Here is a 57,671-nt window from a genome sequence, read left to right on the forward strand (position 1 = left end):
AACTATGAGTTCATCCTGTATAGAAGACCTGAATATTCAAGAAAATCCGTGGTATCGCATTGTTCATGACATGCTGAGTCAGGCTGATATTGAAATCAATGGTTCACGACCTTTTGACATTCAGGTTAATAACCCTGACTTCTTTAAGCGCGTATTACAAGATGGCACGCTGGGGCTGGGCGAGAGTTATATGGATAAATGGTGGGAATGCGAACGACTGGATATATTCTTCCAGCGCGTGTTACAAGCCGGGCTGGAAAATAAGCTCCCCCACCATTTGAAAGATACATTACGTATCGCCGCCACCCGCCTGATCAATCTACAATCGAAAAAACGCGCCTGGATCGTTGGGAAAGAACATTATGATCTCGGCAATGACCTGTTTAGCAACATGCTCGATAGCCAAATGCAATATTCCTGCGGTTACTGGGACAACGCCAAAACCCTTGAACAGGCGCAGGAAAATAAACTGCGGATGATCTGCGAAAAACTGCAACTGGAACCCGGAATGAAATTGCTGGATATCGGCTGTGGTTGGGGGGGATTATCTGCCTATGCTGCGCGTCATTATGGCGTATCGGTTTACGGTGTCACCATTTCGGCTGAGCAGCAAAAACTGGCGCGCGAGCGCTGCGCTGGGCTAGATGTCACTATCTTATTGCAAGACTATCGGGATCTGAACGAACAGTTTGACCGCATTGTTTCTGTCGGCATGTTCGAGCACGTCGGGCCGAAAAACTACCACACCTATTTCGAGGTAGTGAAACATAATCTGAAACCTGATGGCCTTTTCCTGCTGCACACCATTGGTGCCAATCGAACCCATTCTCGCGTTGACCCGTGGATTAACCGATATATCTTCCCGAATGGCTGTCTGCCGTCAATTCGTCATATTGCCGAAGCCAGTGAATCACGTTTTGTCATGGAGGATTGGCATAATTTTGGCGCTGATTATGATCGCACATTGATGGCTTGGTATCAGCGATTCCGCGCCGCATGGCCAAGTTTATCAGAGAATTACTCCGAGCGTTTCGAACGGATGTTCAGTTATTACCTCAATGCTTGCGCTGGTGCTTTCCGTGCCAGAGATATTCAGCTGTGGCAAGTGTTGTTCAGCCCGCGCGGTGTTGACGGCGGAATGCGCGTGCCTCGTTAACCGGTCGAGCCGCAATAGTTAAAGGGATGCCATTCATTCATGGCATCCCTGTTGCTATTTTGCTCGCTATCTATTTCTCTATCGCTGTCGAAGTGATTGACAGGGTAAACAACGACAGCCGTTATCGGTTCGCCCGATCAATGCTGGCTTTTGGCAGCCAACTCACTCGCCAGCAGCCCGGCACTGCTGGCAATATCACGCTGGGCAAGCACGCGTTCAACCGTATCGACGACCGCCTGCGTCTGCGGATCGATTTCAATATTTACCGTCTGACCCAAACGTTTTTTGCCTAACGTGGTGCGCCCAAGCGTTTCTGGAATCAGATGCACGCAAAAGCGCTTGCCTTCCACTTCGCCAATGGTCAGGCTGATACCGTCAATCCCGATGAAACCTTTATGCAATACGTATTTCATCAGGTCTTCACTCGGCATCCGGAACCAGATTTGGCGATTGTTTTCCGACGTGTATATCTTGGCAATTTCAGCGGTACAAGCAATATGCCCGGACATCAAATGCCCGCCAATTTCATCGCTGAATTTTGCTGCACGTTCCAGATTGACCCAATCACCGACCTGAATATTACCGAGATTAGTAATACGCAGCGTTTCTTTAATCAAATCGAAACTCACCCGGTCACCGTCGATATGGGTCACGGTCAGGCAACAACCGTTATGAGCAACAGAAGCACCCAGCGCCAATTCAGGCAACATTTCGGGCGGGAATTGCAGCACATGAGTGCGAAAATTGGCTTTTTCATCAATGGCCACGACCGGCGCAGTGGCCTGAACAATACCGGTAAACATAGGCTATGCCTCTTATTCGTTATCTATTGCAAAGAGAAATCACACATTGACTCCAGTTTGCCTTAGATAATTGAGATAATAAAGAAAACCAAACCGTGAACGGTAAAAATCTATCGCGAGCGCTAGTCCGTTGATCCGCAGTGACAAATGATTGCTTAACCTCGAAGAGACGGTACAATATTGCCCGCCAAGGACGATAAATTATCATCTTAACCATTAGAGCCTATTTCCATTAGCGCTATTTTCTTTGCCGCATTGTCTCCGGTCAGGCTCATCCCTCACCTACCTCTGATAGGCTAAGGCTGTTCAGCGCTGTCCGTACTTAGACTGACCGCAACAAACATGCCAAATGGAAGAGGCAATTTAGCCCGTTTTATACCAACATGATTAGAAAGGTGTGTACTTGCAAAAGTATCTAACAGAAGCCCGCAGTTTATTAGCGCTGGCGATTCCCGTGGTTATTGCTTCGTTATCGCAGACGGCCATGGGCGTGGTCGATACCATTATGGCTGGCTCCGTCAGTGCCACAGATATGGCCGCCGTGGCTGTCGGTACGTCGATCTGGTTGCCCGTGATCCTGTTTGGTCACGGCCTATTGCTAGCATTGACGCCCACGGTCGCCCAACTGAACGGTTCCGGACGCCGCCCGCAAATTGCTCACCAAATTCGACAGGGTTTTTGGCTGGCGATCCTCTTATCCATATTGATTATGGTGATACTGTACAACAGTGACCAGGTCATCAACCAAATGCATAACATTGACCCGGTTCTGTCAGAAAAAGCGATCGGCTTCCTGCACGCCATTATGTGGGGTGCCCCGGGGTATCTGTGTTTTCAGGTGCTGCGCAATCAGTGCGAAGGCTTATCCAAAACCAAACCGGGCATGGTCATCGGCTTTCTTGGGCTGCTGGTCAATATTCCCATCAACTATATCTTTATCTACGGTAAATTTGGCGCGCCAGCATTAGGCGGCGTGGGTTGTGGTGTGGCAACCGCCAGTGTCTACTGGGTGATGTTCCTGATGATGCGTTGGTACGTCACGCAGGCGCGTTCGCAGCAGGATATCAAACTGGAAAAAGGCTTTGCACCACCCGACTGGAAAGTGATGAAGCGCCTGACCGGCCTAGGACTGCCGATCGCACTGGCACTATTCTTTGAAGTCACACTGTTTGCCGTGGTGGCACTGCTGGTTTCGCCATTAGGCATTGTGTCCGTTGCTGGCCATCAGATAGCCCTTAACTTCAGCTCATTGATGTTTATGTTACCGATGTCTCTGAGCGTCGCCGCAACCATCCGTGTAGGCCATCGTTTGGGTGAAGGTTCCGTGGCAGCGGCGCGGGTTTCCGCTTACACCTCTATCGCCGTTGGCCTAGGGAGTGCGGCTATTACCGCGATATTTACTGTGGTCTTCCGTGAGCAAATCGCCCTGTTGTACAACAAAACGCCGGAAGTCGTGACGATGGCGTCGCATTTAATGTTACTGGCGGCGGTTTATCAACTGTCTGATGCGGTGCAAGTTATCGGTGGCGGCGTGTTGCGTGGCTATAAAGATACTCGTTCCATCTTCTTTATTACCTTTACCTCATACTGGATTCTGGGTTTACCGAGTGGTTACATTCTGGCGCTGACCGATTATGTCGTACCAGCGATGGGGCCAAGTGGTTTCTGGATCGGTTTTATTATCGGCCTGACGGCGGCGGCAATCTTGATGACGCTGCGCATTCGCTGGCTGCAAAAACAATCTGCCGAGTTCATTTTGGGGCGAGCTGCACATTAATCGCTGACTACCATGATGATATTGGTTGGTTGAGCAGAAAAGGCCGCCGGCGTAACAGCTGCACCGACGGCCTTAAATTTGCCACTCAAGGTGGAGAAAAAAGCATCGCAATGAGCGAAAGCACAGCAATCGCGTGAAATTACAGATAAAATTGCGTTTTTCTCCTTGCCAGCAGGCAAGCACACCGTTAATATTCGTCCCCGCTGTCACCTTTGATGGCTGGCAGTAATCGATGCGTCCGTAGCTCAGTTGGTTAGAGCACCACCTTGACATGGTGGGGGTCGGTGGTTCGAGTCCACTCGGACGCACCATTCAAATATCCTACAGTGCGTCCGTAGCTCAGTTGGTTAGAGCACCACCTTGACATGGTGGGGGTCGGTGGTTCGAGTCCACTCGGACGCACCAGTCAAATATCCTACAGTGCGTCCGTAGCTCAGTTGGTTAGAGCACCACCTTGACATGGTGGGGGTCGGTGGTTCGAGTCCACTCGGACGCACCATTCAAATATCCTACAGTGCGTCCGTAGCTCAGTTGGTTAGAGCACCACCTTGACATGGTGGGGGTCGGTGGTTCGAGTCCACTCGGACGCACCAAATCTTGTTCTTCTCGTTTAACACCTCATGACTAGCGCCCAGCCCATCGCTTGCTGTTTATCTTGATTTCACTTATCAACACCCTGCTATCCTTGTGTTTAATCAAACTCACCACCGTTTCTCCCTCGCCCTACCGTCACCCACGGCACGCCAGCAGTATTATTTTATCTTTTGTCGTCACAAAAAATTTACACATCGTATGGACATCTGATCATTGTTGCGCAACAAAAACCATTTACCGCCGCAGTTTGCGCGACATTTACGCGATTTTTATCATTTCGGATGATGAGTTTTTGATTTTTATTTCATTTCCCGCCACTTACACCGTATAATACGAACCGTCGTTTCAGTTGAATGGTTTCAGCATCTTGATCTGTCGATACGCTAAAAAAATACAACTCCTCAATTGGCTGTCACAGACAGACCCAGCGCGAAGTCCTGCGCAAAAGTTTTCCGCTCGATCTATGCAACTGTCACCTATTCTTACTACTGTTTCGTTACACCAGAGATTACCCACATTCCGTTCCGTCAGCCTGGCTGGCGGATTCTTTCGCTTTTTATCCATCACAACTTGTAGAAAAATCCGTCATGAAAAAGACTAAAATTGTTTGTACTATCGGGCCAAAAACCGAATCTGAAGCTATGCTGACTAACCTGCTGAATGCAGGTATGAACGTCATGCGTTTAAACTTCTCTCACGGTGACTATGCAGAACACGGTCAACGTATTAAAAACATCCGTGCGGTTATGGAAAAAACCGGTCTGAAAGCCGCTATCCTGCTGGATACCAAAGGCCCGGAAATCCGCACCATGAAGCTGGAAGGCGGTAAAGACGTAGCGCTGGTTGCCGGTCAAACTTTCACTTTCACCACTGACCAAAGCGTCATCGGTAACAACCAAACCGTCGCTGTTACCTACGCAGGTTTCGCTGCTGACCTGAAAATCGGTAACACCGTGCTGGTTGATGACGGCTTGATCGGCATGGAAGTGACCGAAGTCACCGAAAACACCGTAGTCTGTAAAGTGCTGAACAACGGCGACCTGGGCGAAAACAAAGGCGTTAACCTGCCTGGCGTTTCTATCCAGTTGCCTGCTCTGGCAGAAAAAGACAAAGGCGATTTGATCTTTGGCTGTGAACAAGGTGTTGATTTCGTTGCTGCGTCCTTTATCCGTAAACGCTCTGATGTATTGGAAATTCGTGAACACCTGAAAGCACACGGTGGCGAGCATATCCAAATCATCTCCAAGATCGAAAACCAAGAAGGCCTGAATAATTTCGACGAAATTCTGGAAGCTTCTGACGGCATCATGGTTGCTCGTGGCGACTTAGGCGTTGAGATCCCAGTTGAAGAAGTGATCTTCGCGCAAAAAATGATGATCGAAAAATGTAACCGTGCACGTAAAGTGGTGATCACCGCCACCCAAATGCTCGACTCCATGATCAAAAACCCGCGCCCTACCCGTGCAGAAGCTGGCGACGTTGCTAACGCCATTTTAGATGGTACTGATGCGGTTATGCTATCTGGCGAAAGCGCCAAAGGTAAATATCCACTGGAATCCGTGACTATCATGGCGACCATCTGTGAACGTACCGATCGCGTGATGCCAAGCCGTATCGAATCCCTGAACGACAACCGTAAAATGCGGATCACCGAAGCGGTTTGCCGCGGTGCGGTTGAAACGGCAGAGAAACTGGGTGCACCGCTGGTTGTTGTGGCAACTCGCGGCGGCAAGTCAGCCAAATCTGTGCGTAAATACTTCCCGACTGCCACCATCCTGGCGCTAACAACCAATGAAGTAACTGCCCGTCAGTTAATCCTGACCAAAGGCGTAGTCCCTACTCTGGTGAAAGAAATTGCTTCTACCGATGATTTCTACCGCATTGGTAAAGAAGCGGCACTGGCGAGCGGTCTGGCTCAAAAAGGCGACGTGGTTATCATGGTTTCAGGTGCATTAGTCCCTAGCGGCACCACCAACACCTCTTCAGTACACGTGCTGTAAATCCAGCATCGCTTGTCCTGCTGATAATATTAGAACGCCGCTATTACTGCGGCGTTTTTCTTTTAACTTTCCCAATCAGACCTTCTCCAAAAAACATTTAATCCTCACTCGGTTTCTCAATGCTTGGCAAATAAGACTTGTCCCATGGAATACAGCGGTTTTGTTTTTATTTTTTAACGATTTTTTAAAACCAGATGCTTCTTTGAGCGAACGATCAAAATAAAGCTCATTAATATAAAAAAATTATTCTCTTTCGAAAAAAGTTTGTGTAATACTTATAACGCTACATGGAGATTAACTTAATCTAGAGGGTGTTATAATGAATCGTACTAAACTTGTACTGGGCGCGGTAATTCTGGCTTCTACTATGCTGGCTGGCTGTTCAAGCAATGCTAAAATTGATCAACTGTCTTCAGACGTTCAAACTCTGAACGCTAAAGTTGACCAACTGAGCAACGACGTGAACGCAATCCGTTCTGACGTTCAAGCAGCTAAAGACGATGCAGCACGTGCTAACCAACGTCTGGACAACCAAGCTCACGCTTACAAGAAGTAATATTACTTCAATGAAAAATGGCGCACATTGTGCGCCATTTTTTTTGCCCCGAATAACGCTATTCCCGCTTCTCCTATCAGACTCGCTCAGCTAAACATCCGCTTCACGTATGAAAGCCTCCTTGCTTTCATTTTGCCCAGCGCTGCGGGGGATAAACATTTTTATCTATTAGTTTGTTTCAGAATAGATCGGACCTGGCTGTACCAGTTTAGGTATTGTCTGTTCTTCGCTCTGAGAGGCTTCCAGTGGCGCTACAGCAGCAGGAGCCGCCTCAGTCTCTGCCATGCCTTTACTAACCAGTACCGGCATGCCAGAACGGCGTACAATTGCATTTTCAACCACTGCGGTATCCGTTTCACCGTTGGCCATAAAGGCTTTCACGCCAGCACTCAGCGCGATTGGCATGGTTTGCGGATCATCATTGTCCGAACGCGATAGCGGCTGGTGAACTTCCACATAGCGTTTACCGTCCGGTTCAACTGAATATTTGATCGGCTCATTGATAACCTGTACACGGGTGCCTTTCGGTACTGAACTGAACAGCGCTTGAATGTCATCAGGACGCAAACGGATACAACCTGAACTAACACGCATACCAATACCAAAGTTAGCGTTAGTACCGTGAATCAGATATTCACCGCCGCCAGCGGCCAAACGCATGGCAAACAGACCCATTGGGTTTTCTGGACCCGCTGGAACCACCGCTGGCAGGGTTACGCCCTGAGCCAGGTAGTGTTTACGAATATTCGCCGTTGGTGTCCAGGTTGGGTTCGGGATTTTCTGGCTAACCGACGTCGTCATGGTTGGGGTATTACGCCCTAACTGGCCGATACCGATCGGGTAAACGATAACTTTATCCTGGCCTTTCGGATAATAATAAAGGCGCAGTTCCGCCAAGTTAATGACGATACCCTCACGCGGGGTGTCAGGCAGCAACATTTGGGTTGGAATCGTCAGCACGGAACCCGGCTTAGGCAGATACGGATCGGTGCCTGGATTCGCTTCCAACATACCCAACAGACCGATTTTATAATCGGCAGCAATCGCCTCTAGAGGACGGCCATCATTTGGAACGGTAAAGGTGGTATTTTCACCAATAATACGGCTATTGGCAGGTGGCAGAGGATATTCTGTTGCATTGGCAGCAGTAATACTGCCAGCCATACAGGTAGCGAATAACATACCTATCAAAGTTAATGCACGTTTCATGCTTGGTTCCTACATCACTTCTTCAAATTCGGTTTATACCGCGAGTTAGCTAGCGTCATTTTTGCCTGAAAATCAGGCAAAACTATACTAACAGTAATGATTATAAAGGTAAATTATTTCTCTAAAAATCAAGGTGTTAGAAAGTAATTTTCTTCGCTGATTTCGCCCCTCCAACAAGATTTAACCTGCTGAAATTCCACCGTTTTAGTCCGGTAACACCTTACAAAATAATAATGATTTTTAAAAAAGTATGCAGACGATTAATATATTAATAAAGGTAGTTGAAAGGCGGCCAGGCCGCCTCAGATTGCTGACAAATCTAGACTGACGATCTCTTCTTCACCGCGGTGATCACATCGTCATTAAGGCCGAGATTCGGCGGTCGGTGACATGCGGGAAGCTCAATGGCTTACGACATCATCCAGCCATCACGGTAGTTTCCCTGGAATGGACGCTGTCGCCGCCGCCAAGATCAGATTCAGACTTGCTGGGCAGCTTTATTGCGAATAGCGCGGATCATCGCTTCCAGCCCCTGAGAACGGGATGGTGTCAAATGCTGGCTGAGGGCCAAATCGGCAAAGAATGGGCGAACATCCAGATCGATAATTTGCTGCGGTGTTAAATCCTGATACAAGATAAAGACCAAGGCCACCAAGCCTTTGACAATAGTGGCATCACTATCACCGGCAAACCGGACAATACCCTGATCGTCCAGCGTCATGCTAATCCACACCTGGCTTTGGCAGCCGCTGATCAAATTTTCCTGCTGACGCTGTTCAGCATTCAGCGGCGGTAACATCGCACCCAACTCAATCACATACAGATACTTCTCTTCCCAGTTATGGCAGCGGGAAAAATTACGTATCAATTTTTGTTTATCTGGCAGCGTGGCCATCGGCGTGTCCTAATGCTGAAAAAAAGTAAAGCCGACCATAAAAATAGCCAGCTTTGATAACGATAATCACCCTAACGGGCTAATCTCCTAGCCTAGCAAACGCTTGACTCGCTGTAACCCCGCCACCAAACGATCAATTTCGTCACGGCTGGTGTAAATGGCCAGCGAAGCTCGGCACATGCTCGGCACGCCGTAGTGGCTCATCAATGGCATGGCACAGTGGTGGCCGGTGCGAATGGCAATGCCGTACTGATCGAGAAAACTCCCCACGTCAAAAGCATGATGCGGCGTGAGATTAAAAGCAATCACGCCGGCGCGGGAAGCAGGACCATACATCACCAGCCCGTCAACCTGTCGCAAAGCCTCAACGGCATAGGCCATCAATTGCTGCTCATAACTCTGGATCGTGTCCAGCCCCAGCTCACTGACATAGGTCATCGCGGCACCCAATCCGATGATGCCAGCGGTATTGGGTGAACCGGCTTCAAAACGCCCCGGCGCATCGGCATAAGTAGTACCGTCGGTCAGGCTGACGGTTTTAATCATCGCCCCACCGCCTTCCCACGGCGGCATTTTCTGCAACAATTCGGTTTTACCGTACAGAATACCGATGCCGCTTGGACCATAAAGTTTGTGACCGGAGAACGCATAAAAATCGCAGCCTAATTGCTGCACATCGATCGCCTGATGCATCACCGCCTGCGCGCCATCCACCAGCACTACCAACCCGGCAGCTTTTGCCGTCTTCACACTCTGTTCGATCGGGTTAACCGTGCCGAGAACGTTAGAAATATGAGTGATAGCCAGTAAACGGGTAGAAGTATCGATCAACTGCGGCAGAACGTCAGGATCCAGATCGCCGCTTTCCGTGATCGGCCAAACGCGAATTTCAATCCCACGTTCTTGCGCCAACATCTGCCAAGGAACGATATTGGCATGATGCTCCATCTCGGTAATGATGATGTTGTCACCGGCGCGTAGGAAATGTCGGCCATAACTGTTCGCCACCAGATTGATGGCCTCAGTGGTGCCCTTAACAAACACGATTTCCTCGGCAGAAGCAGCATTGATAAAAGCCGCCGCCTGACTCCGTACCGCTTCCATGCTTTGGGTTGCTTCAGCACTCAGAGTATGAATCCCCCGATGCACCGCCGCATAGCCGCTACGGTAGAAATCCAGCTCGCGATCGATCACCGCCTGCGGTTTCTGCGCGCTGGCGGCGCTGTCCAGATAGGCCAACGGCTGGCCATTGACTTGACGGCTCAGTAGTGGGAAATCGGCACGAATGCGTTGCAGAGGATAACTCATAACTGCTCTCCGACTAGACGATCGGCGATCCGCTCCATCACTCGTTGGCGAATAATGTCGTTACCAATGGCTTCGGTCAGTTCAGCAGCGAAAGCAAAAATAATCATTTGCTGGGCATCGGCCTGACTGATACCGCGAGATTGCAGATAAAACAGTTGCTCAGCATCAATGCGGCCAACGGTCGCGCCGTGGCTACACTTCACATCATCCGCATAGATTTCCAACTGCGGTCGGGTATCCACCTCCGCCAGTTTACTCAACAACAGATTATTGTTGGTCATCTGACCGTCGGTTTTCAGCGCGTGCTGCGCCACTTTAATCATTCCGTTAAACACCGCTTTTCCGCGTTCGCGTACCACCGTTTTATGTAACTGACGGCTTTGGCAATACCCTTTGTTATGTTCCAGATAGGTGCGGGTATCGCACACTTCCCGCCCCACTGGCAGCAGCAGGCTATTGATCGACAATGTGGCACCCTCGCCATTGAGCTGGGTACTGGTATGATGTCGCGTCAGACCCGCACCGAGCAGGAAACTGGTGCTGCTAGCACGGGCATCGCGCCCCATCACTATATCGTTATGGGCAAAGTGGTCACTTTGCGGAGTTTCAAACGCCAGTTTACAGTGGGTTAGCTGAGCATTATCACCGACAGAAACCGTCAGACGCGCGCCGGTAAAATGAGGCAAATCATTCAAACTGACATAATGTTCAACCACATCAGCCTGCGTGTTGGCTTCCAGCACCAAATGATGGCGATAATGACTGGTATTCACCACTTCGCCGGCGTCACCGGAGCTGATATGCAGTAAATACAGCGGCTTATTGCCGTGCTGACCCGCAGCTAGACGTATCAACGTGACTTCCTGTGCCAGACTTTCGGTCAGATGCAGGAAAACTTCACTCTGTACCGGAGTGGGCAACGACGCATCCGCCGTCATCGTTGTCACTTGATACCATCCGCATTCGGCATCACTGAGCTCCGGAACATAACGGCCATCAATAAATACCAGCCGATAAGCATCCAGCGGCAGCGCCAGTGCGGCTAGCTGTTCCGAGCTAACCTGCGCGTCGGCATAAGCAAAGCGCTGATCCAGCAGGCGATCGAGCGGCGTGTATTTCCAGTCTTCCTGTTTCTGCGTCGGAAAACCCAACCGCTGAACCTGCTGCCAATGATTGTCAGTTCGCAGACTCGCGGTGTTTTGCGCAACCAATTGGCCGAGCTGTTGCAATGCCGCCGCACTTTTCGGATGCGCTTGATTACTGTTGGTCGGTAAGCCAGCCATAGCCTTGCTCCTCCAACTGTTTCACCAGCGAGAAGTCACCGGACTTGATGATTTTGCCCTGATACAACACATGGACAAAATCGGGCTTAACATAATCCAGAATACGCTGGTAATGAGTCACAATAATAAAGGCGCGTTTTTCATTACGCAGAGAGTTCACCCCATTCGCCACAATTTTCAGCGCATCAATATCCAAACCGGAGTCGGTTTCATCCAGAATGCACAGATCCGGCTCCAACGCGGCCATTTGCAAGATATCATTGCGTTTCTTCTCACCGCCGGAAAAACCGACGTTAACCGAGCGCGTCAGCAAATCTTCCGGCATTTGCAGCAGTGCGATTTTTTCTTCAATAAAATCAGCGAAATCAAAACGATCCAATGGCTCCTGTGCGCGGTATTTGCGCACCGCATTGACCGCGGTTTGCAGGAAGAAATGGTTACTCACACCGGGAATTTCTACCGGATACTGGAACGCCAGAAACACCCCTTCACCGGCACGGGCTTCGGGATCGAGATCCAGCAAATTTTTACCCTTAAAAATCACTTCACCATCAGTGACATCATATTCTTCACGGCCTGCCAACGTCGCGGACAAGGTACTTTTCCCTGAACCGTTCGGTCCCATAATGGCGTGAACCTCGCCGGGCTTGATGTCCAGATCCAGACCTTTAAGGATTTCATTACCTTCTACGCTGACTGTCAAATTCTTGATGCTTAACATGCTGTTTCCTCTATGCGCCATAGCGCAACGCGATGCGGTGCAGTTGCCACGGGATTAACCCACGCTGTGTTCCAGGCTGATGGCGAGCAATTTTTGTGCTTCAACGGCGAATTCCAACGGTAACTCTGAGAACACATCTTTACAGAATCCGTTGACAATCATCGAGATCGCATCGTCTTCGCTGATCCCGCGTTGCAGGCAGTAAAACAATTGGTCATCGCCAATCTTCGAGGTAGTGGCTTCATGTTCCAACTGGGCCGTATTATTCCGCACTTCCACATAAGGGAAGGTATGCGCACCGGAATCAGAGCCAATCAGCATCGAATCACACTGGGTAAAGTTGCGGGCATTTTCCGCGCTCGGCAGGATTTTCACCAACCCACGGTAAGTATTCTGGCTGTGGCCGGCCGAAATCCCTTTGGCAATAATGGTTGATTTGGTGTTTTTGCCGATATGGATCATTTTGGTGCCGGTATCTGCCTGTTGGTAACCATTGGTCAAGGCAACAGAGAAGAATTCGCCAATAGAATTGTCACCTTGCAGAATCACACTCGGATACTTCCAAGTGATCGCAGAACCGGTTTCCGATTGGGTCCAGGACATTTTTGACCCTTCCCCTTCACAGAGTGCCCGTTTGGTGACGAAGTTGAGAATGCCGCCGGTGCTGGCCGTTCCGGCAAACCAATTTTGTACCGTAGAATATTTCACTTCTGCATTTTTATGCAGAATCACTTCGACCACCGCCGCATGTAACTGATAAGTATCCCGTACTGGTGCCGAACAGCCTTCGATATAACTGACGTAACTGCCTTCATCGGCAATCAGGATGGTGCGCTCGAATTGACCGGTTTTCGCGGCATTAATGCGGAAATAGGTCGATAATTCCATCGGGCAGCGTACACCTTTGGGTACATACACAAAGGTGCCGTCGGAAGCCACGGCGGCATTGAGAGCGGCGAAGAAGTTATCTTTAGCTGGCACCACAGAACCCAGGTACTTGCGTACCAGATCTGGATACTCCTGAATGGCTTCGCCAAAAGAACAGAAGATAATTCCCTGCTCTGCCAGTTTTCCCCGATAGGTCGTAGCAACGGAAACGGAGTCGAAGATCGCATCAACTGCCACTTCAGCACCTTCGCGAACTGGCACCCCTAACTGGGCAAAAGCCGATTCCACTTCTGCGGTCAGATAATCATTAGCCGCAGTGCTCAGGCCTTCGCCATCGGTAGGCTGTTGTACCGCACCAGGCTGTGAGCCACAGCTCTCATCGCAACTGCCGCAAGATGGCGCAGAATAATAGCTATAATCCTGATAATCCAAGCTTTGATAATGGGCTTTCAGCCAATGCGGTTCTTCCATCTCCAGCCAACTTCGGTACGCACCGAGACGGAATTCCAGCATCCACTCAGGTTCGTTACGTTTGGCTGAAATAGCCCGCACCACGTCCTCGTTAATGCCTTTCGCTAACTCATCGGTCGCCAACTGGGTGAAAAAACCCTCCTTGTAACCGCCATCACTGACCCAAGCCTGAACATCATCTGGAACTTCTACCTTGCTTCGTGTCATTTCGTTCACATCACTCAAACGCCAAAACTCTCGCCACACCCGCAGGCATGTTGGGCTTTAGGGTTATTAAATTTAAATATCTGGTTCAGCCCTTCGCGGACATAATCCACTTCTGTCCCATCAATAAACGGCATTGCTTTTAATGGCACATATAATCTGGCTTCGCCGTGTTCGAACACCAGATCGTCATTGGCGGAGGATTTCGCCATCTCCATCACGTAGGCAAATCCAGCACAGCCGGATTGCTTAATTCCCAGATACAACCCTTTAATATCCGGATCTTGCTGCATCAATCGGGTAATTTGTGCGGCGGCGCTGTCAGTCATCGTCACCCCCAGCCAATCATTATCAGTGAGGGAAAATGTTCCAACTGTATCCTGTTGCATATGACCTACCTTATCTTTCTCAACAACTTTATTTGTTGTCATTATGCTGCTTGAACCCGAGGCGGCGTCAACACAGATTGCTCACAATGGTAGTGATAATAATTATCACTTCAACCGTTTGTTTTACAGGGATATTCAGAACCGTGCCTTTTTGACCTCGGATGAGGCGGCTACAGATGACGCACGCCACGATGGCCAGAGAGATCGGAGGAGAACTGCACAATATTATCATTATGAAATAACTCAATATATTTCACAATAATCGCTGAAAAACCCTGCTTTATCAGCGGCTAATTTCCCTCCGCTTCTGATAATTTTAAACATTCATAGGAAATACCTATTTCTACGCTAACTTTAGCCGAAAATCAGCCTTGAAGGAAAATTCTACGGTAAAAAGTTGCCGAGATGACCTCGCCGAATAGGGCCGAAATAGCCTAAAAACTGAATCAGGGAAAGTCTAATGCGCGCAGATTAGAAAAGATTCGGAACCCGATCAACAGGTTCCGATAGCGTGGTCGTAGCGTATTCAGCAACGCCCACTAGGCCGACGGTTAACCGCCGATAATTGAAGTCGTGAGGCGGGAAGTACAGCAAAGCTTACCACTGGCATCAAAAATATCGATTTGCCAGACCTGATGACTACGGCCGGCATGAATCGCCCGGCATACGCCGCGAACCTCACCTTCACGCACGGCCCGCAGATGATTGGCATTGATTTCCAACCCCACCACCTGTTGGGTCCCTTCAGTACACAAATAGCCCGCCATCGATCCCAGAGACTCGGCCAGCACCACCGATGCACCGCCGTGCAAGAGGCCAAACGGCTGTTTGGTTCGTGCATCAACCGGCATGGTTCCCTCAATCGTCTCATCGGTCAGCGCAGTAATGTTGATCCCGAGATGAGACACCATGCAACCGTGAGCCACATTATTCAGATCTGCCAGTGTAGCGGCGCGTTTCCAAAGCATTAGACGATCTCCAAAAGAGCCTGTAAGGGATGTTTTAGGCTATTTCCTTCCAGCCGTTTTACCTGACTACGGCACGAATAGCCGGTAGCCAAGCAGCGTTCCTGCGGTAATTTCTGCAAGGCCTGTTGCCAGGACAGCGCATAGATTCCTCGTGAGTTATCTTGATTTTTTGCTTCATGACCATAAGTGCCGGCCATACCGCAGCAACCAACGCTCACATTTTCCAACTGCGCACCATAACGGGAGAAAATCCCGGCCCACTGCTGGCTGCTGGTAGGCAATGCGGTACTTTCAGTACAGTGGCCAAACAGATACCACGGCTCACCACTGACCGGCTGCGCGGACTGTCCCGGCAATGGCAGACCCGGCAATACCGCGTGCAGCCATTCATGCACTAATTGCACACTGAAATCGCCGCGACGATCGCCCAAAATTTCTTTATATTCATCGCGATAACACAGCACTAATGCCGGATCAACGCCCACCAGCGGCATCCCCAACAACGAAATGCGATTGAGGAACTCTGCGGTTTTACCGGCTGTTTTGGCAAAGCGCTGCAAGAATCCTTTAATGTGCTGGGCCTTCCCATTGGGTGAAAATGGCAATAACACCGGATTAAAGCCCAGCCGTTCTACCAACCGAACAAAATCGGCCACCACCTGCGCGTCGTAGTAGCTGGTAAAAGGATCTTGCACGATCAATACATGCTGACCACGTTCCTGCGCGTCCAGTTGCTCTAACTGTTCCAACGTCATGGTACTGGCATAGTGCCCGGATAACGTCTGTTTGAGCGTTGGAACCGACAGCAGCGGCAGATCGACCATGCCAATACTGCGGCGACTCAGCTCATGAACCCATGGCTGTTTAAAGAAAAAGTTGAATAGCTTCGGCGCTTGCGCCATTAACGGAGTGTAACTCTCCACGCCAGCCACCACATAATCTCGCAACGGGCGGTGGTAACGCGTGTGATAAAGTTGCAAAAAGCGTGAGCGGAAGCTCGGCACATCAATTTTGATCGGACATTGAGTTGAACAGGCCTTACACGCCAGACAGCCAGACATCGCTTCTTTTACTTCGTGCGAGAAATCGTAGTCGCCCTGATACGCCCGCCAGCTATTGCGGGTTTTCTCGATCAAACCACGCAAGCTGGGGCGGCGGTTTGCCAACCCTTCTTCCAGCGTCAACGGATCGACGCCCTGCTCACTTAGCAGACGTAACCACTCCCGCACCAGCGCTGCACGCCCTTTCGGGGAATGCATCCGGTTAGCACTCATTTTCATCGATGGGCACATCGGGCTACGAACATCGAAATTAAAGCACAGACCGTTGCCGTTACATTCCATCGCACCACGAAATGAGCGACGGACATTAAGTGGAATTTGTCGATCCAGCACACCACGCTTGGCCGGAGTATCCACTTTCATCATCGGCGCATCGCTATCAAGAGGAGAACAAATCTTACCGGGATTCAAACGATTGCGCGGATCAAATGCTGATTTGATGCGCCGTAGCTCGTGGTACAACTGTTCGCCGAAGAAATCTGGGCTGTATTCCGCACGAAAACCTTTCCCGTGTTCTCCCCACAGCAAGCCACCGTAACGAGCCGTCAGCTCCACGACCTGATCAGATAATTGCTTCATCAGCACTTCCTGCTGTGGATCGCACATATCCAGCGCCGGACGCACATGCAATACGCCAGCGTCAACGTGCCCAAACATGCCGTAACTCAAGTTATGGCTATCAAGCAACTGACGGAACTCGACAATATAATCTGCTAAATGTTGTGGCGGAACACAGGTATCTTCAGCAAAAGGAATCGGTTTAGCCTGACCTTTACTGTTACCAAGCAAACCCACGGCCTTTTTACGCATCCCATAAATACGTTCAATATCAGCCAGATTCTCACAAATTTGATAGCCAATTACGCCGCCCTGTTGGGCTGACATCAAATCGTCCAAACGTTGGCACAGCGCCGCCATTTGCCCATCGATCAAAACCTGATCGTCTCCGGCAAATTCGACAATATTCAGACCCAGCAACGTATGATTCGGCACATCGGTAATCAGCTCTTTAACCGAATGCCAGACAATATCCTCTTTGGCCAGATTCAATACTTTGGAATCAACGGTTTCCACCGATAACGCTTTGGCTGCCACCATAAAAGGCGCATTACGCAAGGCGGAATCAAAGGAATCATATTTAACATTGACCAACCGCCGCACTTTAGGCAGCGGCGTGATATCCAGGGTGGCTTCGGTGATAAACGCCAGCGTACCTTCAGCACCACACAGGATGCGCGTAAGATCAAACATGTCCAGATTATCGTTAAAAACATGACGCAAATCGTAACCGGTCAGAAAACGGTTCAATTTGGGGAATTTTTCTAGAATCAATGTTCGATTATCGCGGCAACTGTTGAATACGCTGTGATAAATACGGCCAACCGCTGATGCTTCCTGCGCCAATATTTCGGCCTGCTCGATTGGCATCGGGCGGGTATCCAACAACTCGCCGCCCAATAATACCGCCCGCAGACCCAATACATGATCGGACGTTTTGCCATACACCAGCGACCCCTGACCTGACGCATCGGTATTAATCATGCCGCCGAGCGTGGCGCGATTACTGGTAGAGAGTTCAGGAGAGAAAAAGTAACCGAAGGGGCGCAAATATTGGTTAAGCTGGTCTTTAATCACACCGGCTTCGACTCGTACCCAGCCTTGCTCCAGATTGATATCCAAAATACGCTGCATATAGCGCGACATATCCACCACGATACCGGTATTGAGAGATTGTCCATTGGTACCGGTACCACCGCCGCGCGGAGCCAAGATGAGCGACTGGAATCTTTCCTCATCGGCCAGACGGCCAATCAGGATCACATCCGCCGTTGAGCGAGGAAACACCACCGCATCGGGCAACAGTTGATAAATACTGTTATCCGTCGCCATCGTCAGGCGATCGGCATAACCAGCGGTAGTATCACCGGTAAAACCGTTGTGCTTCAATGCATCCAAAAAGTCCAGCACTGGCTGATTGATGCCTGCGGTCTGTGTTATCTGTGGGATCACTATGGTTGACCCTATCTAGTTGTTTTAATACGCGTCCATTCGCCACACATCCCTATTGCAACTCACGAACACACGTACTCCAGTGGCTGAAAGGTTAGCCGCTAGTTATCATGGTTGTCGACTGATTTATGACAATTCAGGATGATGAGAATGACTTGAGCAATAGTGGGGAGGAATAGAATAATAAGTGATTAATGATCAAAATATTATATTGCCCTTTTTATCCGCGCCAATAGCCGGTGTACCCAAGGTTTTGCCGCTAAGCGGCAGGTCTTTATACGGTTCCATCAATTAATCTGTCACACGACCTTGCCTTTTCTATCCGTTATTTCAGATGAAACTTGCCGATCCCATCAGTAAAAACACTATGAATCTGTTCAATCACACAGAAATGCACCATGATTAGGGCGTCCGCTAATACCAAGGCAACCTTGCCATGAATATTGAAACGAGAACTCGCAGATGAATTACCCGCAGCAACACCGCTATGATTTACCCAAACTGATATTTGGGGTGATATTCATCCTGACAATGATCATCGCCTGTTTTTGGGTGGTTCAACCTTTTATTATGGGTTTCGCTTGGGCGGGAATGGTGGTTATCGCAACCTGGCCATTGCTGATTAAATTACAAGCCGTACTTTGGGGACGTCGTTCACTTGCAGTGATAATAATGACGCTATTATTAGTTCTGCTATTTGTTATTCCGATTGCATTATTGGTTAGCAGTCTGGTGGAGAACAGTGCACCGCTGATTAAATCGGCCAGCAGCCCCGCCAACCTGCAAATTCCTGAAGCCGCATGGCTAAAATCCATTCCAATGATCGGCGATAAACTCTATAGCAGTTGGCACACCTTGCTTGCCGGTGGCGGCAAAGTGCTGATAGCAAAAGTTCAACCTTATGTTGGTGAAACAGCAACTTGGTTTGTCGCACAGGCGGCACATATCGGCCGTTTTCTGCTACATCTGGCCTTAATGGTACTGTTCAGCGTTCTGCTGTATTTCCGGGGCGAAAGCGTGGCTCAGGGGATCCGTCATTTTGCCATTCGTCTGGCTGATCAACGTGGCGATGCCGCGGTGGTACTGGCGGCTCAATCCATTCGTGCCGTCGCCCTCGGCGTAGTGGTCACTGCGCTGGTTCAGGGAATTCTGGGCGGTATCGGTTTAGCCATTGCTGGTATTCCTTATGCCATGTTATTGACCGTGGTGATGTTCGTCTGCTGCGTTGCGCAGCTCGGCCCGTTGCTGGTATTGATTCCTGCGGTGATCTGGCTGTACTGGAGCGGCGACAATACTTTCGGTACGTTGCTGTTGGTGTGGAGTTGCATCGTGGGTACTTTGGATGGTGTGCTACGTCCAGCGCTGATTCGCATGGGTGCCGATCTGCCAATGGTGCTGATTTTGTCCGGCGTGATCGGTGGCCTGCTGTCCTTCGGTATGATTGGCTTGTTTATCGGCCCGGTAGTATTGGCCGTATCCTACCGGCTGATTGCAGCCTGGATTCACGAAGCGCCTGAACCCGAAGAGAATATCGCCGAGGCCGCCAAACATCTTGATGAACTGTAAATAATCGCGTGCTCGTCAGTGATACTGGCGAGCCATTACCCAATCATATTATCCACCATGAAAAATAAGCCAGACACCACGTGAGTCTACCGCCGCTCATTCGCCCCGTTGATATCAATCTAGTATTAAATCGTGATTGTCATTAAGTATAAAAGCGCCCACACTCTTCCATTTAGTTACTGATAAACAACTCTTTTTATTAGGATGATTCTTAATGACTAACTAACAGAATGAATTTAAGATTATTATTAATCAACGCTTCGTTTCAGACAGCTAAATAAGTCTTAATATTATTTTTCCTCGTCAGTCACGAATACCTAATTGCTGTGTGTAGTCTTTGCCTATCGCCTATGATGGGCTTTTTTTTATCTGCTGATATTAAATAAGCTGACTTTTCACTACCTGCCTAATATTCCCAAGCCAAAACAATTTGCCCGCTGTCAAAGGATAATAAAAAATCCGCAACCTGCGCTGCGGATTTCAGAGCATTCCCAATCCACTGGATTGATTAGCCTTTAATCGCCTGCCCCAGACTCATCCAGGTTTGCACTACGGTATCTGGGTTCAATGACAAGCTATCAATCCCCTGCTCCATTAGCCATAGCGCAAAATCTTCGTGATCAGAAGGCCCTTGACCACAAATGCCCACATACTTACCCTGACGCTTGGCCGCTTGAATCGCCATCGACAGTAAGGCTTTTACCGCCTCGTTACGCTCATCAAACAACGAAGAAACCACACCAGAATCCCGATCCAGCCCCAATGTCAACTGCGTCATATCATTGGAGCCAATAGAGAAACCGTCAAAGTGTTCGAGGAATTGATCGGCCAGTAAGGCATTAGACGGAATTTCACACATCATAATGATTTTCAGGCCATTTTCACCACGTTTCAGCCCTTGCCGCGCCAATTCGGCCACCACCGCTTCAGCCTGTTCCACGGTACGCACAAACGGCACCATCACTTCAACGTTGGTTAATCCCATCTCATTACGCACCCGCTTAACCGCCTCACACTCAAGAGCGAAGCAAGCACGGAAACTGTCAGAAACATAACGACCGGCGCCACGGAAGCCCAGCATCGGGTTCTCTTCGTGAGGCTCATAGGCTGCGCCGCCAACCAAATTGGCATATTCATTGGATTTGAAATCGGACAGCCGCACAATCACGCGTTTTGGCCAGAAAGCCGCCGCCAGAGTCGAAATACCTTCCGTCAGACGACCAACGTAGAACTCAACCGGATCATCAAAACCGTGCATCAGCGTCTTGATTTCAGCCTGCAAGGCCGGTTCCTGTTGGTCAAACTCCAATAAGGCTCGGGGATGGACGCCAATCATACGGTTGATAATAAACTCCAACCGTGCCAGACCAACGCCTTCATTAGGCAGGCGAGCAAAATCAAAAGCCCGATCCGGGTTGCCAACATTCATCATGATTTTCAGCGGCAAGGTGGGTAATTCGGTGACTGCGGAGCTTTGCACCGAGAAGTCCAGCAGATCCTGATACACATAGCCGGTATCGCCTTCAGCGCAGGAAACGGTCACTTTCTGGCCTTCACGCAGAAGATCCGTCGCATTACCACAACCCACCACCGCCGGAATCCCCAGCTCACGGGCGATGATCGCCGCATGGCAAGTTCGGCCACCACGGTTGGTCACAATCGCTGCCGCTTTCTTCATGATCGGTTCCCAATCAGGATCGGTCATATCGGTTACCAAGACATCACCAGGCTGAATGCGATCCATCTCGCTAATGTCATGGATCACTTTTACCGGACCCGCACCAATACGATGGCCGATAGCTCGCCCCTCGACCAGCACATCACTCTGATTGTTCAGCAGGTAACGTTCCATCACCTGCTCATTGGAACGAACGGTTTCCGGACGGGCCTGCACGATAAACAGCTTGCCGGTATGGCCGTCTTTGGCCCACTCAATATCCATCGGACGGCCATAATGCTGTTCAATCAGTAAAGCCTGATGAGCCAGCGCCTCCACTTCTTTATCGCTGAGAGCGAAACGATTGCGTAACGCCTCTGGCACATCTTCAATACACACCTGTTTGCCGTGCTCCTGATTGTCGGCATACACCATGCGAATCTTCTTCGAACCCATATTACGCCGCACAATAGCCGGCTTGCCGTTACGCAATGTCGGTTTATGCACATAAAACTCGTCAGGATTGACCGCTCCCTGCACCACCATTTCACCCAATCCGTGCGCGGCGGTAATAAACACCACCTGATCAAAGCCGGATTCGGTATCAATGGTAAACATTACGCCCGCAGAAGCCAGATCCGAACGTACCATGCGCTGAACACCGGCAGACAGCGCAACGCCGCGGTGATCGTATCCCTGATGAACTCGGTAAGAAATGGCACGATCGTTAAACAACGAGGCAAATACGTGTTTAATCGCCACCATAACCGCCTCAATGCCCTGAACGTTTAGGAACGTTTCTTGCTGACCGGCAAAAGAAGCATCTGGCATATCTTCCGCTGTCGCCGACGAACGCACGGCAAAAGAAGCCTCCGGCTCACCATCGGCCAATTGTTGATAAGCTTCATGAATGGCTTGTTCAAACTCTGGATGGAATGGCGTATCAATAATCCATTGACGAATCTGGGCACCAGCGCTGGACAACTGTGCGATATCATCCACATCCGTATTATCCAACAAAGTATAAATACGTTGATTAACGCCACTTTGCTCAAGAAAGTCGTTAAACGCCTGTGCAGTAGTGGCAAATCCGTTGGGAACAGACACACCCAGTTCGGAAAGATGGGTAATCATTTCACCCAGGGAGGCATTTTTACCGCCCACACGGTCAACATCGTGCATACCAAGCTGGTTGTACCAAAGCACATTACGCAAGGTTCGGCCATTGTTCGACATCTAAACAATCCTTTTAACATTCGGTAGGGTACGGAATAAAAGTTGTTTTTGCTGTTAAACAGCAGGCATCAGCCTAGCACAATGCGCCCCAGGCGATGGACAGGTGAATCGATCAAGCCAACACAAAAAGTTTTTTTCGCCGCAATTTTATGGCAATGGCTTTACCAAAATAGCGAATAAGGCAAACTGTGGCTCTGATTGCAGCACCTGCCAGAATTAATTGCATAAAATTATTCTTAATATGAATATAAAGGAGTCAGGGTGGAAAGAAGCGTATTTTATATTTCGGACGGTACCGCGATTACAGCCGAAGTGTTAGGCCATGCCGTGTTGTCACAATTTCCGGTCAAAGCCACCACCTTCACGCTACCTTTTGTGGAAAGTGCTGAACGCGCCCAAACCGTTTGCCAGCAAATTAACGATATCTATCAATCTACTGGCGTGCGGCCACTGGTGTTTTACTCGATTATTTCGGCAGAAGTCCGCGACGTAATCCAGCAAAGCGCCGGTTTTTGTCAGGATATCGTGCAATCGTTGGTCGCCCCGTTGCAGGATGAATTAGGCATCGCCCCGCAACCCGTACTCAATCGAACCCACGGCCTGACCGCAAGTAACCTGAGCAAATACGATGCCCGGATCGCTGCCATTGATTACGCGCTGGCTCACGATGACGGCATTTCGCTGCGTAATCTCGATCAGGCTCAGGTCATCCTACTGGGTGTCTCCCGCTGCGGTAAAACCCCCACCAGCCTGTATCTGGCCATGCAGTTTGGCATCCGCGCCGCTAACTACCCATTTATTGCCGACGATATGGATAACTTACAGTTGCCCGCCGCGCTAAAACCCTTCCAACATAAACTATTCGGTCTAACCATTAATCCCGAGCGTTTAGCCGCGATCCGCGAAGAACGGCGGGAAAATAGCCGTTACGCCTCATTACGCCAGTGCCGAATGGAAGTCGGCGAAGTAGAAGCCTTATTCCGCAAAAATCAAATTCGCTATCTGAATTCCACCAATTATTCCGTGGAAGAGATTTCCACTAAAATTCTCGATATTTTAGGGATGAGCCGCCGAATGTTTTAAAGGTGTATTCACATCATTGATTGATACTCATTAATTCTATATAAATTCTATTAATCACCTCTGCGACGGTTGAATTCATCTGATTTTGGTTTATTGTGATCGCCATCACTTCCCGGTATTCCTGCCGCAGAGAAGAACATTTTTAGAGATTATCCATGCACAAAACAGATGAACTGCGGACCGCGCGCATCGATAGCCTGATTACGCCACAACAACTGGCGGATAAGTTGCCTATCTCTTCCGAGGTTGCCAATAACGTGACAGCGTCACGAAAACGCATCGAAAAAATCTTGACCGGTGAAGACCGACGTCTGCTGGTGATTGTCGGCCCCTGCTCTATCCATGATTTAGACGCCGCCCTAGATTACGCCAACCGTCTGAATATCCTGCGGGAACGTTATGCCGATCGGTTGGAAATCGTCATGCGCACCTATTTTGAGAAACCGCGCACGGTTGTAGGGTGGAAAGGCATGATTTCCGACCCGGCACTGGACGGCTCCTGCCAAGTCAATCTGGGCATCGAATTGGCGCGTAAACTATTACTGAAAGTCAATGAATTGGGATTGCCGACCGCAACCGAATTCCTAGATATGGTGACCGGGCAGTATATTGCCGACCTAATCAGTTGGGGCGCTATCGGCGCGCGCACCACGGAAAGTCAGATTCATCGGGAAATGGCATCGGCACTATCTTGCCCGGTCGGTTTCAAAAATGGAACCGACGGCAATACCCGCATCGCTATTGATGCCATCCGTGCAGCGCAAGCCAGCCATATGTTCCTGTCACCAGACAAAACTGGTCAGATGACGATTTACCAGACCAGCGGCAACCCCTACGGCCACATTATCATGCGCGGTGGCAAACAACCCAACTACGGCGCAGCGGATATTGCTGCCGCCTGTGACAGCCTGCGCGAACTCGATTTGCCTGAGCATCTGGTGGTGGACTTCAGCCACGGCAACTGCCAGAAAATGCACCGTCGCCAATTGGAAGTGGCGGAAGATATCGGTCAGCAAATCCGCGCTGGTTCCACCGCCATTGTCGGCGTGATGGCAGAAAGTTTCCTGGTTGAAGGCACACAGAAAATTATTGCCGGTCAACCACTCACTTATGGTCAATCCATTACCGATCCTTGTCTCAACTGGACAGATACCGCACACCTGTTGGCTATCCTTAACGATGCCGTGAATTCCCGCTTCTGATCAGTCTCTGTTCAGGCGACTGACAAACCTCGACCACCTTGTCATTAAGATCGGTTTATTATTTGTATCTGTTTTCTTTCGCCTTCAGGTGCCAAACGGCACCTGAAGGGCTCCTTGCTCACAGAGTCAGCGCCCCTTCCTCTCTCCTTCCCCCCCACAATTACCCTACTTGTTAAATTAATTGGTCTATTCGGTGACTTATTCATCTCGCTAGATTTGGTTATTATTTTGTCTGTGATTTTTTATGTTTATAATTAATAGGATAGAATCCTCTTGCCGAATAACTGAAAAAGTTATCAATAATCATTTTTTACTTGATGTAACCCTTCATTCACATGATAATACTTATCAAACTGATAACTATTCCTGTTTAAACAATGAATAACTCTGCATACAGTGATTTATATCCGGCAGCCATCTGCGGCGCAGAAGACTCTGCCCTGCCCACGGAACAGCCCGTTTGCATTAATAGCGATCAACTACTCGGTAGACATGGACTCGTCATTATCAATCATCAGGGACAATTTTATCAGCTACGACAAACCAAGGCTGGCAAGTTGATATTAACCAAATAATCCGTATCCCTTCAGATACTTTTAGCAAGCCACCCAGATCTCCCGATCGAGGCAGCCAGCAATCAATGATTATGTATAAATACATTCGGAGAATTGCCAAAATGCCTCGTGTTTCGTCGTCATTATTTCGTACTTCATCCTTGAGTCTGGCCATCGCCTGTGCCATTCCTTCTTTCGCTTATGCAGCGCCCCCTACGCCGATGGATACCACGGCAACCGCAGCCCCGGTAAAGAAAAAGGCCGCTCATCACAACGAAACCATGACCGTTGTCGCCACCGGCAACGCCCGCAGCAGTTTTGAGGCTCCGATGATGGTCACGGTGATTGAAGGTGACACGCCACTGAATCAAACTGCAGGCACCTCCGCCGATATGTTGCGCCGAATCCCCGGCATCAGTATTTCCGGCACCGGTCGCACTAACGGTCAGGATGTCAGCCTACGTGGCTATAAACGAGCCGGTGTCCTTACGCTGGTTGATGGTATCCGTCAGGGAACCGATACCGGCCATATCAATAGTACCTTCCTCGACCCGATGCTGGTTAAGCAGATCGAAGTCGTCCGTGGCCCTTCTGCTCTACTGTATGGCAGCGGCGCATTGGGGGGCGTGATTTCCTACCAGACGGTCGATGCCGCAGACTTGTTGACGCCGGGCCAGCAGAATGGTTTCCGTGTTTTTGGCCTGGGCGCTTCCGGCGATCATAGCTTGGGCATGGGGGCATCGGCCTTTGGCCGTACTGATAATCTGGACGGGTTGCTGTCTTTCGCTACCCGCGATGTCGGCAATATCAAACAGAGTAACGGTTTTGATGCACCGAATGATGAGGCTATCAGTAACATGCTGGCCAAAGGCCACTGGGCAATTGATGATAACCAATCATTAAGCACCAGCCTGCGTTATTACCATAACCGCGCCCGTGAACCGAAAAATCCACAAACGCCGGTCATCGCTCCCTCCACCAAGGACCCGATGACGGATCGTTCCACGACCCAACGTGATACACAACTGCGCTATAACCTCAACCCACAAGGGCAGAATTGGCTAGATGCCACCGCCACCGCTTACTATTCCGACGTCAATATTGATGCCACCACCGTCGGTACCGGTTTTGAGGGTCGCGAGCAGAAAACCGGCGGCGGAAAATTGGAAAACCGCACACGCCTGTTCACCGACAGCGCAGCGGCACACTTGCTGACCTACGGTACTGAGGCTTACCGTCAAGAACAAACACCTAGTGGCGTCAGCGAAAGTTTCCCGCAGGCCAAAATCAATTTTGCCTCCGGCTGGGCCCAGGATGAAATTACCCTACGCGACCTACCGATCACCCTGCTAGCCGGAACCCGTTTCGATAGCTACAGCGCCAGCAGTCAGGGCAATGCGGATGTGGATGCTGACAAGTGGTCATCCCGTGGTGCCGTCACCGTGACCCCAACCGATTGGTTGATGCTCTTTGGCTCCTATGCTCAAGCCTTCCGCGCCCCCAGTATGGGAGAAATGTATAACGACTCCAAACACTTCTCTATACCTATTGGCGGTGGTCGTTTTATCACCAATTACTGGGTACCCAACCCCAATCTGCGACCAGAAAGCAATGCGACGCAAGAATATGGCTTTGGTCTGAACCTTGATGGCGTACTGGCGAGCAATGATAATCTGAAATTCAAAGCCAGTTATTTTGATACACAAGCCAAAGACAAGATCGAAACCCAGGTCAACAAGACCGCAATGACCACCACCTCTGCCAATATTGATCGAGCCAAAATCTGGGGATGGGATGTCAGCACAGAATACCAAACCGACTGGTTTGGCTGGAATCTGGCCTATAACCGCACTCGTGGCAAAAATCTGGCAACCGGGCACTATCTCGACAGCACCAACCCGGATACCGTGACCAGCGCACTAAATATTCCTATCGCCGCAACCGGTTTTTCCGCTGGCTGGGTGCTGACGCTGGTTGAAAGCAACAACCTGGTCACCGCCACCACTAAAAAACAGGCTGGCTACGGCGTCAATGATTTTTATATCAGTTATCAAGGCCGTGATTCCTTCAAGGGGGTCACCACTAGCGCCGTATTAGGTAACGCTTTCGATAAAGAATATTACACACCGCAAAGCATTCCACAGGATGGTCGTAACGCCAAACTGTTCGTCAGTTATCAGTGGTAACCGGCCGTTAGCTGTGTGTTATCGACTCTAGTCGGCATGAGTTTAACTGCAACTGGCTCATGCCATTTTTCCGTAGGAGAGAATGAATGTCATCAAAACTGTTTACCCAATATGAGCAAGCCAAACTCGAACATCCCGATAAATTCGCCCGCGATCTGGCTGCCCTGCTTGATGTTAGTGAAGCCGAACTGACCCATGCCCGCGTCGGTCAGGGTGCCGAGCGTTTGAATGTTGATGCCCGAACCCTGCTGACCCAATTGGAATCTGTTGGTGTCACCAAATCGATTACCCGCAATGATTTTGCGGTACATGAACAAGTAGGTCGCTACCAGAACCAACATCTGAACGGCCATGCCGGTTTGATTTTGAATCCGCGCGAATTGGATCTACGCCTATTCCTTGGCCAGTGGGATAGCATCTTTGCTTTACGCGAAACCACCAAACACGGCGAGCGCTTCAGCTTCCAATTCTTTGATCTACAGGGTAATGCTGTTCATAAAGTGTATAGCACTGATGAAACCGACATGGCCGCTTGGCAGGCACTGCTAGAACAATACCGCACCGAACATAACCCAGAAATCACGATTCAGCCGAAAGTGGATCAGGCCGAAGTGACACCAAATGACAATCACCAGCAAATCGACGAAGAATGGCGCGCGATGACTGATATTCACCAGTTCTTCCAACTGCTGAAACGTCATAATCTGAGCCGCCAACAAGCCTTCCGCGCCGTCGGTAACGATCTAGCTTATCAAGTGGATAACTGCGCATTACAGCAAATTCTTGCTGCGGCCAAAGAACAGAAAAACGAGATCATGATTTTTGTCGGCAACGGAGGTTGCGTACAAATCTTCACTGGCGTAATTGAACGCATCATGCCGCACACCGACAAAGCCGCGCCATTCCAGCAATGGATTAACGTTTTCAACCGGCACTTCACTCTACATCTGATTGAAAGCGCGATTGCCGAAAGCTGGATCACGCGTAAACCGACCAAAGACGGTTTCGTTACCAGTCTTGAACTGTTCGCCGCTGATGGCACCCAGATCGCACAACTGTTTGGCCAACGTAGCGAAGGACAACCGGAGCAAACCGAATGGCGCACGCAGATCTCCGCACTGGCAGCAAAGGATCTCGCCGCATGAAAAACTGGCTTCTGGCATTAACATTGGCGCTGCCACTGACGAGTGTCGCCGCCGAACGCATCGTCACTATTGGTGGTGATGTTTCTGAAATTGCCTACGCCCTCGGTGCAGGCCCAGAAATGGTTGCACGCGACAGTACCAGCCTAACGCCTGCCGCCATTCGTTCCTTACCTGACGTGGGTTATATGCGCCAGTTGAATGCCGAAGGCATCTTGGCCATGAAACCCACCTTGATCATTGCCAGCGAACTGGCTGAACCTTCATTGGTGCTCAAACAGTTAAGCGACAGCGGCGTAAAAGTGGTGAAAATCCCCGGCGACACCACGCCAGAAGCCGTACCTGAGAAAATCGCATTAATCGCGGCCGCTGTGAATAACGCCGACAAGGGTCGCCAACTGAGCCAAACCTACCGGCAAAAACTATCATCGGTAAACCGTTCGCTATTGCCGGTAAAAATTCTATTTGTGATGAGTCATGGCGGTGTAGCACCGATGGCAGCTGGCCAGCATACGGCGGCCGATGCCATGATTAAAGCCGCCGGGGCAAGCAATGCCATGCAGGGTTTTCATCGTTACCGTCCATTATCACAAGAAGGTGTGATTGCCAGCGCGCCCGATCTACTGTTGCTGACCACCGACGGTGTCAAATCGCTCGGTGGCATTGATAAAGTCTGGCAATTATCCGGGCTGGCATTAACGCCAGCCGGTCAACATCAGCGCGTATTAATTCTTGATGATATGGCGCTGTTGGGCTTTGGACTGGCAACACCGGATGCCTTGCACAAAATACGTGCCGCTGCGGAGCAGAGTGAATGAGACGATACCTGCCACCCGGTTATGCCCTGGGCGGCCTGCTGACGTTGTTAGTCGTATTGGCGATTTTCTCCGCCAACACCGGCGCACTGACGCTATCTTTCAGTACCTTGTGGCACAGTTCGCTGGATGATACCTCATGGCAAATCTGGCTGAACATTCGCTTACCGCGCATTCTGTTAGCCATTGTGGTCGGTTGCGCTCTGGCAACGTCTGGCGCGGTGATGCAGGGCCTGTTTCGTAATCCGCTGGCCGATCCTGGCCTGCTGGGTATCAGTAGCGGTGCCGCGTTATTTGTCGCCGTCGTTATTGTTCTGCCGGTGAGTTTACCGAGCGTACTGGCATTCTACGGCCATATCATTGCGGCCTTTGTCGGCAGCCTGCTTATCTCGCTGCTGATCTTCTCACTGAGTCGTTTCGGTCACGGCAATTTATCCCGCCTGTTGCTGGCCGGTATTGCCATCAACGCACTGTGCATGGCCTCTATTGGCGTACTGAGCTACCTCAGTAGCGATCAGCAACTGCGGCAATTTACCCTATGGATGATGGGCAGCCTGAGCCAAGTTCAGTGGCCAACGCTGTTGATCGCCGCATCGCTGATACTCCCTGCCTGCATCGCCACACTATTTCAGGCGCGTCAACTCAATTTATTGCAGTTGGGTGATGAAGAAGCCCATTATTTGGGCGTCAATGTTCAGCGCACCAAGCTGCGATTATTACTGCTCAGCGCCCTGCTGGTCGGTGCGGCGGTTGCACTCAGCGGCTTTATTGGGCTGGTTATTCCTCATCTGATTCGCCTGCGTTTGGGCGCCGACCATCGCTGGTTACTGCCGGGTGCCGCATTGGGTGGTGCCTGTCTGTTACTGACTGCGGATACCTTCGCCCGTACGCTGGTGGCACCGGCGGAAATGCCGGTCGGGCTGATAACCAGCCTGATTGGCGGCCCGTACTTCTTATGGCTGGTTTTACGTCAACCGGAGCGCGCCCGTGGATAACCGTACTGATACTTTTCCTACTGATGAACCGCTATTACTGGATGCACAAAACCTGTGTTTCAGCGTCGCAGGCCGCACCTTGATTCAGGATGTCTCTTTGCAGATTCGCAGCGGCGAGATGGTGGCGATTATCGGCCCCAATGGCGCGGGAAAATCAACGCTGATGCGGTTGTTGACCGGTTATTTGAACACCAATAGCGGCGATTGTCAGATGCTGGGAAAATCCCTATCAGCCTGGTCGCGGCAGCAATTGGCTAAAACCCGAGCCGTGATGCGTCAGTACAGTGACCTGAAATTTCCGTTCAGCGTGGAAGAAGTGGTGACGATGGGGCGTACGCCGCACGGCAAACTTGGGATGAAAGAAGCGGTGCAGCAAGTGATGGAACAAACCGGTTGCACCCCACTGGCGCAACGGGATTATCGGCAGTTATCCGGTGGCGAGCAACAACGGGTTCAATTAGCGCGGGTACTGGCTCAGCTATGGCAGAAAAAACCCACGCCCCGCTGCCTGTTTCTTGATGAACCGACCTCGGCGCTGGATCTGCACCATCAACAACACAGCTTGCGGCTACTGCGCCAGTTGACGCTGGAACAACCGCTGGCGGTATGCTGTGTCCTGCACGATCTGAATCTGGCCGCACTGTATGCAGATCGGATCCTCTTGCTGCATCAGGGGCGATTAGTGGCAGCAGGAACACCACAGGAAGTGCTGCATACCGATATTCTCACCCGTTGGTATCAGGCAGACTTAGGCGTTTATTGCCATCCTGAAAATCAATTACCACAGGTCTATTTACGCCAGTAATATTCCCCGTCGAATCCGACCCACGCGACATGATCTTTACCTCATGCTGCGTGGTTTTTTCCAGCGCTTAATGAGTATCAGCTGGAGCAGGAAATATCTAAATGCTTGCCCCAATCCGGGGGCAAGGCGGCCAAGTCCTCATTGTCGGCATTATCAGCAAACGGCTGCTGTAATGCCAAATGCAGGCGTTTCAGAACGCTAACATCCTCTTGTTCTGCCCGCTCTATTGCCTGCTGAGCCAGATAATTACGCAGAATCAACGCAGGATTAACCGCTTTCATCGCCTGCTGGCGCTGGGCATCATCCCTATTCTCCTGCTGTAAGCGCAGACGATAACGCCTATACCAGCCATCAAATGCCTCACGATCAATAAAATCATCCCGCAACGGCGATTGCGCCGATAGCTGTTCAACCTGACTCAAACGACGGAACGTCCGGCTATAATCCTGTTTTTCTTTCTGCATCAAACTCAGCAAATCGGTGAGTAAATCGTTATCTTGCTTTTCCGCAGTAAAAAAGCCCAATTTGGCACGCATTTGCTGACCGTAAGCAGCCATCAATGTGGGTTCATACACATCCAACGCTTGTTGCAGCTCGCCGGAGGTCAGTAAGCCAGACAACGACTGCCCCAGCCGATGTAAATTCCAATAAGCCACCGCCGGTTGGTTATCAAATGCATAACGTCCCTGATGGTCTGAATGGTTACAGATATACTCTGGCTGATATTCATCGAGAAAACCGAACGGGCCATAATCCATAGTGATACCCAGAATCGACATATTATCGGTATTCATCACGCCATGGGCAAAACCGAGCGTTTGCCAATGGGCGATCAGCCGCGCCGTTCTTTCCACAACATCGGTAAACCACGCCAGATAGACATGAGCCTGACCCACCCACTGCGGCCAATGGCGGGCAATAACATAATCAGCCAATTGCCGAACTTGATCCGGCTGCTGGCGATGATAAAAATGCTCAAAATGGCCGAAACGAACATGACTTTCAGCGACCCGCAACAGCATCGCTCCTCGCTCTGGCTGCTCGCGGAATACCGGATGTTCGCTGGTCACAATAGTGAGCGCCCGACTGGTCGGCACGCCCAAATAATGCAGGGCTTCTGAGGCCAGAAACTCGCGAATCACTGAACGCAATACCGCCCGCCCATCGCCCATCCGCGAATAAGGTGTCAGACCGGCACCTTTCAGGTGCCAATCGAGTTGTCGCCCATCACTTAATTGCTGTTCGCCAAGGAGGATCCCGCGCCCATCACCCAACTGTCCCGCCCAAACACCAAACTGATGGCCGCTGTAGACCTGCGCCAACGGATCCATCCCCGCCAATAACTGCTCACCGGTCCAGACACCGGTTTTCTCACCGCTAAACCAGCTAGCATCCAGCTCCAATTCACTGGCCAGAGACTCGCTGTAATACAGCAAGCGCGCACCGCTTAGCGGCGTCGGTGATAATCGAGTATAAAAACCCGCTAATTGACGCGCATAACTGTTATCAAAATGAGGCATTATTTCAGTTCCTCAACCAGCCAATGGCGTAGCTCTCGTAACTCCGCCTGAGAGTCGGGAAAATCCTTTAGCAAGCCTTGGCACACACCCGCCACCGCCTCCGGGCGATAAGCGACACCGGGCAAACGTTCAGCCAAGGTTTCCAGCGGCGTGGGATTCATACTGTCGGTAAAAATCTGGCAACGCTCGATCTCACCGCGCAATACGTCGAGATGAAATTCAACACCGCCCCACGGGAAACGGCTATCCATTTGGTGGTTAAACGCAGGTGCTTGACCAAAGTTCCATTCCCAACTGCTTTGTCTGGCAAACTGCTCGCTGAATCCCGGCATATCCGGTAATGCTTGTGGAGAAATAATCTCTGCCGGTACCTGTTCGCCATAGTGAGCAAAAAATGCCTGCTCAATGGCGGCACAAACTTTATCGTGGTCGAGACCTGGCACCGATTCCACCAGATTGGCGACGCGGGAGCGTACCGAGGAGATGCCCTTGGCCTGAAGTTTTTTGGGATCGGGATTGAGGTAATCGGCCAGGCGGCCAAGATTGGCATTCAATAACAGCGTGCCGTGGTGAAAACCACGATCTTTGGTTTCCTTATAGGCCGAACCTGAAACTTTACGCTCGCCTTCCGGGCTAGTCACCACTAAATCATTACGACCTGACGCCGTAGCCTGAATACCCAACGAATCTAAGGCATTCAGAATAATGTGGGTAGAAATGGTTTTATCGTACTCGGGCTTGCTGGCCATAAAGGTAAAACAGGTATTACCGAGGTCGTGAAACACGGCACCGCCCCCGCTGCTGCGACGCGCCAGCTTGATACCATCGGCGGCCATTCGCCGCGTATTGCACTCTTTCCACGGGTTCTGTGCGCGACCGATAACAATGGTATTGTCATTACGCCAAAGGAAAAGCACCCGCTGATCCGGCGACATTTGGCGGAAAATACAGTCTTCAACGGCCAGATTAAACCACGGATCGTAGGAATCAGAAATGAATAAACGCAGGGATGGCATCGCTCGCTCCGCACCAGAATAAACAGCCAATAAGATAACATATTTAGGCTATTGATCAGTGGCTAGATGCGGCGAGCCTGCCAGTAAACCCGTTTCCAGTAAACATTTTCCAGCGACGAGCGAATCACCCCTTTACTGGTGGAGGCATGAATAAATTCGTCATTGGTATCGTAGATGCCAACATGTAAACCATTCTCTCCACTACCGGTTTTGAAGAAGACCAAATCCCCCGGCATCAGTTCATCACGAGAAACTTGGGTACCGAGTGAAGTTTGGGCGGCGGTAGTACGCGGAAGCTGCACATCAAAACGATCGCGGAAAGTACGATAAACAAAGCCAGAACAATCAACACCCCGTTGGTCCAGACCGCCATATTGGTAAGGCGTGCCTTGCCATTGGCGCAATTGTTCTTTCAGTTGTGCCACCACCACTATCGGGTCAGATAAGTGACCGCTGGGCGCCGGCGCTCTGCTGCTACATCCGGCAAGAATAAGACTGGCCAGAAAAATCCAAAAACGCATCCGCATAGATCTCTCACCGAAAGTCAGGCCTGGCCGGTTTATCCGCGAGGGAAAAAACGAAACACCAAGCTATCTTGCTGTATTTATCGGACTAATCTATCTACCACTAACAATAAAAACAAGTTATCTGAATAAGATAATGTAGCGAATTTATTTAATTGACTTCGAATTAATCAACCAAACACCCAGCAGAATAACGGCAGCGCCGATCGTTTTCAATAAAGTGGCCGTTTCGCTAAACCACGGCAACGTCACCGCCGCCAGATATACCAGTGCATAGCTGATACTCAATAGTGGATAAGCTCGGTTAAGCGGCAGATAGCGTAAGGCAAAAAACCAGCACAGCATCGAGAGCACATAGCCAAACAAACCGCCCGCAACCGCACAAACAGGCACCCGATGATCGACAAAAAATTGCAGATTTAAGCCGGATAACCCGGTCAGAGGCAACTGTATCACCCCCCACTTCAGCAATAATTGCGCTAACGTCACCAAAACTACGCTGCCCAACCCCCAAAGATATCCCTTCATGACGGCCAACTCATCAATAAAATACCCAACATAATGGCGGCAATACCCAGCCAATGACGCGCCCCCACCGTTTCCCCAAAGAAAAACCGTGATGCCAGCGTCACCAAGACAAAGTTAAAACTCAGCATCGGATAAGCCACGCTCAGCGGCATATGTTGCAGCAACCTAAGCCACAGCAACATACCCAGACCGAGAGACAACACCGCCGCCGCCAGCCAGCGTAACGTACGCCCACGACGATGTGGTAACTCACTGGCCCAAATTTGGACCGCCTGCTTTTGACAAAGCTGCCCGGCACAGGTAAGCAAGCTCACCATAATCAACAGCAAATAACTTATCATCGGATTTGCCGATACCACAATAAAGCCATCCGATTGTTTTGCAACACTTTATTTGCCGCTGGCAGGCCTGCTGCTATCTGTTCCCCTCGGGATAACTGCAATACCAGCGAAACATTACCTTGCTTACGGGCGTTTTCCAGCCATTGAGGGAAATCCTGATAACTCACATAATGCTCTTTAGCATCAGGATAAGACAAACCGTAACTCACCTCCCCCATTTCGCTAAACATAATGATATCGCTGCGTTTCAACTCCCAAGCCAGCCCAGAAGCGAGACCCACGCTATCACTTAACACATAGCGACTCTGGCTCAGTTCCGCTCGATTTTTCTGAATAAAATCCTGCGGTTGTTTTGAATCAATGACAGATTGGGGAATTAAATCGGCCACCAACAGCGCAAACAGCAGCGGACATAACGCCGCCCATTGCCAGCGACGGGCATGATTTCTCACACAGAAATAGCCCACCAGCCCCCAAGCCGCAAACGACAAAACGCCCAGAACGACTTTGATTTTCTCGTCAGCAGAGAAAACCACCAAATGAGGAACCGCCCCTAAGCCAATCACTAATATCGCCACCGCACACAGCGAACCGAATAGCAGATTGATATAACCATTGACTTTCAGCGCGCCCATACGCATTTCACTGACACAATCTCGTGCATAAGCGGCCATTAATAATGATAAAGGCGCAATACACGGCAATATATAAGTCGGTAACTTACCTTTGGCGATACTGAAAAACAGCAACGGCATTAATACCCAACTCAACAGGAAAAATAACTCTGGTCGTTTGACTCTTTCGCGCCAACCTTTCAGCAATGCTCCTGGTAATAATCCTAACCACGGTAATACCCCGAGGCACAACAACGGCAGGTAATACCAGAATGGTGCTTTATGTTGCGCATCTTTTTCCGCAAAGCGTTGAATATGCTCCACCCAAAAGAAATAATGCCAAAAATCCGGCTCACGACTGCCAATCGCTAGCGCCCAAGGCAAGCTCAGCAATAAGGCAAAAACAATAGCGATCGGACCAAATAACAGTAACTCTTTGACCCGCCGCTGTTGAATTACAATGGGAATAACCGCGATAACTGGCACTGCCAGCGCCAGAAAACCTTTGGTCATAAACCCCATCCCGCAGGCTAGGCCTAAAAAGACGTAGGCCGTGACTTTCTGCCGGGTACTACTGGCCTGCTGGGTCAGATAGAAACACAACATCGACGCCGTCAACCACAAGGTAATCATCGGGTCGAGGACGCTATACGTACCAATGCTGAATACCAGCAATGAAGATAGATAGATAAAAGTGGCCAGCAACGCTGTATTACGATTGCGCCACATTAATGTGGCCAGCCAAAATACCAACAATGCACTTAATCCGGTGCTGAACACCGAACCAAATCGCACGGCAAAGTTATTATCGCCGAAGATCCACTGACTAATATTATTAATCCAATATCCAGCAATCGGTTTTTCAAAATAACGGATTCCCAATAAATGAGGCACCACCCAATCACCACGCTGTAACATTTCGCGGCTAATTTCAGCATAGCGGGTTTCATCCGGCTGCCACAGCAAACGACCATTCAGCGGCAGCAAGTAGAGTAAAGCGAAAAAAATCGCCAGCAACGCTGCGCCACCGCTTTTCAATGCCTTACTCATACTCTTTCCACCTCTGCCTGACGCCCCAGCCATCCCTCTCGGCCAGGAAATGCCGAACGCACCACTTTGCCCACGGGTAAACTCTGACGATTTTCGGGTAATAATCGGCTCAACGGGCAAAATTCAATACCTTGTTTTTTTGCCCTCACCAGCAAATTGGCAAACATATCGGCCTGAGACATCCCTTCTACCTCAGCATGGATGGTATAAACCGGCACACCACGATCACGCAGCATCGCATCCAGAATATAATCGTTGAAATCCTGAGCCCGAACTTCACTGCCGACCACTTCATCGTAGGTCGGCAATGTTACCGGAATTTGGACACTGCCAAGCGTGCCATCTGGCAACTGCGGCCAGAAAGGATGCGTCCCACGACAATCACTGTTGTAATCGAAATGAAACGGTTGTTTGGCCGCAAGCACCCGTCCATCAGCACGCCAACCCGCTACCGCAGAGCAACTCACTGACCCGTGAATACAGGTTTGCAACGCATCCACACCGCGCTGAATCTGATCGCTTAACTGACTTTGCGACCATAAACCTACCTTTGCCTGCCATCCTTGATGATCCCAGGCATGTAATCCCACCTCATGGCCAGCAGCCTGGGTTTCTCTTATCAAGGCTCCCAGATTCTTCGCGATCAATTTCCCCGGCCAAGCGGTTCCGGCCAGTAAAATTTGCCAGCCGTACAGTGACGCTGCATTGGAACGTAACATTTTCCATAAAAAACGTGGCCGTAACAGACGCCATAAATGGCGTCCCATATTATCCGGTCCAACACTAAAAAAGACGCTGGCCTGAATACCCTGTTTCGCCAAAACATCAAGTAGCGAGGGTACGCCGTCGCGAGTGCCACGGTAAGTATCGACATCAATCCTCAGGCCCACTCGTTTCATTTAGTCTTCCCATTGACTGGTGTAGCCTGCTGCGCAGCCAACTCACTGCGCAAGAAAAAGTCGAGGGTTTCAGTGACCGTTTGTTGCATAGCAATTTTCGGCTGCCAATCCAATAAACGGCGCGCGTTTTCAATACTTGGCGTCCGGTGCTCAACGTCCTGATAGCCCTTGCCATAATAAGCACGACTTTCAATACTTTTCATGCCAGCAAATGGTGGGAATTGATCGCGCAGTTCGTGCTGTTCAAAACTGCTCAGCAACATTTCGGCCAACTCACGGATACTGGCTTCATTGGTTGGGTTACCAATATTGATAATTTGCCCATCACAACGACCATCACGGTTTTCGATAACACGGAATAAGGCTTCAATCCCATCATTAATATCCGTGAAGCAGCGCTTCTGTTCGCCACCATCGACCAACTTAATTGGCGAACCCTCTACCAAATTCAAAATTAATTGAGTAATGGCTCGGGAGCTACCAATACGCGCTGAATCCAGATTATCCAAGCGCGGCCCCATCCAGTTAAACGGACGGAATAAGGTAAACTTCAACCCTTCTTTTTCTCCGTAAGCCCAAATCACGCGATCCAATAATTGTTTGGATACAGAATAAATCCAACGTTGCTTATTAATTGGCCCGACAATCAACCGCGAATGGTCTTCATCAAATTCTTTATCATCGCACATGCCATAGACTTCAGAAGTCGATGGGAAAATAATGCGTTTATTGTACTTCACGCAATCGCGAACAATTTTCAGGTTTTCCTCGAAATCCAGCTCAAACACTTTTAGCGGATTACGGGTATATTCAATCGGTGTCGCAATCGCCACCAACGGCAATATCACATCACATTTTTTGATGTGATATTCAATCCACTCCGAGTGAATACTGATATCACCCTCGACAAAATGGAAACGCGGATTATCGATAAAACGACCTAGCGCATCCGAACCAATATCCAGACCATAAACTTCATAACCATCATCACGCAGCAGACGTTCGGTTAAATGGTTACCGATAAAACCATTAACGCCGAGGATCAAAACGCGAGTTCGTCTTTTATGCTTATTCAGTGGCTTAACCCCTAAACGCACATCCGCGACCATACCCATTTCCGCCGCCAAGCGATGGCCTTGCATATACAATCCCGCGTCACTCTGGCCACTGATAATCTCCAATGCCCCATCCCCACAGGCGATAACCAGCGGATGGGCACTGAGTACCGTTCCCGGTATTTTATTATGGTTACAGTCCAGCGGACGAGCACGCCAAACGATCAGTTTTCTCTGACCTAAATGGGTAAAAGCGCCAGGATAAGGTTCGGTAACGGCACGTACCAAATTATGCAATTCAGCGGCAGATTTCAGCCAGCTTATTTCGCCATCAGCGGCAGTGCGACGGCCAAAATAACTGGCATCGGCTTCAACCTGTGGGATTAATGGCAATGCTTCATTTTTCATTTTCGGCAACAAATCCCGCAGCAATGTCTGAGCGGCATCACGCATTTTACCGTGCAGCGACAGTGCGGTATCGCTGTCAGAAATCGCCACGCGGCATTGACCCACAATACCGCCGGCATCCGGGCGTTTCACCATTTGGTGCAAAGTTACGCCAGTTTCGGTTTCGCCATTAACCAACACCCAGTTGATGGGTGCGCGGCCACGATAACGGGGTAATAACGAACCATGTAAATTAAATGCTCCCTGCGGAGCAATCGACAAGATTTGTTCATCCAGCAGATTACGATAATAGAATGAGAAAATAACGTCCGGCTGAAGTTCGCGAATTTGCTCAACCCACAATGGATGATTCACATCTTCTGGCGCGAATACCGGTAACTCCAGCTCGGCAGCAACCCGGGCAACGGAAGAGAAAAAGTGGTTTTCCGCCGGATCGTCGGTATGAGTGAATATCGCCTGAATATCATAACCAGCTTCAACCAGTGCCTTAATCCCCACGCAGCCAATATCGTGATAGGCAAATACAATCGCTTTCATTATTCTTTTTCCTGAGTGGTATCGGCCGGTTTTGAACCGACCACTTTTTGCACAAAATAACGCGGACGAGCGCGCACATCGTTATAAATTCGCCCGATATATTCACCGAGCAACCCCATACCAACAAACTGCGCACCAATAAACATGAAAAGCAAAGCAAACAGCGTAAATACGCCGCCACCGGCCCATTCCGGGCCAAAGATTAATCGTAACGCCACCAACAGCACGGATAATGTAAAACCGGAGAGTGCGATAACGCTGCCGACCAAGCTTAACAAACGCAGCGGCGTAGTCGTCAGGCAGGTAATCAGGTCGTACATCAGGTTAATCAGATTCATTAAGCTGTATTTGGAATCACCAAATTCTCGCTCGGCGTGATGTACTGTAATTTCAGTGGTACGGCGAGCAAAGGTATTCGCCAGAATAGGAATAAATGTACTACGCTCGTGACAGTGTAACATTGCATCAACAATATGCCGTCGATAAGCCCGCAACATACAACCGTAATCGCCCATGGACTTGCCGGTGGCTTTTTGGACATCATATTAATCAGCTTTGATGCCGTCTTACGGAACAGCGAGTCCTGCCGATTGGCACGCACGGTTCCCACCACGTCATAGCCTTCTTCAGCCACGCTCACCAAATGGGGAATCTCTTCTGGTGGGTTCTGTAAATCCGCATCCAGCGTAATAACCAGATCACCACTGACTTGATTAAAACCGGCCATAATGGCGGAATGCTGCCCATAGTTGCGGTTCAACAGCACGGCAATCACCGCACTGCCCGGCTGTTCAGCGGCGGCGGTCAACATTGCTGCGGAATTATCGGAACTGCCATCATCAACCATAATAATTTCATAAGGCTGACTTAATTTCTGACAAGCGGCTTTCGTGCGTTCCAGTAGTGTAGGCAAACTCTCTTGCTCGTTATAAACCGGAATAACGATCGAGACTTTTTTAATCATTTCAGGCTGTGACACGGCGGGCCTCAATAATAGTGGCTAATGCCTTCACCACCCGATCGACATCGCTGTCTTGCATATCGGGAAACAGTGGCAAAGTGCAGAGACGAGCGGAGTTCCACTCGGTATTCGGTAATTTCAGATCGGGATAACGTTCGCGATAATATTTTTGCGTATGGGCAGCGCGAAAATGCAGACCACTGCCGATTCCGACGGCTTTTAGCTCCGCCATCAGTTGATCTCGGTCGATGCCGCAGCTTTCAGCATCCACTCGCACCATAAACAGGTGCCAAGCATGGTGATGGGCATAGTTCGGCACGGCCAACGGTTGCAATGGTGAATCTGACAACGCCTGAATATAACGCTGCGCTAGTGCCTGACGGCGAGCATTCATTTCTGGTAAGCGCTTCAATTGCACCACTGCAATAGCCGCATGAATGTCGGATAAGTTGTATTTATAGCCCGGTTCAACCACTTCGGCCTGTGGGCTGCGTCCTTTTAACTCGCGGTCAAAGGCATCAACCCCCAATCCGTGAAATTTCAGGCGGCGTACCCTTTCAGCCAAAAGATCATCATCCGTGGCGATTAATCCACCTTCGGCGCAGGTCATATTTTTAATCGCATGGAAAGAAAATATTGCCGTGCCCTGTTGCCCGATCCATTCGTTGCCATAACGTGTGCCAGCAGCATGAGCAGCATCTTCAATCAGAGGAATATTATGATGACGGGCGAGACGACGGATAGGCGCTAAATCGCAGGGGGCACCAGCATAATGCACTGGAATAATGGCACGAGTTTTCGGCGTAATTGCAGCTTCAATGGTTTCAGCGCTAACCATTAAGGTATCGCTATCCACATCCACCATTACCGGTTCGGCGCCCAACAAGACAATCATATTGAGGGTAGAAACCCAGGTTTGTGACGGCGTAATCACCTGATCGCCCGGCCCGATGCCTAACGCCATTAACGTGATATGCATACCGGCGGTTGCCGAACACACCGCAATAGCGTGTTTACAACCAAAAGCCTGACAAAAATCATGCTCTAACCGCTGATTTTGTGGCCCGGTAGTAATCCAGCCGGAGCGTAAAACATCGGTGACTGCCGCAATTTCTTCATCACCAATCGCTGGAACAGAAAATGGTAGAAACCTATCCATGAATGTACCCACTTGGACACAAATGTAAAATGTATTTACCGTAACTATAATTAGTTGCAAGTTAACGAAAACTAAACGCGGTCACGATTCTTTTTTTATCACTCAGGCTAATGAATGTAGTTTATAAATCTTAAACAAACCTTAAGAAAAAACAAAAAACTCGCAGAATGACGACGTCAGTAGTAATGAGAAGGTGATCGGGGGGCGGAATACTAAACCGACACAAATTCAATAAATTGAGATCGGTTGGTCACGACAAGAGTTTCTCTCTGCAGCCTATGCATAGACCCCAGTCAAAGAAAAGATACCTTATTGGCAATAGATATCGGTATGAAGTTAATTCAAACGGACTCCACATATCAAAATTATGCGTCAAGGTCATCAGCAGACACTTTTGGTCATAATCCAATGCTGCTGATTAAAACTTTGGATTTGGACATCCACTTCAAACACCGGCGATAAAACCTCTGGCCGCATAACCTGCGCGGTTTCCCCCTGAGCCACCATCTTCCCTTGAGCCAACAACCACACCCTATCGGCCTGCTGCAAAGTATGATTTAAATCGTGGGCACTCATTATCACGCTACGCCCACTGGCACAAAACTCCGTGAGCAGTTCATCCAACGCCACTTTCTGCGCCACATCCAGGCTATTTGCCGGCTCATCCAACAACAGCAACCGGCTATGCTTATTCACCGTCGGCCACACCTGTAATAAAATCGCCGCCAGCCTGACACGTTGCCATTCGCCACCGGAAAGATGGGATAACATCCGCGACAATTTATCTGCCAGACGCAGTTTTTGACACAAATACCCAATAGTAGACGCCAAATTTTCCGGGCTCGCTCCCACAGGCTGGTGCAGCGATAAATACTGAAATACCGGCATCAGACTCACTGCAGGCTGCTGCTGACAGAGATAAGCGCGATAACGGGCAAGTTCAGCACCGGAATAGCTCAATAGAGGACGCCCCGCCAATGACAGCGCGCCTGCCGCAGGCAAGATACCCGCGGCACAGGCTAATAATGTACTTTTCCCCGCACCGTTCGGCCCGATAAGATGGATTTGTAACCCAGCCTCGACCTGAGCCGAAAGCGGAGCCAAACGACCCGCCACACTGATATCACTGAGTTGCAGTAGCATCTAAATAATCTCGTTAGCTGATAATCAGCATAAATGCTGGCTTGTTGGTAGCGGAACCATCGCGGCAATCATTGCCAGATCGTCTGGACGTCATATTGGGAGAAAAAGGCAAGCGATGCACAGAAACAAAGCCTCCTTTAGGACCGGCTAAACAAATATGTACTACCTGACGCTTTTCACCCGCACCAGTAACCAGATAAAAAGCGGTGCCCCCAAGGTTGCTGTCACCACACCGATCGGCAATTCTGCCGAGAATAAGGCAATACGAGCAATCACATCAGCCAGCAGTAGCGTCGCAGCGCCCGCTAACGCACAACCGGTTAATAAATAACGGTGATCGGTCAATCCGGTCAAACGTAATATATGCGGGATAATCAATCCGATAAAACCAATCACGCCAGCCAATGCCACGCTAATACCGACTAATAATCCGATTGCCAATACCAGTAGATTTCGCCACAAATGCAAGGAAACCCCCAACTGCCGCGCCTGTTGCTCGCCCAGCGCCATAAAATTGAGGATTCGCCCGCGAAAACACAACCAAATCACTATCGGCAATAGCAGTAACACCATACCCTGCTGCCGCCAATCTATACCGCTAAAACCGCCCATCATCCAGTACATCAATTGACGCAAATCCAGACTGGTACTGAAATACACTGCCCAAGTCATGATAGCGCTGCATACAATACCCAACGCAACACCAACCAACAACAATTTGGCGTTAGTCAGCCGTTGGCGGCGAGCAAAACCCAATAACAACGCAGTCATCAGCAAGGCGCCGACGATGGCACTGACGCTCAACACCCACACGGGTAACAATCCGTGCCCCAGCAATACCGCCAGCACCAGTGTCACACCGGCACCATTAGCCACACCCAGCAAACCAGGCTCAGCCAAGGGATTTTCAAACAGCGCCTGCATAATCGCACCGGCAACGGCCAAACTGGCACCCACCATCATTACCGCCAGAGCTCTCGGCAGCCGTAATTGCCAAACAAATAGCTGCCCGTCCGCACTGTACCATTGGCTCGGCCACAGCCAGACTTCACCCGCGCACAAACTGACGGTCAACGCTAGCAACGAACCCAACACAAGCAACCGCAGATAACGCCGATCCCGCTGCAATTGCCGCTGTTGAAGTAATTGAAACGTCTGATTTATTTGCATAACACGGTCAAATCCTGCTGGTTGTTAATGCCAGTGATAAACCGGCAGAATACAGTAATCGGGAGAATAAAGGCATAACGCCTAAGTTTAATGACAGATATTAGGAGGTTAACGCACCAAGGGGAAGTTTTGCTTAAATTTGCTTAAAAATGAAGGTGAATTTATTTATCGACAGACGCAAAGGAAAAGGCCGCTTGCGCGGCCAATATCACTTTTTAAAAATCAATCAGTTACATGAAAAATAATCACTTACATGCGTGCCGTTGCGTGATAAAACCTACTACCGCGTAGGTGATTTGGGCCATTTGTGGATCACTGCAACACACACATTGAGGCTGTAGCCGCTTATCTATCTGCTAACGGATTAAATCTAACCGCATCCTGCAAGTAATCCGGTGCAAGATGCGCATAAGTCATGGTTTGCAAAATATTGGAATGGCCGAGTATCTTTTGCAGCGTCAAAATATTGCCGCCGTTCATCATAAAATGACTTGCAAAGGTATGCCGTAATGCATGGATTGCCTGACCTTTTGGCAAATCAGGTGCAATCTCTTTAAGCAACTGTCGCACCAGCAAATAATCAACATCTGGGTATACCTTTCCGTTTCCTTTTGCTTTTAGTTCTTTAAACAATTCCGCCGAAATTGGTACAGTTCTATTCCTCGAGCTGACCGAAGCGGTCAGAGTTTCGGACGTGAATGACCGGTTGGCGTTAACCCACCTTGACGAACCCGCCGATCCACGTAGCGATATGCTGGCAGCTTGGGAACGCGCCGCCGCGAACACCCCTTGGGCGGGCTGATATCGCGCACAGCCAAAAATGACTGTGTTGGCCACAGACGGAAAGAGGCACTATGGATAACGAATTTCAGGAACTGGAACAGTATTTACAACGCCTGATGAATCGCGGGAAATCGGGCGCACGGCACAAACTGAGCCGCGATATCGCCATCACCTTGCGCCGTGGTCAGCAACAACGGATTCGCCAACAATTAAACGCGGACGGCACCCCGTATACCAAACGTAAAGACAACGTGAAAACCGTGCAAAAACGCCTGCGATTTATTTACCAAGGCACGGTGCGCGACCTGAAAAACTGGTCAGGCAATAAGTGTCAGATCACCGGTTGGGATAATGACCGTAATGCTATCCGCACCTTTAACCGTGTTGATATTGACCGGTTTTTATCGGTTGAAACCCAGGCCACCACCAAACGCACCAGTAAAAAGCAGCCGATGTTTCGCCGCTTACGTAATGCCACCTTTCTGCGCCTTCAAGCCATGCCCGATTCCGCCGGTGTTGGTTATACCGGCGTTGCGGCTAAAATTGCCCAGGTACACCAATACGGCGGCACCGATCAGGTAAACCCCTATGTAAAAGCGGATTACCCCGCCCGTCAATTGCTCGGCATCACATCCAAAGATAGCGATAACGTGCTCAGTCAGGTGTTTGACTTCATCGCCCGCGGCTAACATTACGCTGGGATGAAAAACTCCGCTGGATCGCGTATATTTGTTTTATCTGCATGTCTATATGCACTACTGGGGATCGTAATGGCTAATGTAATGACCAGTCTGGCTGAGAAAAAACAATACTTTGACCGTGTAAAATTAGATAACTACCGGGAAAGTATGCGTTTGGAAGGTCTGAACAGCAGTAATCACGTTCTGCCCGCCTCAAAACATGAAAGAGATCGGTTGAAACAAAGCCTGATGAATAAATACGCGGCTAAAACCCAACAAGGTTCTCTGTGATAAGCGATAAATATGGCGATGGGCCAGATCCTTATACTTATCCGAACAGCCAGGTATTAATTAATAAATTTGACATTACTGATGACAGCCAGTTTGTTGAAATGGAACAAGATTTCTCCGAGCTGGCGATTATGGATATTGAGTTTAGTCCTCCGCCCTATGATTTACTTTACTGGCGTTCACTCCACTAAGCCTTATTTGGTGATATTTATCACTGGGCTGGGGAACTTCGCACCATTGATATCGCCAAAGGAACGACCCGTTTCTGTCATATCAATCGTATCAAACCTGAATCAGACCGAATGTTTAGCCAATTGGCACAAGAAAATTATCTTGTTGGCCTACCCTATGACTCACTGATTGTAAAACTGGCTGAGTATTACTCCGACTTGAATGTTATTCACCCTTTCCGTGAAGGCAATGGCCGGGCACAGCGGCTGCTGTTCGAACATATTGTTATTAACTGTGGCTTTAAAATATCCTTTGCTGGCGTAAATCCTGATGAATGGATTCAGGCCAATATTGACGGCTACCATTGCCGCCACCAACGAATGATTGAGCTATTTTCCCGCTGCGTTAGCTAGTCCCCGTACTCACCGGTCACACACCTAAATATTGTCACAGCTCCCCTACAACTGCCGCGCGTTGCACCCCTGCCCGCGCGCGTAAACAATACCGTTACGCTGAATAACGAGTATTGACCGCCATGACCAACGCCGAAATCTATCGCCTACTCATGAACCTGATCCGTTTCGGTATCGTGGAACAGGTGGATTTAACCCTTGATCCGCCCAAAGCCCGCGTGCGCTGCGGTGAATTGCTGACCGATTGGTTGCCGTGGTCTGTTCGCCGCGCCGGAAATGCCCGCACATGGTGGTCGCCGTCCAAAGGGGAACAGGTCATTATTCTGGCTGCTGGCGGCGAGTTGTCCGCCGGGGTGATCATTGCTGCCCTGTATCAAAAAAGCGCTCCCGCACCGATGAACACCACCAATACCCAGCACACCACCCACTCCGATGGCGCGGTGACTGAATATAATGCTGACACTGGCACACTGAAGGCCATCGGCATTAAAACGGCCACTCTTGATGCGAGCGAATCCATCCATGCCACCGCGCCAGAAATCACCTGTACCGCCTCGGTCAAAATCACACTGGATACACCGCTTGTGGAATGCAGCCACCACCTGAAAACAGCCACACTTTCCGTCACTGAAGGCGGAAGCATGCACGGTGATATCACCCACAGTGACGGGAATTTTTCGTCAAATGGTGTAACGATCCACACCCATCGTACAGCTGGCACGATATTACGGTCGGAAAACTGGTCGCCAGTATTGCTTCGCGCTACAACCTGAAAGCCGGAGTCAGTGAGGATTTAGGCAAGATAGAGATTGACCACGCCGACCAGACCAGCGAGTCAGATATCAGCTTTTTAACCCGCATGGCGGAAAAGCTGGGCGCAATTACCACCATCAAGAACGGCATGTTGCTATTTATGCATCCGGGGCGCGCGGTATCCCAAAGCGGCAAGCTGTTACCGGCTATCACCATCACCCGCGCCAGCGGTGACAAACACAGCTTTCGGGTGGCTGACCGGGACGCCTACACTGGCGTAACCGCCTACTGGCTGGATCTGAATTTTGGCAAACCCAAAAAAACCACCGTCAAACGTCGCCGCCGAAGGAAAACCGTAACACCCGCCAAAAAAGCGAAGGAACCGGCATCAACCCGTAAAGAGGGTGGGTATCTGGAAGGTGTAGAGGGGAATGTTTTTGTGATGCGCGAAACGTTCAAGACAGAACGGGCAGCACGTCGCGCCGCTGCCGCGCGGTGGTCCAAACTGCAACGCGGCGCAGCTGAATTCACCATGACACTGGCGCGTGGCCGTGCCGATTTGTTTCCGGAGCTGCACGCCAACATACAAGGCTTTAAGGCTGAAATTGATCAGGCCGATAGTGTGATTACCTAGGTGACTCACACTATCGGCGATAACGGCTTTACGACGGATTTGAGTTTTGAGGTAAAAATCGGGAATTGGGAAATGGCGGAGGAAGGAAGCTAATCGGATTAAGGCTATTTAGCCATTGAATAGGTTATACTTTCGTCAAGCAACAACGGTTGGAGAATTATTATCATGATGTCATGCCCACAATGTGGTGCCGTCACCCGCACCAGCAGAATGATAACTAATAATACAAAAGAAAATTATCACCAATGCCAAAACCTGCTTTGCAGTTGTACCTTCACCACGCTGCAATCAGTCGATAAAATCCTGTCCCGCCCCAGCCGTAATAACACCGCAACCCTACCCCGCGATCTGTTTCTGCCGGGGCACTTGGGTGACGACCAATTTGATCTGGGTTTTTGATACCCTCCCCGCTTTCAATCAGCCTGCCGCGTGCGGGCTTTTTTGTCGGCTCTTTCTTTCCCCACTCGTTCAAACTCATCCACTGTAAAGTTTGAAAAATAGGCTAATCCTGTATACAGACAAAAAACTGTGATAAAGAGTACAGCCCATAAAAATGGATAATCGACATTCAATACCATAGATGCAAAAAGAAGAAACCCACTGATTATGAGCATCACACATAGAAATACACTTGAAAGCTCATCTAAGGTTTTATAAATAAATCCATTAAGATCCCATCTCTTAAAAACGAATACCCACTTTAGGGACAGAGAAATGACATAAATTCCTGCTACGGAATATTTATAGATTTCATCATTACCTACCATAGAACCAAAAATGGTCAAGGCTCGCTCTTCACCGCCCCATAAGTAAGCGATAGCAGGAAAGCCACATCCGATGATAAATAAGTGTGCAAATATCTTCGCGCTATCTTCACGTAACTGATTGTAGATAGTTGCAAAAAACTTAATCCCTTTACTTAATCCTGAAAATTCCATTTCAAATCAACTCTATTGTTTTTTGAGATCCCGCCTCAAGCTAAGGCAGAAGCAAACATTAGGAAGGATAGCCCGACCCGCGGTCAGCATGTGGACACTATTAAAATAAAATCAATGCATTTCAACAAGTTACAGACAAGGAAAAGGCCGCTTGCGCGGCCTTTTTTTTTGTCGGATTACTCACTCTTTAGGAGTGGCATTCTCTACCCGGCTTTTTAGCTTCTGCCCAGGACGGAAAGTCACCACACGGCGCGCCGTAATAGGAATGTCCTCACCGGTCTTCGGATTACGGCCCGGACGTTGGTTCTTGTCTCTCAGATCAAAATTGCCAAAGCCAGACAGTTTGACCTGTTCGCCATTCTCCAAAGCACGACGTACCTCTTCAAAGAATAACTCTACCAGGTCCTTGGCATCCCGTTTGCTAAGCCCAAGCTTTTCAAACAGATGTTCTGACATTTCAGCTTTAGTAAGCGCCATAGGTTCAATCCCTCAAGGATGCTTGGAATCGCTGTTTTAGAGCCTCTACACATTTTGCAACGGTAGCGGCGATCTCCTCTTCTTCCAGTGTACGGGCGGTATCCTGCAACACCAGGCTGATAGCGAGGCTCTTATAACCCTCGATTACACCCTTTCCACGGTACACATCAAACAAGTTTACGCCAACTACCTGATTTGCGCCAACTTTCTTACACTCTGCCAAAATATCTTCTGCTGGGACATTTTCAGCCACCACAACAGCGATATCTCGACGGTTTGCCGGGAAGCGAGAAATCTCGCTCGCCTGAGGCACTGCGCGGTCTGCGACCTTGTTCCACTGGAGTTCGAACACCACAGTACGACCATTGAGATCCAGTTTACGCTCAAGCTCAGGATGAACTACACCAATGAAACCAATGTGTTCACCGGCTAAATAAATTGCAGCACTTTGTCCCGGATGTAATGCAGAATGCGATTCTGCGCGGAATTGAACGTCAGATAATTTACCCGTCAGTTCCAGAATGGCTTCCAAATCACCTTTCAAATCATAGAAGTCAACCGGCTGACGCGCCAGATCCCAATGCTCTTCATAACGATGGCCAGCAATAACGCCAGCTAGCATGACATCCTGTCGAATACCCAGTTCTGCTTTACTATCAGGAACAAAACGTAGACCACTTTCGAATAAACGCAGACGCGACTGCTGGCGATTCTGGTTATAAACCACTGCGGTTAGCAAGCCCGTCAGCAAAGACAAGCGCATAGCAGACATATCCACCGAGATTGGGCTTGGTAATACCAGTGGATCCTGATCCGGGTGCAGCAACGCCTGAATTTTAGGGTCAACAAAACTGTAAGTAATTGCTTCCTGATAGCCACGATCGACCAGTAAAGTCTTCACTCGCTTCAGTGACAGGTCGGCTTCGCGATGTTTAGTCATCACCAAATCAGCTTTTACTGGCACATCGGGAATATTATTGTAACCGTAGATCCGGGCAACTTCTTCCACCAAATCTTCTTCGATTTCCATATCAAAGCGCCAACTCGGCGCAACGGCCAACCAATTATCACCCTGCTCTGTCACCTGACAACCCAGGCGGCGTAAAATGTCACTGACTTGTTCAGCTGGTACATGGTGCCCAATCAAACGATCCAATTTTTCACGACGCAGTGTCATCGTGGCACGCTTTGGTAAATCTGCGGCAGAAGTCACATCAATAACCGGCCCGGCCTCACCACCACAAATATCAAGCAGTAAGCGCGTCGCGCGTTCAATCGCTTTATGTTGCAATGCCGGATCAACACCACGCTCATAACGATGTGAAGCATCGGTATGCAGACCCTGACGACGAGCGCGTCCAGTAATGGACAACGGATTGAAGAATGCACACTCCAACAATACGTTCTGTGTTTCTTCATTAACGCCAGAATGTTCACCACCAAAAATACCGGCCATAGCCAGAGCTTTCTGTTTATCGGCAATCACCAGCGTATCGGCGCTCAATTTGGCTTTAGTGCCGTCCAGCAGCGTGAGTTCTTCCGCTTCAGCAGCCATGCGAACAATGATTTCACCGTCGATGCGATCAACATCGAAAGCATGCATCGGCTGCCCAAGTTCTAACAAGACGTAGTTGGTGACATCAACCACAGGATCGATGGAACGAATCCCACAGCGACGCAGTTTTTCCCGCATCCACAGCGGTGTCGCTGCCTTGACGTTGATCCCTTTGACAATACGACCTAAATAACGTGGGCAAGCCTGCGCTGCGTCAACACGAATAGGGAAGGTATCATTGATGGTTGCCGCAACCGGGCTGATATCCGGCTCGGTCAGAACCAACTGATTCACTACTGCTACATCGCGAGCCACACCGATAATACCCAGACAGTCAGCGCGATTGGGTGTCACGCTGATTTCGATGGTTTTATCGTTGAATTGCAGATAGTCGCGCAGGTCTGTACCGATAGGTGCATCCAGCGGCAATTCGATAATACCGTCGTGATCGTCAGAAATGCCCAACTCAGAGAATGAGCACAGCATCCCCTCCGATGGCTCGCCGCGCAGTTTAGCGGCTTTAATCTTGAAATCACCCGGCAATACGGCACCCACCGTTGCCACGGCCACTTTCAGCCCCTGACGACAGTTCGGCGCACCACAAACGATGTCAAGCAGACGCTCACCGCCAACGTTGACTTTAGTCACACGCAATTTATCGGCGTTGGGATGCTGACCACACTCAACCACTTCACCCACCACGACACCGTTAAATTCACCGGCAACAGCTTCAACGCCGTCAACCTCTAAGCCGGCCATAGTGATTTGATGAGCTAATTCGTCACTGCTAATGGCTGGATTAACCCATTCGCGTAACCAAAGTTCACTGAATTTCATGAGATATTCCTGCCTTACTTAAACTGTTTGAGGAAACGCAGATCGTTTTCGAAGAATGCACGCAAGTCGGTTACGCCATAACGCAGCATGGTTAAACGCTCCATACCCATACCAAATGCAAAGCCGGAGTAGATCTCTGGATCGATACCAACATTGCGCAATACGTTAGGATGAACCATGCCACAGCCCAATACTTCCAGCCACTTGCCGTTTTTACCCATAACATCCACTTCAGCGGAAGGCTCGGTAAATGGGAAATAAGAAGGACGGAAACGGATTTGCAGATCTTCCTCAAAGAAGTTTTGCAGGAAATCGTGCAATGTCCCTTTCAGATTGCTAAAGCTGATATCGCGATCGACAATCAAGCCTTCCATCTGATGGAACATCGGTGTATGTGTCTGATCATAGTCATTACGATATACGCGGCCAGGCACAATAATACGAATTGGTGGCTGTTGTTCCTGCATGGTGCGGATCTGCACGCCTGACGTCTGAGTGCGTAACAAACGGGTTGCATCAAACCAGAACGTATCGTGGTCAGCACGAGCCGGATGGTGCGCAGGAATATTCAGCGCATCAAAATTATGATAGTCGTCTTCAATTTCCGGGCCGGATTCCACAGAGAAACCCAACTCACCGAAGAAAGTCTCAATGCGATCAATGGTACGGGTAACCGGATGCAGGCCACCGTTTTCCATCCGACGCCCTGGCAGAGACACATCAATTGTCTCCTGAGCCAAACGCGCATTCAGCACTGCTGATTCCAGCAAGTCCTTACGGGCGTTAAGTGCTTCTTGAACCTCTTGTTTTGCCTGATTAATCACGGCACCGGCTGCCGGACGCTCTTCTGCTGGCAGCTCACGTAGAGACGTCATTTGGAGGGTTAAATGGCCTTTTTTGCCTAAATATTCGACGCGTACCAAATCCAACGCGGCAATATCCTGGGCCTCTTCTACGGCTGCTTTCGCTTTGGCAACCAGCTCTGCAAGATGTGGCATTATTTTCCTCTTCCTCTGGCCGGTATGGCCCGCTTGTAGTTATTAAACTTATCGTTATTTAAACTGCTATTTAAACCGCTGGATAAATTTGTCGTCACTCTGGCTGATCAAGGTACGCTGGCGACCAAGCTTGACTCGGCAATCACTAACACGTTCTTGAACAACAAGATCTTGTTTTTCTAACGCCTACTGTACTGTGCCATATCGGGATTGAAAACCTCTGTTCAGCGGCTTCAAAACGAGTGTTGACGTTTAAAAACAAAAAAGCCTCCACTGCGGGAGGCTTAGGCGCTACTTTTCGTTTCTTTTCTTACGCGCAAGCCTCCTCAAATCAGGTGCTAAAGTAAAAAAAGAAACGAAAAATAACGGGTTGCATCATTAGTTGACCTTACAAAACCGAGAGTCGATTAAATGATAGTTCTGCTACTGCAATCAGGCAAAGATTAAAAGAGGGAGACAAGCTCCCTCTTTCATTCTGACTTACGCCAGCGCTGCTTTCGCTTTTTCGACCAGAGCAGCAAATGCTACTTTGTCGAATACTGCGATGTCAGCCAGGATCTTACGATCGATTTCAACAGAAGCCTTTTTCAGACCATTGATGAAACGGCTGTAAGACAAACCGCTCTGACGAGCAGCTGCGTTAATACGTGCAATCCACAGTTGACGGAATTGACGCTTCCGTTGACGGCGGTCACGGTAGGCATATTGGCCTGCCTTGATCACTGCCTGGAATGCAACACGATAAACGCGCGAACGGGCACCGTAGTAACCTTTCGCCTGCTTTAAAATCTTCTTGTGACGTGCACGTGCTACCACACCACGTTTTACGCGAGCCATGTACTTCTCCTATCGTCTTAATTCAAACCAAAAATACTTATGCGTACGGCAGACATGCCACGACCAGACCCAGATCGTTCTTAGATACCAGGCCTTTAGGACGTAAATGACGTTTACGCTTAGTAGCTTTTTTGGTCAAAATATGACGCAGGTTAGCATGCTTACGCTTAAAACCACCGTTGGCGGTCTTTTTGAAGCGCTTAGCGGCGCCGCGTACTGTCTTAATCTTTGGCATTGAATATATCCACTTCGCATTGTTAATTACAACGAGCTAGCTAGGCGAACAGGTTTCATTTTACGTAAATGCAACGTGAAACCCGTTACTTGTATGCCTTACTGTCTCTTCTTAGGTGCGAGCACCATGATCATCTGACGACCTTCGATACGAGTCGGGAAGGACTCCACAACGGCCAGATCAGAATCTTCACACAGGTCTTTACGGACGCGGTTAAGCACTTCCATACCGATCTGCTGGTGCGCCATTTCACGCCCACGGAACCGCAGGGTGATTTTGGCTTTATCGCCATCTTCCAGAAAGCGAATCAGGTTGCGTAGTTTGACCTGATAGTCGCCATCATCGGTACCAGGACGGAATTTGATTTCCTTGACCTGAATAACTTTTTGCTTTTTCTTCTGTTCTTTAGTCGATTTGCTCTTCTCGTAGAGGAATTTGCCGTAATCCATGATACGACAAACCGGCGGCTCGGCATTCGGACTGATTTCTACTAAATCAACACCGGCTTCCTCGGCTTTTTCAAGAGCTTCATTCAGACTGACAATACCAATCTGTTCGCCATCAACGCCTGTTAAGCGAACTTCGGTGGCGCGAATCTCTTTGTTGATGCGATTAGGACGCGCCGGTTGAACTCGTTTTCCGCCTTTAATACTTTATTCCTCCAGTTGATGAAGACTACGGCTGCGAATCTCTGTTAGCAGCTTGTCTACGACCACGTTGACATCTAAGCTTCCCAAGTCTTTCCCGCGGCGAGTACGAACGGCAACTTTGCCAGTTTCGATCTCTTTATCGCCACAGACCAACATGTACGGAACTCGACGCAACGTATGTTCTCGAATTTTAAAGCCAATCTTCTCGTTTCTCAAGTCCGCTTTCACCCTAATTCCTGCATCTTGCAGTTTTTTGGTTACTTCCTGGACATATTCAGCTTGGCTATCAGTGATATTCATCACTACAACTTGTACCGGAGCAATCCAGGTAGGGAAGAAGCCTGCATATTCTTCGGTCAAAATACCGATGAAGCGCTCCATTGACCCTAAGATTGCCCGGTGAATCATTACCGGAACCTGACGATCGTTGTTTTCGCCGATGTAAGACGCGCTTAAGCGACCCGGTAATGAGAAATCGAGCTGTACGGTACCACACTGCCACGCACGATCCAAACAATCATGCAGGGTAAACTCAATTTTTGGTCCGTAGAAGGCACCTTCACCCGGCTGATAATCAAACGGAATACCGTTTTCAGTCAGTGCGGCAGCCAAATCGTCTTCAGCACGGGTCCACAGTTCATCGCTACCAATGCGTTTTTCCGGACGAGTAGACAGCTTAACCACGATTTTTTCAAAGCCGAAGGTGCTGTACATGTCATACACCATCTTGATGCAGCTATTGACTTCATCACGAACCTGCTCTTCAGTACAGAATACGTGCGCATCATCCTGCGTAAAGCCGCGCACACGCATCAAACCATGCAATGCACCTGACGGCTCGTTACGATGGCAGCTCCCAAACTCGGCCATACGCAGCGGTAGGTCGCGGTAGGATTTCAGACCTTGATTAAAGATCTGTACGTGCCCTGGGCAGTTCATCGGCTTGATGCAGTACTCGCGGTTTTCCGAGGACGTAGTAAACATATGCTCGGCATAGTTTTCCCAGTGACCGGTTTTTTCCCACAGCACGCGGTCCATCATGAATGGCCCTTTCACTTCCTGATACTGGTACTCTTTCAGTTTGGAGCGCACAAAGGTTTCCAGCTCACGGAAGATAGTCCAGCCATCGTTATGCCAGAACACCATGCCAGGTGCTTCTTCCTGCATATGATAGAGATCAAGCTGCTTGCCGATTTTGCGGTGATCGCGTTTGCCTGCTTCTTCCAGACGTTGTAGATAGGCATTGAGTTGCTTTTTATCCGCCCACGCTGTGCCATAGATACGCTGCAACATTTTATTTTTGCTGTCGCCGCGCCAGTAGGCACCGGAAGTTTTTTGCAATTTAAAATGGTGACAGAAGCGCATGTTCGGTACGTGCGGACCACGGCACATATCGACATATTCTTCGTGGTGATACAAACCTGGACGATCGTCGCGGCTGATATTCTCATCGAGAATTGCCACTTTATATTCTTCGCCACGGGCAGCGAAAGTATCACGGGCTTCTTGCCAGCTTACTTTCTTCTTGATCACATCGTAATCTTTGTCAGCGAGTTCATGCATCCGCTTTTCCAGCAGATCCAGATCTTCCTGCGTCAGGGTCTGTTCCAGATCAACGTCATAATAGAAACCGTTGTCGATAGTCGGACCGATTGCCATTTTGGTGTTTGGCCAGAGCTGCTTGATAGCGTGCCCCAATAAATGCGCGCAGGAGTGGCGGAGAATCTCCAGCCCTTCGGCGTCTTTGGCGGTGATAATTGCCAGTTGCGCATCAGATTCGATCAGATCGGTTGCATCCATCAACTCACCGTTAACACGGCCAGCGATACAGGCTTTGGCTAAACCAGGGCCAATATCCAGAGCAACATCAAGTACAGAAACAGCACGGTCAAAATGACGTTGGCTGCCGTCAGGAAGGGTAATAACGGGCATTCTAATTCCTTATCTACAGTGGTGACCCACACGACAGATCACATGCAAGACGTAATTATTGTTTGAATTCAGGAAGCTGCATTCACAATCTAACCCACACTTGTTAAATTGGTACACAACTTGGTATACATATCATGGTGTGACTTTTGCCGTGTCACCAACGTAAAAACATATTATCACCACTGGATATAATGATAAACAACTCCCCGCCCTAACCTTTCATTGTTGACAGAATTTCAGCGCTGGATCGCAGCTTGGTGAAAAATGAGGATAACGACCGACAACGAATTGTTTTTTCCGGCTCTCCGACCAATCTTTATTACCTTATTACCAGTGTCTACTGCACATCCCTGCTTTCAATACCCATTTGTTGCCATATTGAACATCAACGAAGATTAAAATATGACTAACCATTCATCTTCATACTCAACACGCCCTAATGATTGATATTATCTATGCATTTATCACCATGATGCTAAGATATAAAAAGATCTAATATTCAGGAAATCATTTAGCTAATGAACATTCATTCTTTCATCATGTTCGCGGCCAGTGGATTGAACATTGTCAGCGTATTGGTATTGATTTATGGCGTAGTGAAATGTTTATTCGCCTTTGTCAAGAATGAGCTAAACCATGGTGAGTCCAGTATTCAGCGTATCAGACTGGATTTGGGTGGATATCTGCTATTGGCCCTGGAAATATTAATTCCAGCCGATATTTTGAAAACCATTATTGAACCCGATTACAAAGAACTGGTAATCCTTGCCTCCATTGTCTTGATTCGTATCGTCCTGTCCATATCCTTGAGTAAAGAACTCAAGTCATTGAATGAAAAAGAGTCATAGTCACTCTCATGACACTATTCAGCCATCGTCCCACGCGGGCATTCAACCGCGGAGCCGCAGATGCTGGCTAGTTATCAGATTATTTCGGTTATCAGATTATTTCTGTCAAATGATGCTAAACCAAGAATTCTTCGTCAAGAGCGTCCAAATACAGTGATGGCGAAAAAATTCAGCGTCTCA

Annotated in this window: 49 protein-coding genes, 4 tRNA genes, 1 other RNA gene, 4 pseudogenes and 1 other annotated feature; of the genes and pseudogenes, 25 read left to right on the top strand and 33 right to left on the bottom strand. The window is 49.5% G+C overall.

Translation table 11 applies throughout. The features are described 5' to 3' along the window. Nucleotides 1-4 precede the first annotated feature (4 nt). A complete protein-coding gene (gene cfa, locus DJ39_RS11960) occupies nucleotides 5-1,156 on the top strand; it encodes a cyclopropane fatty acyl phospholipid synthase (RefSeq protein ID WP_004717642.1) in 1,152 nt (383 codons plus the stop codon). Nucleotides 1,157-1,293: 137 nt separating this feature from the next. Here cfa and DJ39_RS11965 read toward each other — a convergent pair whose 3' ends face one another. Beyond that, nucleotides 1,294-1,959, bottom strand: coding sequence for a riboflavin synthase (locus DJ39_RS11965; RefSeq protein ID WP_004717645.1), 666 nt, complete (start codon nucleotides 1,957-1,959; stop codon nucleotides 1,294-1,296). Nucleotides 1,960-2,362: 403 nt separating this feature from the next. Between DJ39_RS11965 and DJ39_RS11970 the strand changes: the two genes are divergently transcribed. The 7 genes from DJ39_RS11970 (at nucleotide 2,363) to DJ39_RS12005 (ending at nucleotide 6,886) form a co-directional block, all read left to right on the top strand. Continuing rightward, a complete protein-coding gene (locus tag DJ39_RS11970; protein ID WP_038251401.1) occupies nucleotides 2,363-3,736 on the top strand; it encodes an MATE family efflux transporter in 1,374 nt (457 codons plus the stop codon). A gap of 234 nt (nucleotides 3,737-3,970) precedes the next feature. Beyond that, nucleotides 3,971-4,047 (top strand) — tRNA-Val (locus tag DJ39_RS11980). Between the two features lie 17 nt (nucleotides 4,048-4,064). After that, nucleotides 4,065-4,141: transfer RNA gene (locus tag DJ39_RS11985), tRNA-Val, on the top strand. Nucleotides 4,142-4,158: 17 nt separating this feature from the next. Further along, a tRNA-Val gene (locus DJ39_RS11990) sits at nucleotides 4,159-4,235 on the top strand. A 17-nt stretch (nucleotides 4,236-4,252) separates the two neighbouring features. Beyond that, nucleotides 4,253-4,329, top strand: a tRNA-Val gene (locus tag DJ39_RS11995). A gap of 588 nt (nucleotides 4,330-4,917) precedes the next feature. Continuing rightward, nucleotides 4,918-6,330 carry a pyruvate kinase PykF gene (pykF, locus tag DJ39_RS12000; RefSeq protein WP_004717649.1) on the top strand — a complete coding sequence of 471 codons (1,413 nt, stop codon included), beginning with the start codon at nucleotides 4,918-4,920 and terminating at the stop codon, nucleotides 6,328-6,330. Nucleotides 6,331-6,649: 319 nt separating this feature from the next. After that, nucleotides 6,650-6,886 carry a major outer membrane lipoprotein gene (locus tag DJ39_RS12005; RefSeq protein ID WP_005165631.1) on the top strand — a complete coding sequence of 79 codons (237 nt, stop codon included), beginning with the start codon at nucleotides 6,650-6,652 and terminating at the stop codon, nucleotides 6,884-6,886. Between the two features lie 168 nt (nucleotides 6,887-7,054). On the opposite strand, the gene DJ39_RS12010 is transcribed toward DJ39_RS12005, so the two are convergent. The 9 genes from DJ39_RS12010 to ydiJ all read right to left on the bottom strand — a co-directional run bounded on the left by DJ39_RS12010 (nucleotide 7,055) and on the right by ydiJ (nucleotide 18,293). Continuing rightward, nucleotides 7,055-8,095, bottom strand: a complete 1,041-nt coding sequence (locus tag DJ39_RS12010) for a L,D-transpeptidase family protein (RefSeq protein ID WP_004717652.1) — start codon at nucleotides 8,093-8,095, stop codon at nucleotides 7,055-7,057. Nucleotides 8,096-8,573: 478 nt separating this feature from the next. Beyond that, a complete protein-coding gene (sufE, locus tag DJ39_RS12015; protein WP_004717654.1) occupies nucleotides 8,574-8,990 on the bottom strand; it encodes a cysteine desulfuration protein SufE in 417 nt (138 codons plus the stop codon). An 87-nt stretch (nucleotides 8,991-9,077) separates the two neighbouring features. After that, nucleotides 9,078-10,298, bottom strand: a complete 1,221-nt coding sequence (gene sufS / locus DJ39_RS12020; protein ID WP_038251405.1) for a cysteine desulfurase SufS — start codon at nucleotides 10,296-10,298, stop codon at nucleotides 9,078-9,080. Next, entirely contained in the window at nucleotides 10,295-11,581 is a 1,287-nt protein-coding gene (sufD, locus tag DJ39_RS12025; protein WP_038251407.1) for a Fe-S cluster assembly protein SufD, read from the bottom strand. The genes sufS and sufD overlap by 4 nt, the downstream gene beginning before the upstream one ends. Continuing rightward, a complete protein-coding gene (gene sufC, locus DJ39_RS12030) occupies nucleotides 11,556-12,302 on the bottom strand; it encodes a Fe-S cluster assembly ATPase SufC (RefSeq protein ID WP_004717660.1) in 747 nt (248 codons plus the stop codon). The genes sufD and sufC overlap by 26 nt, the downstream gene beginning before the upstream one ends. A 54-nt stretch (nucleotides 12,303-12,356) precedes the next feature. After that, nucleotides 12,357-13,868, bottom strand: a complete 1,512-nt coding sequence (gene sufB / locus DJ39_RS12035; RefSeq protein WP_038242773.1) for a Fe-S cluster assembly protein SufB — start codon at nucleotides 13,866-13,868, stop codon at nucleotides 12,357-12,359. A gap of 14 nt (nucleotides 13,869-13,882) precedes the next feature. Further along, on the bottom strand, nucleotides 13,883-14,254 hold the full coding sequence (gene sufA, locus DJ39_RS12040) for a Fe-S cluster assembly scaffold SufA (protein WP_038242672.1): 372 nt from the start codon (nucleotides 14,252-14,254) through the stop codon (nucleotides 13,883-13,885). A 551-nt stretch (nucleotides 14,255-14,805) separates the two neighbouring features. Continuing rightward, nucleotides 14,806-15,222, bottom strand: coding sequence for a hotdog fold thioesterase (locus DJ39_RS12045; protein ID WP_038242673.1), 417 nt, complete (start codon nucleotides 15,220-15,222; stop codon nucleotides 14,806-14,808). Beyond that, a complete protein-coding gene (gene ydiJ, locus DJ39_RS12050; protein WP_004717668.1) occupies nucleotides 15,222-18,293 on the bottom strand; it encodes a D-2-hydroxyglutarate dehydrogenase YdiJ in 3,072 nt (1,023 codons plus the stop codon). The genes DJ39_RS12045 and ydiJ overlap by 1 nt, the downstream gene beginning before the upstream one ends. A gap of 462 nt (nucleotides 18,294-18,755) precedes the next feature. Between ydiJ and ydiK the strand changes: the two genes are divergently transcribed. Beyond that, nucleotides 18,756-19,859 (top strand): AI-2E family transporter YdiK, encoded by a 1,104-nt coding sequence (gene ydiK / locus DJ39_RS12055; RefSeq protein ID WP_004717670.1) that lies wholly within the window; start codon nucleotides 18,756-18,758, stop codon nucleotides 19,857-19,859. 267 nt (nucleotides 19,860-20,126) lie between these two features. Next, an RNA gene (gene rprA, locus DJ39_RS17525) (antisense sRNA RprA) lies at nucleotides 20,127-20,228 on the top strand. A gap of 139 nt (nucleotides 20,229-20,367) precedes the next feature. Here rprA and ppsA read toward each other — a convergent pair. After that, nucleotides 20,368-22,752 (bottom strand): phosphoenolpyruvate synthase, encoded by a 2,385-nt coding sequence (gene ppsA / locus DJ39_RS12060; protein WP_004717672.1) that lies wholly within the window; start codon nucleotides 22,750-22,752, stop codon nucleotides 20,368-20,370. 261 nt (nucleotides 22,753-23,013) lie between these two features. Between ppsA and ppsR the strand changes: the two genes are divergently transcribed. The 8 genes from ppsR (at nucleotide 23,014) to DJ39_RS12095 (ending at nucleotide 31,534) form a co-directional block, all read left to right on the top strand. Further along, a complete protein-coding gene (gene ppsR, locus DJ39_RS12065) occupies nucleotides 23,014-23,835 on the top strand; it encodes a posphoenolpyruvate synthetase regulatory kinase/phosphorylase PpsR (RefSeq protein WP_004717676.1) in 822 nt (273 codons plus the stop codon). A gap of 155 nt (nucleotides 23,836-23,990) precedes the next feature. After that, nucleotides 23,991-25,037, top strand: coding sequence for a 3-deoxy-7-phosphoheptulonate synthase (locus DJ39_RS12070; protein ID WP_004717678.1), 1,047 nt, complete (start codon nucleotides 23,991-23,993; stop codon nucleotides 25,035-25,037). 377 nt (nucleotides 25,038-25,414) lie between these two features. Continuing rightward, the gene (gene hemP / locus DJ39_RS17530) at nucleotides 25,415-25,612 is read left to right on the top strand and encodes a hemin uptake protein HemP (protein WP_004717680.1); all 198 of its coding nucleotides are present in this window, start codon (nucleotides 25,415-25,417) and stop codon (nucleotides 25,610-25,612) included. A gap of 101 nt (nucleotides 25,613-25,713) precedes the next feature. Next, nucleotides 25,714-27,777 (top strand): TonB-dependent hemoglobin/transferrin/lactoferrin family receptor, encoded by a 2,064-nt coding sequence (locus DJ39_RS12075; protein WP_038242675.1) that lies wholly within the window; start codon nucleotides 25,714-25,716, stop codon nucleotides 27,775-27,777. 86 nt (nucleotides 27,778-27,863) lie between these two features. Beyond that, nucleotides 27,864-28,922 carry a hemin-degrading factor gene (locus DJ39_RS12080; protein WP_004717684.1) on the top strand — a complete coding sequence of 353 codons (1,059 nt, stop codon included), beginning with the start codon at nucleotides 27,864-27,866 and terminating at the stop codon, nucleotides 28,920-28,922. After that, the gene (locus DJ39_RS12085) at nucleotides 28,919-29,737 is read left to right on the top strand and encodes a heme/hemin ABC transporter substrate-binding protein (protein WP_038242676.1); all 819 of its coding nucleotides are present in this window, start codon (nucleotides 28,919-28,921) and stop codon (nucleotides 29,735-29,737) included. Before DJ39_RS12080 ends, DJ39_RS12085 begins: the two co-directional genes overlap by 4 nt. Beyond that, a complete protein-coding gene (locus DJ39_RS12090) occupies nucleotides 29,734-30,729 on the top strand; it encodes a FecCD family ABC transporter permease (protein WP_038251409.1) in 996 nt (331 codons plus the stop codon). The genes DJ39_RS12085 and DJ39_RS12090 overlap by 4 nt, the downstream gene beginning before the upstream one ends. Nucleotides 30,730-30,766: 37 nt before the next feature. Then, nucleotides 30,767-31,534 (top strand): heme ABC transporter ATP-binding protein, encoded by a 768-nt coding sequence (locus tag DJ39_RS12095; protein ID WP_038242775.1) that lies wholly within the window; start codon nucleotides 30,767-30,769, stop codon nucleotides 31,532-31,534. A gap of 77 nt (nucleotides 31,535-31,611) precedes the next feature. On the opposite strand, the gene DJ39_RS12100 is transcribed toward DJ39_RS12095, so the two are convergent. The 13 genes and pseudogenes from DJ39_RS12100 to DJ39_RS17975 all read right to left on the bottom strand — a co-directional run. Continuing rightward, entirely contained in the window at nucleotides 31,612-33,054 is a 1,443-nt protein-coding gene (locus DJ39_RS12100) for a protein adenylyltransferase SelO (protein WP_004717692.1), read from the bottom strand. Beyond that, a complete protein-coding gene (lplA, locus tag DJ39_RS12105; protein ID WP_038242680.1) occupies nucleotides 33,054-34,070 on the bottom strand; it encodes a lipoate--protein ligase in 1,017 nt (338 codons plus the stop codon). Before lplA ends, DJ39_RS12100 begins: the two co-directional genes overlap by 1 nt. A 62-nt stretch (nucleotides 34,071-34,132) precedes the next feature. Then, a complete protein-coding gene (locus DJ39_RS12110; protein ID WP_004717693.1) occupies nucleotides 34,133-34,597 on the bottom strand; it encodes a C40 family peptidase in 465 nt (154 codons plus the stop codon). A 144-nt stretch (nucleotides 34,598-34,741) separates the two neighbouring features. Beyond that, nucleotides 34,742-35,122, bottom strand: coding sequence for a 4-amino-4-deoxy-L-arabinose-phosphoundecaprenol flippase subunit ArnF (gene arnF, locus DJ39_RS12115; RefSeq protein ID WP_038242681.1), 381 nt, complete (start codon nucleotides 35,120-35,122; stop codon nucleotides 34,742-34,744). After that, nucleotides 35,119-35,463 carry a 4-amino-4-deoxy-L-arabinose-phosphoundecaprenol flippase subunit ArnE gene (gene arnE / locus DJ39_RS12120; RefSeq protein ID WP_038242682.1) on the bottom strand — a complete coding sequence of 115 codons (345 nt, stop codon included), beginning with the start codon at nucleotides 35,461-35,463 and terminating at the stop codon, nucleotides 35,119-35,121. Before arnE ends, arnF begins: the two co-directional genes overlap by 4 nt. After that, on the bottom strand, nucleotides 35,460-37,127 hold the full coding sequence (arnT, locus tag DJ39_RS12125) for a lipid IV(A) 4-amino-4-deoxy-L-arabinosyltransferase (RefSeq protein WP_038251411.1): 1,668 nt from the start codon (nucleotides 37,125-37,127) through the stop codon (nucleotides 35,460-35,462). The genes arnE and arnT overlap by 4 nt, the downstream gene beginning before the upstream one ends. Then, a complete protein-coding gene (gene arnD / locus DJ39_RS12130; RefSeq protein WP_038251414.1) occupies nucleotides 37,124-38,026 on the bottom strand; it encodes a 4-deoxy-4-formamido-L-arabinose-phosphoundecaprenol deformylase in 903 nt (300 codons plus the stop codon). The genes arnT and arnD overlap by 4 nt, the downstream gene beginning before the upstream one ends. Then, nucleotides 38,023-40,026 carry a bifunctional UDP-4-amino-4-deoxy-L-arabinose formyltransferase/UDP-glucuronic acid oxidase ArnA gene (arnA, locus tag DJ39_RS12135; protein WP_004717704.1) on the bottom strand — a complete coding sequence of 668 codons (2,004 nt, stop codon included), beginning with the start codon at nucleotides 40,024-40,026 and terminating at the stop codon, nucleotides 38,023-38,025. The genes arnD and arnA overlap by 4 nt, the downstream gene beginning before the upstream one ends. After that, nucleotides 40,026-41,005, bottom strand: a pseudogene (arnC, locus tag DJ39_RS12140) (undecaprenyl-phosphate 4-deoxy-4-formamido-L-arabinose transferase). The gene arnA and the pseudogene arnC overlap by 1 nt, the downstream one beginning before the upstream one ends. Further along, nucleotides 40,992-42,146 carry a UDP-4-amino-4-deoxy-L-arabinose aminotransferase gene (gene arnB, locus DJ39_RS12145; RefSeq protein ID WP_004717707.1) on the bottom strand — a complete coding sequence of 385 codons (1,155 nt, stop codon included), beginning with the start codon at nucleotides 42,144-42,146 and terminating at the stop codon, nucleotides 40,992-40,994. Before arnB ends, arnC begins: the two are co-directional and overlap by 14 nt. A 381-nt stretch (nucleotides 42,147-42,527) precedes the next feature. Next, on the bottom strand, nucleotides 42,528-43,289 hold the full coding sequence (btuD, locus tag DJ39_RS12150; RefSeq protein ID WP_004717710.1) for a vitamin B12 ABC transporter ATP-binding protein BtuD: 762 nt from the start codon (nucleotides 43,287-43,289) through the stop codon (nucleotides 42,528-42,530). A gap of 162 nt (nucleotides 43,290-43,451) precedes the next feature. After that, a complete protein-coding gene (gene btuC / locus DJ39_RS12155; RefSeq protein WP_004717712.1) occupies nucleotides 43,452-44,459 on the bottom strand; it encodes a vitamin B12 ABC transporter permease BtuC in 1,008 nt (335 codons plus the stop codon). A 345-nt stretch (nucleotides 44,460-44,804) separates the two neighbouring features. Then, a pseudogene (locus DJ39_RS17975) lies at nucleotides 44,805-45,146 on the bottom strand (tyrosine-type recombinase/integrase); the annotation flags it as partial. Nucleotides 45,147-45,313: 167 nt separating this feature from the next. Between DJ39_RS17975 and DJ39_RS12165 the strand changes: the two are divergent. The 6 genes and pseudogenes from DJ39_RS12165 to DJ39_RS12190 all read left to right on the top strand — a co-directional run bounded on the left by DJ39_RS12165 (nucleotide 45,314) and on the right by DJ39_RS12190 (nucleotide 48,583). Continuing rightward, nucleotides 45,314-45,931, top strand: a complete 618-nt coding sequence (locus DJ39_RS12165) for a phage virion morphogenesis protein (RefSeq protein WP_004717717.1) — start codon at nucleotides 45,314-45,316, stop codon at nucleotides 45,929-45,931. An 81-nt stretch (nucleotides 45,932-46,012) separates the two neighbouring features. After that, the gene (locus DJ39_RS12170) at nucleotides 46,013-46,213 is read left to right on the top strand and encodes a YhfG family protein (protein ID WP_230596566.1); all 201 of its coding nucleotides are present in this window, start codon (nucleotides 46,013-46,015) and stop codon (nucleotides 46,211-46,213) included. Further along, nucleotides 46,210-46,797: pseudogene (locus tag DJ39_RS12175) on the top strand (Fic/DOC family protein). The gene DJ39_RS12170 and the pseudogene DJ39_RS12175 overlap by 4 nt, the downstream one beginning before the upstream one ends. Nucleotides 46,798-46,919: 122 nt before the next feature. Next, on the top strand, nucleotides 46,920-47,570 hold the full coding sequence (locus DJ39_RS12180) for a phage baseplate assembly protein V (RefSeq protein WP_038242697.1): 651 nt from the start codon (nucleotides 46,920-46,922) through the stop codon (nucleotides 47,568-47,570). Continuing rightward, nucleotides 47,507-48,277 (top strand): annotated as a pseudogene (locus DJ39_RS12185) (contractile injection system protein, VgrG/Pvc8 family); the annotation flags it as partial. The gene DJ39_RS12180 and the pseudogene DJ39_RS12185, both read left to right, overlap by 64 nt. A 72-nt stretch (nucleotides 48,278-48,349) precedes the next feature. Then, a complete protein-coding gene (locus DJ39_RS12190; protein ID WP_004717727.1) occupies nucleotides 48,350-48,583 on the top strand; it encodes an ogr/Delta-like zinc finger family protein in 234 nt (77 codons plus the stop codon). Nucleotides 48,584-48,597: 14 nt separating this feature from the next. On the opposite strand, the gene DJ39_RS12195 is transcribed toward DJ39_RS12190, so the two are convergent. The 9 genes from DJ39_RS12195 to thrS all read right to left on the bottom strand — a co-directional run bounded on the left by DJ39_RS12195 (nucleotide 48,598) and on the right by thrS (nucleotide 56,643). After that, complete coding sequence (locus DJ39_RS12195; RefSeq protein ID WP_004717729.1) at nucleotides 48,598-49,122, bottom strand: hypothetical protein; 525 nt, start codon at nucleotides 49,120-49,122, stop codon at nucleotides 48,598-48,600. 180 nt (nucleotides 49,123-49,302) lie between these two features. Beyond that, nucleotides 49,303-49,599 carry an integration host factor subunit alpha gene (ihfA, locus tag DJ39_RS12200; RefSeq protein ID WP_004717732.1) on the bottom strand — a complete coding sequence of 99 codons (297 nt, stop codon included), beginning with the start codon at nucleotides 49,597-49,599 and terminating at the stop codon, nucleotides 49,303-49,305. Between the two features lie 4 nt (nucleotides 49,600-49,603). Beyond that, a complete protein-coding gene (gene pheT, locus DJ39_RS12205) occupies nucleotides 49,604-51,991 on the bottom strand; it encodes a phenylalanine--tRNA ligase subunit beta (protein ID WP_004717734.1) in 2,388 nt (795 codons plus the stop codon). A 14-nt stretch (nucleotides 51,992-52,005) separates the two neighbouring features. Then, nucleotides 52,006-52,989, bottom strand: a complete 984-nt coding sequence (gene pheS / locus DJ39_RS12210; RefSeq protein ID WP_004717736.1) for a phenylalanine--tRNA ligase subunit alpha — start codon at nucleotides 52,987-52,989, stop codon at nucleotides 52,006-52,008. Nucleotides 52,990-53,246: 257 nt separating this feature from the next. Then, nucleotides 53,247-53,369, bottom strand: a sequence feature (Phe leader region). Continuing rightward, nucleotides 53,321-53,368 (bottom strand): pheST operon leader peptide PheM, encoded by a 48-nt coding sequence (gene pheM, locus DJ39_RS18465; protein WP_155115558.1) that lies wholly within the window; start codon nucleotides 53,366-53,368, stop codon nucleotides 53,321-53,323. Its footprint overlaps the feature before it by 48 nt. 100 nt (nucleotides 53,370-53,469) lie before the next feature. Further along, nucleotides 53,470-53,826 carry a 50S ribosomal protein L20 gene (gene rplT, locus DJ39_RS12215; RefSeq protein WP_004717737.1) on the bottom strand — a complete coding sequence of 119 codons (357 nt, stop codon included), beginning with the start codon at nucleotides 53,824-53,826 and terminating at the stop codon, nucleotides 53,470-53,472. Between the two features lie 37 nt (nucleotides 53,827-53,863). Then, nucleotides 53,864-54,061 carry a 50S ribosomal protein L35 gene (gene rpmI / locus DJ39_RS12220; protein ID WP_002211834.1) on the bottom strand — a complete coding sequence of 66 codons (198 nt, stop codon included), beginning with the start codon at nucleotides 54,059-54,061 and terminating at the stop codon, nucleotides 53,864-53,866. A 98-nt stretch (nucleotides 54,062-54,159) separates the two neighbouring features. Next, nucleotides 54,160-54,711 (bottom strand): translation initiation factor IF-3, encoded by a 552-nt coding sequence (infC, locus tag DJ39_RS17540; protein WP_002227898.1) that lies wholly within the window; start codon nucleotides 54,709-54,711, stop codon nucleotides 54,160-54,162. Between the two features lie 3 nt (nucleotides 54,712-54,714). Further along, nucleotides 54,715-56,643 (bottom strand): threonine--tRNA ligase, encoded by a 1,929-nt coding sequence (gene thrS / locus DJ39_RS12230; protein ID WP_004717744.1) that lies wholly within the window; start codon nucleotides 56,641-56,643, stop codon nucleotides 54,715-54,717. Between the two features lie 518 nt (nucleotides 56,644-57,161). On the opposite strand from thrS, the gene DJ39_RS12235 reads away from it, so the two are divergent. Further along, nucleotides 57,162-57,491, top strand: coding sequence for a DUF1622 domain-containing protein (locus tag DJ39_RS12235; protein ID WP_038242705.1), 330 nt, complete (start codon nucleotides 57,162-57,164; stop codon nucleotides 57,489-57,491). Nucleotides 57,492-57,671: the final 180 nt, after the last annotated feature.

Origin of the sequence: Yersinia ruckeri ATCC 29473 (assembly GCF_000754815.1) — a bacterium.
GTDB lineage: Bacteria > Pseudomonadota > Gammaproteobacteria > Enterobacterales > Enterobacteriaceae > Yersinia > Yersinia ruckeri.

Bases quoted from the DNA above. Each gene is read 5' to 3' on its own strand.
- cfa (WP_004717642.1), top strand. From the start codon at position 5: ATGAGTTCATCCTGTATAGAAGACCTGAATATTCAAGAAAATCCGTGG.
- DJ39_RS11965 (WP_004717645.1), bottom strand. From the start codon at position 1,959: ATGTTTACCGGTATTGTTCAGGCCACTGCGCCGGTCGTGGCCATTGAT.
- pykF (WP_004717649.1), top strand. From the start codon at position 4,918: ATGAAAAAGACTAAAATTGTTTGTACTATCGGGCCAAAAACCGAATCT.
- DJ39_RS12005 (WP_005165631.1), top strand. From the start codon at position 6,650: ATGAATCGTACTAAACTTGTACTGGGCGCGGTAATTCTGGCTTCTACT.
- DJ39_RS12010 (WP_004717652.1), bottom strand. From the start codon at position 8,095: ATGAAACGTGCATTAACTTTGATAGGTATGTTATTCGCTACCTGTATG.
- sufE (WP_004717654.1), bottom strand. From the start codon at position 8,990: ATGGCCACGCTGCCAGATAAACAAAAATTGATACGTAATTTTTCCCGC.
- sufS (WP_038251405.1), bottom strand. From the start codon at position 10,298: ATGAGTTATCCTCTGCAACGCATTCGTGCCGATTTCCCACTACTGAGC.
- sufD (WP_038251407.1), bottom strand. From the start codon at position 11,581: ATGGCTGGCTTACCGACCAACAGTAATCAAGCGCATCCGAAAAGTGCG.
- sufC (WP_004717660.1), bottom strand. From the start codon at position 12,302: ATGTTAAGCATCAAGAATTTGACAGTCAGCGTAGAAGGTAATGAAATC.
- sufB (WP_038242773.1), bottom strand. From the start codon at position 13,868: ATGACACGAAGCAAGGTAGAAGTTCCAGATGATGTTCAGGCTTGGGTC.
- sufA (WP_038242672.1), bottom strand. From the start codon at position 14,254: ATGCAACAGGATACAGTTGGAACATTTTCCCTCACTGATAATGATTGG.
- DJ39_RS12045 (WP_038242673.1), bottom strand. From the start codon at position 15,222: ATGCTTTGGAAACGCGCCGCTACACTGGCAGATCTGAATAATGTGGCT.
- ydiK (WP_004717670.1), top strand. From the start codon at position 18,756: ATGAATTACCCGCAGCAACACCGCTATGATTTACCCAAACTGATATTT.
- ppsA (WP_004717672.1), bottom strand. From the start codon at position 22,752: ATGTCGAACAATGGCCGAACCTTGCGTAATGTGCTTTGGTACAACCAG.
- DJ39_RS12070 (WP_004717678.1), top strand. From the start codon at position 23,991: ATGCACAAAACAGATGAACTGCGGACCGCGCGCATCGATAGCCTGATT.
- hemP (WP_004717680.1), top strand. From the start codon at position 25,415: ATGAATAACTCTGCATACAGTGATTTATATCCGGCAGCCATCTGCGGC.
- DJ39_RS12075 (WP_038242675.1), top strand. From the start codon at position 25,714: ATGCCTCGTGTTTCGTCGTCATTATTTCGTACTTCATCCTTGAGTCTG.
- DJ39_RS12080 (WP_004717684.1), top strand. From the start codon at position 27,864: ATGTCATCAAAACTGTTTACCCAATATGAGCAAGCCAAACTCGAACAT.
- DJ39_RS12085 (WP_038242676.1), top strand. From the start codon at position 28,919: ATGAAAAACTGGCTTCTGGCATTAACATTGGCGCTGCCACTGACGAGT.
- DJ39_RS12090 (WP_038251409.1), top strand. From the start codon at position 29,734: ATGAGACGATACCTGCCACCCGGTTATGCCCTGGGCGGCCTGCTGACG.
- DJ39_RS12100 (WP_004717692.1), bottom strand. From the start codon at position 33,054: ATGCCTCATTTTGATAACAGTTATGCGCGTCAATTAGCGGGTTTTTAT.
- lplA (WP_038242680.1), bottom strand. From the start codon at position 34,070: ATGCCATCCCTGCGTTTATTCATTTCTGATTCCTACGATCCGTGGTTT.
- DJ39_RS12110 (WP_004717693.1), bottom strand. From the start codon at position 34,597: ATGCGGATGCGTTTTTGGATTTTTCTGGCCAGTCTTATTCTTGCCGGA.
- arnF (WP_038242681.1), bottom strand. From the start codon at position 35,122: ATGAAGGGATATCTTTGGGGGTTGGGCAGCGTAGTTTTGGTGACGTTA.
- arnE (WP_038242682.1), bottom strand. From the start codon at position 35,463: ATGATAAGTTATTTGCTGTTGATTATGGTGAGCTTGCTTACCTGTGCC.
- arnT (WP_038251411.1), bottom strand. From the start codon at position 37,127: ATGAGTAAGGCATTGAAAAGCGGTGGCGCAGCGTTGCTGGCGATTTTT.
- arnD (WP_038251414.1), bottom strand. From the start codon at position 38,026: ATGAAACGAGTGGGCCTGAGGATTGATGTCGATACTTACCGTGGCACT.
- arnA (WP_004717704.1), bottom strand. From the start codon at position 40,026: ATGAAAGCGATTGTATTTGCCTATCACGATATTGGCTGCGTGGGGATT.
- arnB (WP_004717707.1), bottom strand. From the start codon at position 42,146: ATGGATAGGTTTCTACCATTTTCTGTTCCAGCGATTGGTGATGAAGAA.
- btuD (WP_004717710.1), bottom strand. From the start codon at position 43,289: ATGCTACTGCAACTCAGTGATATCAGTGTGGCGGGTCGTTTGGCTCCG.
- btuC (WP_004717712.1), bottom strand. From the start codon at position 44,459: ATGCAAATAAATCAGACGTTTCAATTACTTCAACAGCGGCAATTGCAG.
- DJ39_RS12165 (WP_004717717.1), top strand. From the start codon at position 45,314: ATGGATAACGAATTTCAGGAACTGGAACAGTATTTACAACGCCTGATG.
- DJ39_RS12170 (WP_230596566.1), top strand. From the start codon at position 46,013: ATGGCTAATGTAATGACCAGTCTGGCTGAGAAAAAACAATACTTTGAC.
- DJ39_RS12180 (WP_038242697.1), top strand. From the start codon at position 46,920: ATGACCAACGCCGAAATCTATCGCCTACTCATGAACCTGATCCGTTTC.
- DJ39_RS12190 (WP_004717727.1), top strand. From the start codon at position 48,350: ATGATGTCATGCCCACAATGTGGTGCCGTCACCCGCACCAGCAGAATG.
- DJ39_RS12195 (WP_004717729.1), bottom strand. From the start codon at position 49,122: ATGGAATTTTCAGGATTAAGTAAAGGGATTAAGTTTTTTGCAACTATC.
- ihfA (WP_004717732.1), bottom strand. From the start codon at position 49,599: ATGGCGCTTACTAAAGCTGAAATGTCAGAACATCTGTTTGAAAAGCTT.
- pheT (WP_004717734.1), bottom strand. From the start codon at position 51,991: ATGAAATTCAGTGAACTTTGGTTACGCGAATGGGTTAATCCAGCCATT.
- pheS (WP_004717736.1), bottom strand. From the start codon at position 52,989: ATGCCACATCTTGCAGAGCTGGTTGCCAAAGCGAAAGCAGCCGTAGAA.
- rplT (WP_004717737.1), bottom strand. From the start codon at position 53,826: ATGGCTCGCGTAAAACGTGGTGTGGTAGCACGTGCACGTCACAAGAAG.
- rpmI (WP_002211834.1), bottom strand. From the start codon at position 54,061: ATGCCAAAGATTAAGACAGTACGCGGCGCCGCTAAGCGCTTCAAAAAG.
- thrS (WP_004717744.1), bottom strand. From the start codon at position 56,643: ATGCCCGTTATTACCCTTCCTGACGGCAGCCAACGTCATTTTGACCGT.
- DJ39_RS12235 (WP_038242705.1), top strand. From the start codon at position 57,162: ATGAACATTCATTCTTTCATCATGTTCGCGGCCAGTGGATTGAACATT.